Here is a 55,203-nt window from a genome sequence, read left to right as displayed (position 1 = left end):
TCTTCGGGACTGATCGTCAGCTGCTGCCAGGTCACGCCTCGATCGAGGAGCATCGGCACACCGGCGTTCATCGTGCCGCGATATTTCTCTTGCAGCAGACGCTCGGCTTCGTTGCGCTGCTCGGGCGTCAGCACCTCGGCCATCGAGAGGACGCCGCTTGCACGGATCCCATTCCGGAAGGTCGCCGAGGCCGCGAGCTCGATCGACTGTGCCATGCCGAAGGTGCGGCGGCCGAAAGCCAGCGTCGACAGGCCACCGAGAGGCCCGCCGCCGAAGCCCCGAACGTGGAGCATCCGATCTTGAGGGACTACGCGCCGCTTGCCGCCGTCGGTCCACTCATATTCCAACGAACCGTTCGACGTGCGCCGGACCGTCATCAGCTCCGGGGCGACAGGGACGTCTAGAGCCACGATGCGTCCGCCGGCGCCTGTCTCGATCTCGCTATAGGCGTTGCCGTGCAGCTCTACCGATGCGGCCGCGAACTCGAAGAAATCGACCGGAGTCTGATCCGCGTTCGGGGACTCCGAGAGGAGCCGGTAAAGCGGATGATCCCATTCTTCCTCCTCGACGCCGCCGGGCACCGACCGATAGATCATGATCGGCAAGGTGCCGATCGTGCCGGCGATCAGGTTCACGCACGCCCACACAGCAGAAAGGCCGAGAGCCGAAGCAGCCGTGGTCGCACCAGCGTCGTTATGCTCCGCCACCGTCACCCGGTTCGTGACGAAATTGTCTCGATCACTCGCGCTGACCCGCCCGTCGAGCGTCCAGGTGGAGCCCTTGCGCTCCATCGACGCTTCGGCCGCGGCGATGCCGCTGGCGTAATATCGGCGCGCCGACATCACGGCGCCGCCTTTGGGTGGCGTCGTCATGCCGCCCTGAGCCCCGCGATCCAGCTGTCGATGTCAGGCTTCACCACTGCCTCCGGGTTCGCCTCGAGCAGCTTGGTCGCATTGAAGCCGGCCACCAACGGGTCGATCTTCGCCTTGCCGGCAGTCTCTTTCGTGATCAGCACGGCATTGCCTCTCTGTTCCGCCTTTGCGTTCGACACGCACCAGGCCATCATCGCCGAGCCGGAGTGCGCCAGCATCCGGTGCTTCAGCTTGCGTTCCATCGACCAGACCGCGGACGACAGCCGGAAACCCTGACCGATCGCCATGACCTGCGGATGCTCCAGTCCGATTCCCGACAAGGCGTCGACGAGGGCGCCCACTCCCTGCGGATCCAGCCCCACAGCATTCTTCTCCGGTAGCAGCCCCGAAGCTTTCACCGTCTCTATGATCGCGACCACCTGGCGGATGTCCTCGTCGGCTCCGACTTCCTCGCGCTCCTCGCCGTCGCCGTCGTCCAGCTCCCAGACGCCGTCATCGCCCTGCCGAAAGTCGAGGATGGTCAGGTCGCCGGCCTCCTCGAAGTCGAGCAGTTGTGGTGCGATCTCCTTCCGGAGATCGAGAACGTCGCGCCAGACCCAGGCGTGAAACCAGTAAAGCCAGCGCTTCGTCTCGCGCTCGCGCCCGGCGACGCATAGGCCGAGCAGATCGTCCAGGCCGCCGCCGTCGATGCCGACCACCGCAACCTCGCAGCGCGCGAGCATGGTTTCCAACGATCCGCATATCTCCGGCGCGCCGGCTTTCTCCCAATGGTCCGCGCCACGCCACCGATCGCCGTGGAGGCCCATGCCGATCTGGATATTGAAATGCTGGGAGGCGATCAGCAGCAGCTGGTCGATCCCCTCTTTTTCGGCATCCTCCAGCGCCTGCGACAGCCCTTGCTCGTCGAGAGAGCGGCCCATGTTCGGGTTGACCAAGTGCCAGAGCTTGCGGTCGCTCTTCCACTTCTCGCCCTCGAGCACGCTTTCGGGATATTCGTACAACACCGGCAGCACCGGCCTCTTGAGCTCGCCGTTGCGGACTGCCCGGGCCCGGTCGAGCTCGCGCTTGAACTGGCCGCTCGGAGGCGCCTTCGATTGCGTCGTCGTCTGGAACAGGAAGCCGTCCTTACGCTTCCTGAGCGCGCCGCGCAGCTCGACGAAGATCGCCGCGGCGTCTGACTTCTTCGCGAAGACGTGGGTCTCGTCGATCATCGTGCCGACGTCCTTGCCGCCGGTGACGACGTCGGTATCGGCCGCCTTGATCTTCAGCGCGGCGCCGGTGGTGCGGTGCGTGATCGTGCGGACATGCCGTTGGATGTGGAAGAGTTTGTCCAGCTCCGGGTCGAGGCGGATCGTGCCCTCGGCCTGGTTGAACGCGATCTCTGCCACCTTGATCGTCGGCGCAATGATGCTGAAGCCGGCTTCCGGTCGCCGGTTCATGATCACAGCGGTGAGCATCAGCGGTCCGCCGTAGCTCGATTTCGAATTACCCTTCGGGATCAGCAGGAAGAATTCCTGCAGCATCCGCATGTGCGTTTCCGGGTCGTAGCAGCCGAACACCGCCCCCACGATCGGGAAGTACCACGGGCCGCACGCCACCTGCATCGTCGGCGTGCCGTGCACGTCCGGGATGCGGAGGCGCTTGAAGATCCGCAGCGCCCGGGCCGCCTCGCTCTCGAAGAGCGGCAGATCAGGGACAAGCGACTGGCCCGCCAGGAGCCGTTCCTCCCAATCGGGAAGCGCGGTATTCCACTCGGGTCGGAGCGCCATGTTTCCTCGTTACTGGATCGTCGGCAGCAGGTCGTTTCCCCAATCCGACCCGGCGCCGGCAGTGCGCGCTTCAGCTGCGGCCTGTTCCTTCTTCCCCATCGCCCGCGTGGCCGGTGCCGCCTCCTGCGGCTGTTCGGAGTCGTCGCTGCCGATGCCGAACAGCGCGGCGTCGATCCGGTCAAGCATCCGCCCCACCTCTTTGGCCGCGGCGACATTACCCTTTCGCATCTCGTCGAACAGCGACTGGAAGTGAGACGCTTTCATCCGATCGAGCATCGAGTCCGCCTTGGCGAGCTCGCGAAAATAATACTTCCGCAAAGTCGGCAGCGTGATGCCCAGCGCGCCAGCGATCCGCCCCGGGCTCCACTTGAGCCCGAGTAACAGCATGACTTTATTACGATTTCTGTCCGTCACCAGATGTGGCGGCCGACCGCGACGCCCAAATCCCTCCGGGACCGGGTCGCCGAACAGGTCAAAATCCAGCTCCGCCACAAAAAAATCTCCGAATGAGGGGGACGGCGGTCAGGAGCCGGAGGGGCTTCCAGACTTTTGATGCCCCCCCGTCCCTTGGCCGCCGAGAGCCCTCGCCGCCCTCGCCTTCGCCGTCTTCCGCTGGTGGTGATCGAAGCAGAGCAGCTCGATGTTGGCGGGATCGAGATCCGCGCCGCCGTCCTTCCGCTCCTGCTTGTGATCGGCGATCACCCGCTTGGTCGAGCCGCACCGCTCGCAGTGGTTGCCCCGCTCTCGCTTGATCCGGGCGACCAGCTCGCGCCACGCCTTGCTCTGGTAAAAGGGCTCGACCACCTTGATCGGCGCCTTCACCTTCGGAGCCAGCGGCTGAAGCCTGCCACCGAACGCGGTCAGCCTACCCATCGCCATACCCCTGAAAGCCGAAGGGCGAAGCGCCGCTAAGCACTCCGCCTCATCTTGGTTGGAAACTACCCCGTTTGAGGTGGATGGCGAACACACTTTATTTTCTTGCCGCATTACCATCCCGTTTGACACGCCAACCCGCAGAAATCTGCGGCTCTGCGAGGCAGGGCGGTCAAAAACGACACCCTCTCAGGCCTCCGGCGATGGGTATTTATTTTGACCGAGGGCTTTGGCTATCGCGGTTATGGCCCGACTGTAGCGCATCCGAAGGCCGTCGGGACCAGGGCGGCCCCTGCCGAACCGATCCCAGATCTTCATCCACGGCACCTTCTTCATACCGCGCGCATAACAGACCAGCACGGCCGCCACGAGCCGACGATCCTCCTCCGGAGCCAGGAGAAGCCACTCACTGGCCTCCACCATCGCCTCGATCTGGGCACGGGTCGGCCGTGGACGGCGGGGCTCTTGCACCGCCTCCCGCTCGTCGTGCTCTCCATCGGTGTTGACCCGCCAGCCCTGCCGAACGACCTCAGGCCAGCATGCCTTCACGTGAAGCCAACCCCGCTCCCGATCTGGCGAGCGCCGCCACAAGTCCATCGCCTCAACCAAGCGATCCTCAACCTGTTGAAACGTGAAGCTTCCGGACTTGGAAGCATCTTCGCGCAACCTTCCGGTCATGAAGTTCTCATAAGCCATTATGATTGAACCCTTTCTTTTTCATTCCGGAAGGGTCGGAAGGATTGGAAGGATATTCGTATATATTCCCTCGCACCTGCGCCCGCGCACGCATGCACACACATTCGGCAACATCGCGCAAAACCTTCCGTCCCTTCCAAAGCCGCAGAAATCCGCGCCTTTTCCCTTCCGGCAAACCTTCCGGCACCCTTCCGACCGGAAGGATAGCTATGGTTCGTCGAACCCCGGCACGTAGTCGTCGTCTGGATGTGGCCGCCACGATGCGCCGCGCTCGATCGGCGTCTCGCCCTCGTTCGGCGGCGCGGTCGACAGGTCGCTTGAGATGGCCTTCACGCGCCCATGTTCGTCAACGAAGTCCGATGCCAGCCTGATCAGCCGAAGGCCGAGCCACTGCATCCCGTCACTCGCCTTCTTCACAAAGCCCTTGTCGGCCATCGCGTTGGCGAGCCCCTTGTTGCTCCATTCCTTCTCCTGGGCCGCCTTGGCCCACGCCACGAACACCTCGTGCAGCTTCGACGATTGAATGCGGCCGTTCGGATCGTGGACCGTGCAGAGCCTAAGGAAGCGCGCCAGCGGATCGCTGGAGTCCCGATAGGCCTCTGTCGCTTCCTTCACCGACGCCGGCTCGACGAACCGGTGCTCGAGGTAGTCTATCAGGCCGGCGAGGATCCGGTTGAACACGCCCGGCAGCTCCTGCGACTTGATCTTGTTGAGCAGCTGCGGATCCTTGAGCGGCCAGTTCGCCCGACTCTCCGGGAACTGGCTTGCGAACGGATCCTCGTCCGGCTTCTCGATATGCCGGCGCCACCAGACCAGCTTCATGCGCCCCCAGATCCCATCATCGGTATCGGGGATGCTCGGCTTTGAATTGCCGCTCATCAGCAGCTTGAAGCGGGGCAGCAGATCGAAGAAGCCGCGGTGGAGCGCGCGCACCGACATCGGTTCGCCGCCGGTCACCGCCTTGATCAGCGCGGAGTCGAGCTTCGCGTCACGCCCGGGTTCCGAGGCGCGCAGCATCCGGATTCCGCCCAGCTTGGCGAGATCCGGCGTGGCCTGGTCGCCGCGCTTCTTGATGCCCTGGTCGAGGAAGCTCTCGATCGCGATCGTGCCGCTATAATCGCCCAGCGTTGAGCACCAGGCGTCGATCGTCGTCGATTTGCCGTTTCGGCCGCCACCATAGTTGAACCACAGCAGATGCTCGCCGGTGTCGCCCGTCGCCGAATATCCGGCGATCTGGTGCAGGTAGCGCTGCATCTCGGCCTCGGGCTGGGCCCAGGAGAACATGCCGTCATAAAGCGGGCACACCGCCTCGGCGTCATAGACGATCGGCGACAACTTAGTGATCAGATCCTCGCGCCGATGCTTATCCCGCCGCACTGAGGCTTTCTTCGTCCCGTCGGCCATCGTCTCGATCGGAAAACGCAGCGTGCCGTTCATGACGTTGATCGCCATCTGCTCGCAGTCGAAATCCTCGATCGGCACGGTCAGCCAGCGACGGGCAAGATTGGCGATCGCCACCGGCTTGCCCGCCACCTCGCTCTTGCGGCCAAATTCCCGGAGCAGGCCGGAGAACAGCTTCCAGCTCTTGCCGACCAGCACCCAATAATCGAGCGCGGCCGCGTCGGGATCGGCGTCGTCGAGCGCCTGGTGCTTGCTCTTTCCCTCGCCCTTCCAGACGAGCTCGATCCGCTCGCCGGTATCGGCAACGGCGCGGCCCTCCTGCTGCAGCAGCCGGACCGTCTCGAAGGCCGAGGCGATCAGCTCCGCCGGCGGCGTATCCTTGTCCTGGTCGAGCACCTTCCACCGACGCCCGTCCCATCCAAGCCAGCCTTTGGCCGTGGTGAACCGGAAATCGGCGCCGAAGCGGTCGCGGAATCGCTCGGCCAGGCCGAAGTCGGTCAGCGGGTAGCCGGCGCACTTGTGATCGAGCCGCAGTGGCTGAGGATCGAAGCCCCGTGCTATGCCGTCGTCGATCGCCCGGTCTATGTCTTCATGCTGGACGTCGGCGATGTCCTCGCACACCGGCCAGATCGCTTCCTTCACGGCATTGGCGTCGAGCAGCTCGGCCGCCACCCGGCGCCCGGCGGTGAACGCAAGCGCCGTCAGCGCCTTGGCATTCGGCTCGACATGCTCGATCCGACGCAGCAGCCACCGCTCGGAGGCGCGCGTGAACCGCACCCGCTCTACGTCGGTGAGCGCCGGCTCCCCCGCACCCCCCGCGCCATCAGATTGGCCTACCTCCCTTCCAGGCCGGAAGGATGCCGGATTATCGTTCGCAACCGGCTGCGGGGGTGCGGGGGGCGTGGCGCGGCGCGGGCGCGCGGATCGGCGTCGGGCATTCTCGGCCATCTCGGAGAGATCACGGCCGCTACCCATGCCGTCGGTAAGCCCGTTTTCGAGCGTCTGGCGCGCGCCGGCAGGATTATCGTTGTGCGGCATGGCGTCGATCACCGCCTGCAGCGCAGCCTTCACCACCGCTTCGGAGAGCGCCGGATAGGGTCTCGACGTCACCAGGCCGCCGAGTTTCAGCGCCGCATGATAGATGCCCATGTTGCGGCCGCCCCATTTCCCGCCGCCGATGGGCGTCGCGGCGAGCTCGCGACACTCTTCGTCGAGGGCTGCGAGGCCGTATTTGCGGATCGCATCGGCCGCCGGATCCCCGGAAGGGTGCGATCCTTCCGATCGCGCCCGTGCCGGCGGAGCCGGAAGGGAAGCGGCCGCGGGCTGGTCGCCCGCGAGGTTTTCGCCTGACGGCGGGGCCCCCATCAAAGTAGTACTTTGATGGGAACCCAGCGGGCCGGGCTTGGAGCGCAGCACCTCGATCAGCGCCGCCGGCGCAAGAGCAAGCGGGGCATCTGCATCGCCGCGCAGCCAGCGATACCGCAAACCACGCTGCCCTTTGATCGCGTCAGCGCCCATCACGCTCGGCGGAGCGATGACGTAGCCGCCGAGCCCGCGGACATCCACGTGGCGCGGAAGATTGCCCCGGTTTGTGATCGGCGGCCCGTCGTCACCCTGGAGCAGGTAGAGGTGAACCCCGCCGGAAGGCGTCATCGCCGCGCGGGTCTTCGGCAGCGCACAGCCGATCTGGGCCTCCGTCGCTTCCTTCAGCCCCTCAAGCTCGAAGATCTCGCCCGTCTCGTCGTGCACGCGCGGGTCGAAGTCGACGACGAACAGGCGGAGCCCGCCCAGATCCAGCGTAGGGTGACCGGTCGCGATCGCCACAAGCGCATGCGGCCATTTCCTCCACCAGGCGCGGATCTGGGCAGGATCGGTCGAAGCTTTCTTCAGACCGCCTGAGCCCTTGATCGGCTTGCCTTCGGCATCCTTATCCGTCGGCAGCAGCGGGCGCTTGTCCTTCGGGCTGCACGGGAACACCGGCCAGCCCCGCTCGGCGAACGCCAGCGCGGCGGCCAGCATCGGCGACACTTCCTTGTCCGAGGACGCGCCTGCGCCTCGGCTTCTGCCCCCAGCGGATGCCATTTTAGAGTGCCTTCGTTTCTTCGGCCAAGAGCCGTCGGATGGTGGCAGCGCGCTGCCGATTCTCTTCTCGAAGCTCCGCCTCGATCTCGGCCGCTGCAGCGACGACGACACAATCGATGCCGGCGAGCTGGTCGGCAGCGGCCGAGACGATCCCGTCGATCACTCGCAATCCGTGGATCACGGTGCTGTGATTGCGCCCGCCGAAGCGGCGCCCGATCTCGCAGGTGGAATTCGGCGTCAGGCGGCGCGCCAGGAACATGGCGAACTGGCGGGGGCGGGCGAGTTGGCGGCGCCGGGCAGGCCCGATCAGGTCCGATCGGCTCACATCGAAGCGCGGGCAGACCTTCTCCTGGATCTCGGCCACGGTCGGCCAATTGCGTAGCGACGTCATCGGCCGTCCCCCGATCGGCGCGCCAAGGCCGAGGCCGCCGCCCGCATCCGGTCAGCAGCTTCGATCGCGAGAGCCGACACGCGGTGCGGCGCATGAGCGCGACCCGCGTCGATGATCCGGGCCCGGAAGTCGCGCGGCACGCGCGTCCAGCAGACGGCGCAGAAGCGCATCCACCGCGCGATTTCGGCCCCACAGCCGGGACCGAGACAGCGCTGCGCCGGCGCCCGGTGCGATCGTGCGGCGTGCCTCATGTGTTCGGTCCCTCGATATGGAACCCGTTCTTGATCCCCTTGGCGAAGGCCTTCAGCCGCGCGCAGAGCAGATCCGCTTCTTCGCGCCCGATCTTGCCGGCGTCTGCCATGCCTTCGACGATGTCGCACTGCCGGGCCGTGTAAGCGAGCACCGCGTGCCGCTCATCGAGCTGCGCGATCGCGCGGATCTCCGCGAAGCTCCGGCGCATCACTCGACACTCCGCAGGTGCGAACGGCCGTTGATTGCGGCCTCAATGCGAGCGACCAGCGCCTCGTGCCGCTCGTCAGCCTTGCTGCCGACGCTCGCGTCCTCCGGCACGATCCGCGCGAATTCGGCCGCGCCGATCCGCGTCGTGACTTCGTAGACCCGGTCATTCGGGCAGCGATCGTCGACGACAAGAAACCGGATCGGCTCTTCGCCCGCGATGCACATCTGCATCTCGCCGTCGGCGGTGAAGCGTAGGAGTGCGATTGGGCCGGTCATGCGCGCCCTCCCATCGCGACGAGCAGCCCTGCCTCGGTTTTCCATCCGAACCGCGCCGCATCGTCTGGCCTGGTCAGCCGCGCGCGTGTCCCCGGCGGAATGCCCCGCAGCTGCGGCGGTCCAACCTCGCCCTTGCGCCACAGCAGCCATGCGTAAGCCGTCGCCGTCGACGCCTTCGGCTCCCAGCGGCCGAGCAACATGGCCGGACGCTCCGAGAAAACAGCGCACAGCGAAAGCGGATCAGCGCCGTAGAGCATCCGGTACCGGCCCGATCGCTCGCCTCCTTCAAGGAAGGCGAGCCGCACGAGCATCGCCACGCCGCGGCGCGCCCGGCGCAGGCCGAGGCGCAGGAACTTCCCGGCCGATGGGAACGGGGGATTGGTGACGATCCAGTCGCACTCAGGCGGCTCTATTCCTTCGTCGAGGAAGTCGAGCACGGCGCCGTGGCCGAACGGATGCACGTCGCTGGCAAAAACACCGAAATACTCGTCGAGGGCAGCCGCCATGTGACCCTGCCCGCAAGCCGGCTCCCACACGGTCCGCGCCTCTGGATCGATGAGCTTGATCAGCTCGCCACCGGCGCGTGCCGCCCAGGGTGGCGTCGGAAAGAATTCGAGCGCGCGATAGAGCGCGGTCTGAGCGTCGTCGTTATCGACTTCGCCGTGTACGCGCGACGCCATCACGGCGCCGGCTCCCTCGGGCCGACAGACGTTCACCCCGCCACCCTCATCGGCATGATGACGTAGAGCAGGCGATCGTTCTTCGGATCGCGCACCAGCGTCGGCGCCGCAGGGTCGGCCAGCTCCACCTCGATATCACCACCGGGAAAGCAGGCGAGGATGTCGAGCAGATACTTCGCGTTGAAGCCGATCGTCAGCGCCTCCGCGCCATAGTCGCAGGGCACCTCCTCCACGGCGGTTCCGTTCTCCGCCGATCGCACGGTGAGCGTCACCAGGTCGCGGCCGAAGGCGACCGCCACGGCCCGCGTCTTCTCGGTCGAAACCACCTGCGTCCGTGCCACCGCCTCGGCGAGCGAGTCGGCCGCGATCGCCAGCCTCTTGTCGTTGCCAGTCGGGATCACCCGCGAATAATCCGGGAAGGTGCCGTCGATCAGCTTCGACACGATCACCGTCTGCCCGATCTCGAACCGCACCTTGGTGTCGGAGAAAGCGAGGCTCACCGGCCCCTCGAACTTATCGGTCATCCGCCGCACCAGCTCGATGCACTTGCGCGGCACGATCGCGTTCGGAAGATCCTCGGCGCCATCGGGCAGCGGCAGGCTGAACCGCGCGAGTCGGTGTCCGTCGGTGGTCGCGCAGCGCAGCAGCGGCTCGCCCTCTACCTCGACCCGATGGAAGAACACGCCGTTCAGATAGTAGCGCGTTTCCTCGGTCGAGATCGCCAGGCGCACCCGGTCGATCATTGTACTGAGGTTGAACGCCGGCGCTTCGAACTGGGCCAGCCAGTCGCCCGTTGCGATCATCGGGAAATCGTCTGCCGACAGAGTCTCAAGGGTGAACCGCGCCCGCCCGGCCACCACCTCGAGATGGTTCTTGCTCAGGGTGAGCGTCACCACGGCCTCCGCCGGTAGTTTGCCGACGATGCCCGACAGCACCTTGGCGCTGACGGTGGTGCGTAGCTTCTTCGCTGAGACGACGTCCGCCTGGCGCGACACCAGGATGTCGAGATCGGTGCCGTGCAGGAACAGCCTGCCGCCCTCCACCTGGATCAGGATGTTGGATAGCACCGGGATCGTGTTCCGGCTTTCCACAACGCCGGCCACTTCCTGCACCGCCGCCTTCAGCACCTTGGCTTCAATCTCGATCACTGACTGCCACCCTGTTCGATTTTCCACCCATGCCGCTCGGCCAGCTCCACCAGCCCGGTGTCGGTGAAGGTTGAGGCCCAGCCCGGCACGATCCACAACGGCACCTCGGCCACGCGATCCTTGCGCTGCGGCCGCAGGCCCTTGCTTGTCAGGAACACGATCGCGGCGTTCCGTCGGGCGATGTGGGCTTCAGCCCAGCAAAGAGTGCGCGCCGGGGCCTCAAGGGGGGCAGCCCCGGCGCGCTCGCGGGCAGGGAGAACCCGCGATCTGGAAACGGAATGGATCATGGCCGACCTTCCAAAAGCTTGCTGATCAGGGCGGCGGCGCCGGCAGCGGTCATCACCACCAGGCCCACCAGGAAGATGACGCCGCCCGCGAACATCACGCCCGCGGCGCAGAAGGTCTCGCGCGCCCTCATGGCCGCGCATCCTCAGGCGCCCGCGTTCGGCGCCCCGTCTTCACGATCGTCACCACGCGGGTGATCGTCGGGTGCATCGTCACCGGCGCGGTTTCGATCACGCCGCGCTGGCGGAGCTTCGCGAGCCGCCACTTTGCCTGCGCGCGGGTGGCGAGGCCGGCGATGCGCGCGAGATCGGCGTCGGTCGGGCAGATCCGCTCGCGATCGGCAGCGCGGATCAGCGCGCCGAGGATTGCCTTGGTCGCCGCATCGTCGCGCTCGCAGATCCGCCGCCCGCGCCGAAGCGGCGCCTGCGGGATCTTCTCGACCAGGTAATCGAAGCCGTCGCAGGCACGGCTGCGGGGCTGCAGCGGGTGGGCGAGCCCGGCTTCATACTGCTCGCGAACGAAGTCGGCCGTCTCGCCGCGGATCAGGAACGGGCCGCGCGCATAGAGCAGCCGCTCGCCGGGCCGCAGCGCGGCAAAGCTCGCCCGCGCCGCCGCAACCGGGAGCACCCACGCCTCGCAGACAGGCAGTGCCCCCGGGGCCGGCCCCGCCGGAGCGGCAAGGGAAAGGGCGCCGGCAGACTGCATCAGGCGTCGCCCTCCGCCCGCTTTGCCAGCGCGTCGAGGAGCGAGAGGCGCTCCTGCGCCTCCGCAATCTCGGCGCGGATCTTACGCGCTTCGGCGGGCGTAACGGATTGATCGGCGAGTGCCTCGCAGATGCCCTGGATCACGTCGCTCACCTCTTTCGAGACCGCACCCATGTGAACATGCCAGTCGGTCGCGCCCGCGGACGCCTGGGGAAGGCGAACGAACACGCCGCCGGCCTGTTGGGCGAGGAAGCGTGTGACGTGCGGATGCCCGGCCATGCCGTGCGTCACCGCCTCAAGCGCGATCACCGCATCGATCGTGATGAACACGTCAGTGTTGGGCAGACCGTATTTCGAAAGCTGAGACTGCGATTTTCCGGTGAAGCCCTCGGCTTCCTCCTGCCCGCCGGCGGCCTTGATCAGCGCCTTGGTGGCAGCCTTGGCGCCCTGCAGCGCCGGCGGGTTCTGAACGGTATGGTCGGTGCTCACGCTGCCGCGGCCTCCTGCTCCGTCTCGCAGGGAATATTCGCGATGCCGTTAGTTGCTGACGCGGCGGGGTCGGCGAGGATATCGGCTCCAGCAATGGACGCCCAATCAACCTCGATGCCCGCATGCTGAGCGGCGAGTGCCAGATGATGCAGACGGGCATCCGAGATCCGCGTCTTCCAGCTGCTCACCGTCGAGACGGGGGCCCGAACCAGGCGCGAGATGGCCGTAAGGCCACCAAGCGCGTCGATGATTTCATCCGTCAGCCTCTTCATGGCCGCTCTTGTGCGATAATCGTACACTCAGCGCAAGCAGAAAGTTACGATATTCGTGATTGCGGTAATCGTAAGACGCGGCTTGATGGTCGTATGGACGTTGAGGAGATCAGAGCACGCCTGCGCGAGCGCGGACTAAACCAGTCCCGCTTGGCCGAGCACCTTGGGCTCCGGCCCAATCAGATCTCGCTTACGCTCGCCGGAAAGCGCCGCTTCACAGTCGCCGAGATGGACAAGGTTCGCGAGCTGCTCGGCGATGCCCCAGCGCCGGAGATGCCCGCGGCGCGCCCGATTCCGATCATTGGCCAGGTTGCCGCCGGCAACTGGAGAGAGGCCGTGCAGCGCCCCGTCGGATCGATGCCCTCGCCGGATCCAAGCATGCCGGCGCGCGCCTTTGCGCTGCGGGTGAAGGGTGACTCGATGGATCAGCTTGTCGAGGACGGCGGCACCATCATCGTCGATCCGGAAGATAAAGCTCTGTTTCCGGGGCGCTTCTACGTCGTTCTCAACGCGGAAGGCGAAACCACCTTCAAGCAGTTCAAGATTGATCCCGCACGGCTTGCGCCATGCTCCACGAATCCGGAGCACAAGGACATCGTCATCGGCGACGGGACGTTTCAGATGGTCGGCCGCATCATCTGGCGCGCTTCAAGGATGTAAGGGTCAGGCAACCCAGCGCAGGCGATCGGCGCGCGTTACCTGGATATCGGCGGGAACAGTCAGATAGAAATTTCCGTGGTCGTCATACTCGCCCAAGTCGACCTCGATCGCGTCGCGCCGCGCTTGATCGCGGCAAGAACGCCACGGCCCCTGCGGCATACCGAACACCACCACCCTGTAGAGATATCTCGCCTGCACCTCGGGCTCTCTCCGATTCGAAACGCTCACATTTCTGGAACATACTAGGAACAGCTAACAAGACCCTGAATCGTGTTTTACGATCTTCGTACATTTTACGCTTGACCGGTGCTGTACGATAATCGCATAAGCTGCCACCTCAACATGAGGAGGCAACATGCTTCGCACACCTGCACCATTCCCTCAGGTCGGCAGCTACGCGCTGACCATCCACCAGGACGAGATCACACTTGCGCGCATACAGGGCCGCAATGGTGAAGACGCTACGATCTCGCTGCCGCTCTTCAGCGGCGCCAGCGGCAACCGCACCGTCCCTCTCGGAGAGCTGATCGATGCCACGCCGCTGAGCGACGACGAAGCGTCCGAGTGGTCGGCGTTGAACCAGTTCGATTTCGGCACGTCGCCGCCGCGCGCCGGCACCGCCAAGCGGGTCCACTGGGATCGCTACCGCGCGCTCACCGAACGCGACATCCAGTCTCCCGTCCTCGAACGCCTGCTCGACCTCGCAGCCGGGCAGACCGAGCGGAGGGCGGCGTGACGGCCGCGGTCGGCGCCGCCGCCCCGGCCCGCGCGATCGACGAGGCGGCCCTCGCCGCCGTGATCGAGGACGCACTCGGCTTCTCCACCATCTTCGGCCTGGTCGGCGACACGGCTTCAGCCGAGCGCAACGAAATCCCGATCCGCACCCATGGCGGCAAGAGCTTCCGCCTGCTCGTGCTGGAGGATGCCGCATGATCGCGCTCCTCCGCGTCCTCGGCCGTGCGCCGAGGCCGCAGCCGACCGTCACCTGGCTCACACCGGCCAAGTATCTCGCCACCCGCGAAGCCGGACGCAACTGCGTCCGCATCGAACAGCCGGAGGGCTGATCCCATGATTCCTGCTCGGATTGAGGGCTGCACCCGCGTCCTCGGCGCTCCTCCGGGATGGACGCCGGAGACGAGCGGGCCCTGCGTTGGCCTCCCCATCCGCGACGAGATGAACGGCGACATGCCCTGCATGGTGTCGGCTTGGGAGCCCACGCCCGCCGAGGTCGCTGCGATCGCCGCCGGCGCAAAAGTGCTCCTGCGCATCGTCGGACAAGGGCATCCGCCCGTGGCCGTTTACGTGGGAGATCCGGCATGAGCGGCGACACGCCCGAGCTTCGTTCGCTGGCGGCTGCCGGCGCCCATCAGGCGGTTGTCGGCGCCAGTGAGCTGCTGCGCTTCAACAAGGAAGGGCAGATCCTCGACAACAGCGCGTATGATCCAATGGTCGAGCCGATCGAGAAACTCGCCGACGCGCTAAAGATCGCGCTCGAAGTGGAGCGGGCGATCGGCGACACCAGTAAGCCCGGCAACCAGCTCACGGGCTTGGACGAGGAGCAGGGACAGCTCTACGCCGCCCTGTGTCGGTATCTCGACGGGTGGGTCGGATGATGCGCATGCCCATCCTCGGCGCCCCGCTGCGCCCCTATCTCGCCCGGGTCGCCCGCCGCGAGCACGATCTGCGCCAGGAGCATTATCCGGCCATGGTCAAGGCCGGGACGATGACGGCCGAAGAGGCGCACGAGGATTGCGCCGCCTGGCGCGTCGTTGCCGAGCTCTTCACCAGCGGCACATCGGAGACGAAGCGGACCTGGGCGGAACTCGAACTCGCCACCGGCAAGGCGCTCCAGCGCCGCGAGCAGGCCTGCGAGACCGCGCCCGGCGACAAGGCTCTGGCCGATCGCCGCGACGCCGTCTGGGCCATGCACGAACGCATCAGCTGGCACCGCCAGACCATCATGCGGATCAACGAACTTTCGGCGCGCCGCACCGACCGGGAGGCAGCATGACGAACCCATATCGCGTGGAGGGGCCGGCTCTGATCAGCTTCAGCGGCGGCCGCACGTCGGGCTATATGTTGTGGCACATCCTCGACGCCTACGACGGCAAGTTGCCCGATGACGTCCACGTTTGCTTCAGCAACACCGGCAAGGAGCGGGAGGAGACGCTCCGCTTCGTCCATGAGTGCGGAAGCCGGTGGGGCGTTCGGATCCATTGGCTTCAGTTTGTTACCGATCTTCGCCGGGGAGGTCCGGCAAGCCGCTTTGAGGAGGTCGGCTACAATAGCGCCTCGCGTGACGGTGAGCCGCTGTCACGCCTGATAGCTCGTAAACAAGCCCTGTTCTCCACCATCACGGGGAGATGGTGCACCGAGCGTTGCAAGGTCGGCGTGCTGCACGATTTCATGGAGTCGATTGGGCTTGGGCGAGGCGCGTACACCGAAGTTATTGGCTTCCGAGCCGACGAATATGATCGTGTGTTTGAGCTTCCGCGCCGGCCCAGAAATGCGGACCGGCGCTTGGCCTTTCCCTTGGCACTGTCTGGTGTTCGGAAGTCTGACGTGCTGAGGTTCTGGGGCACTCCGTATGAGGGGAGAACCCCTGAAAACCCCGGGCTTTATCCCCAAGGCTTTGATCTAGAACTGCCCATTGGCACAGGAAATTGTGACCACTGCCCCTTCGTCAGCGAGAAGAGCCGAATAGCTCGCGCGAGGATGAACCCAGAGGGGCTGGACTGGTGGGATCGACACGAGAAGGCCAGGAACTTCTCGTTCGGTTACATGAGCGTCGATGAGCTTCGGAAGCATATTTCCACAAGCCCGATCTTGCCGATGGATGCCACCGAGGCTGATGCCGCCGACAGTGAATGTGGATCTTGGTGCTCGGGAGAGGCTGCATGACTCTGATCTTCGAAGATGAGGAGCGGGCAATCGCTCAGCTTAAGGCGTGCAAGGCATCCGCCGAGAACATGCGAGATTCCTTCAAGTATGAAGGACTCAGCATTGACGCAGAAAGCTGGAGCGCTGTGGTCAGCCTCCTGGAGCAAGCGCTCCACCGGTTCGGTGACGCGACATGACGGGTCTTTATCATGTCGCGGATGCTTCATCCTACCCAATCAGCATATTCATTGCTGGAGACCTTGCCGAGGCAACGCGAATTTGCCGCGCTTACTGCGATGAAGTTGGTTTCTGTGTGACCGTCACTCCCACGGATTACATTTACACTGGCGGTGAGGAAGCGGGCGTGATCGTCGGGCTTATTCACTACCCACGTTTTCCCCCCAGCGATCCGGAGGCCGAGCTCTCTTACCACGCGCTGGCACTAGCTGATCGGCTGCGCGAGGGGTTGGGCCAGGAGTCCTACTCCATCCAGGGTCCTAGGTGGACGCAATGGAGGAGCTGGCGCGCCAGCGATAGGGATGGTGCTGAAGCCCAAGAGGAGGGCTCTACCAGTGGGAGGTGAGTACTCTCGCGAGGCGAGCCGTGACGCCTGAGCGCATTGCCCTGATGCCGGATTGGCCCGCCCGAATGGGCGAGGACATGGCCGCCCTCTACCTCGGCGTCTCTCAGACGGCGTTCCGCGAGAAGGTCAAGGCGCGCCGCTACCCGCAGCCGGTCCGCGAAGGCGGCCGCCTGCTCTGGGCCCGGCGCCAGCTCGAGGCGTTCGTTGACGCGCAGTTCAACCTGGCGCAGCCATCGTCCGACAACGATTCGGGCGACAAAACATGGGACGACTTGTGATCCCCAACGTGAAGCAGATGGCCGACGGCCGCGTCTACTTCCGCCGCAAGGTCGAGGGCCGCGACACCTATCACCGGCTGCCACCGATCGACTCGCCGGAGTTCGCCGCCGAATATCAGCGCCTGTCCCGGCCAGTGCCGGAGCGGCCGAAGCCCGCCGACGGCACGCTGGCAAAGCTCGTCGCCAACTATCGGGCAAGCTCCGAATATCGCGGCATCCAGAGCAGCGACACCAAGGAGAATTACGGCCGCTATCTCGACATGATCGTCGAGGTGGACGGCCATCGCACCGTGCGCGGCGTGAAGCCAGTGCACGTCAAGAAGATGCGCGATCGCCACCAGGACAAGCCAGGCAAGGCGAACAACTGGCTGACCGTGTTCCGGCTGCTGATGGCCTTCGCCGCGCAGAACGGCGACCGCGACGACAATCCGGCCTCGGGTATCAAGGCGCTGAAGATCGGCGAGCACCAGCCATGGCCGGCGCCCCTGCTGCGAGTCGCGCTGAAGGTCGCCTCGCCCATGACACGGCTCGCGATCGCCACCGGCCTTTGTTCCGGCCAGCGCGTCAGCGACGTGATTCGCATGCAATATGGCTGGATCCGCGACGGCATCATGGAGCTGACCCAGGCGAAGACCGGCGTCGACGTCGCGATACCGATGCACCCCTTCTGGCTTGAGGAGCTGGCCCGCCTGCCCCGCAGCGCCGTCACCCTCCTCTACGACCGAAGCGGCAAGCCGTTCGGCACCACAGGCGCCATCCAGGCGCGCCTGCGCGACCTTATGGAGCATGAGGAAGTCCGCGAGGTCCTCGAAGACCTGGTCGCGGCCGACGTGATCCCGGAAGGAACGACGTTCACCTTCCACGGCCTGCGGAAGAATGCCTGCTGCTACCTGCTCGAGCTCGGCCTGTCCGACGCCAGCGTCGGCGGAATCCTTGGCATGTCGCCGGCGATGGTGCGCCACTACGGCAAGAAGGCACGCGCCCTGATGATCGCTCGCGAAGCTGCGGCGAAAGTGCTCGGGGGTACGGTGATCCCGCTTGCGGGGGTACAGCCGGTGCAGGGTCTGAAAAAAGCCTAAGCTTTTCAGTATGGTGACCCCAACGGGACTCGAACCCGTGTTTTCGCCGTGAAAGGGCGACGTCCTAGACCGCTAGACGATGGGGCCAAATTGAAGAACGGAAGAGGCTCCGTTCGCGCATCGGCGGGGCGGGCATTAGGCGGGGAATGCGCGGCGGTCAACCACCAGCGAACAGCCTCAGTGACTTTCCCGATGCGGATCAATCCGCCCAGGCGGCGTCTTCGAGGTGCATTTCGGCGGCGATGCGGTCGCCCCATTCGTCGCGCTTGATCCTGCCCGCGATCCACAGCTTGCGGTGCGCCGGTGCCGCCAGCATCTGCTGGCCGAGTTCGCTGTCGGCCATCCGGAATGCGATCGCCTTGATCCGGCGGCCATCGTCACCGGCGACGACGAGGCGGAGATGGTTGTTGCCGACGACATCCGCTTTGACGATCCGCACCGGACCGGCGGCGACCCGCGGTGCCGGCCAGCCGGCGCCATAAGGCCCACCCTGTTCCAGTGCGTCGCATAGATCGGGACAAACGCCGCCGGGCGCGAGCACGGCGTCGAGCTTCAGCGCCCGGCCATCCACGGCGCGGGCGACGTCGCCGGCGAGACGATCCTCGAGGAAATCGGCGAGGGCATCGATCCGGTCGGCGGCGATCGTCACCCCGCACGCCATCGCATGGCCACCGCCGGCGACGAGCAGGCCGCTGTCCTTGGCGGCGAGCACGGCGGCGCCGAGATCGACGCCGGAGATGGAGCGGCCCGAGCCCTTGCCGGTGCCGTCCTCGCCGATCGCGATGACGATTGCCGGCCGGCCGATCTTCTCCTTGAGGCGTCCGGCGACGATGCCGATCACGCCGGGATGCCACCCTTCCCCCGCGACCACCGCGACGGCACGATTGGCCTTCGCCTGGCAGATCTGCTCGGCGGCCTCGCACACCATCAGCTCGATCGCGCGCCGTTCCTCGTTGAGGCGATCGAGCTCGGCGGCGATCCCCCGCGCCTCCTCGGGATCCTCGGTGGTAAGCAGACGCACGCCGAGATCGGACTTGCCGACGCGGCCACCGGCATTGATCCGCGGGCCCAGCGCGTAGCCGAGGTCGGTGCAGGTCGGTGGCTTGGCGAGGCGGGAGGCGTCGATCAGCGCGGCAAGGCCGACATTCCGGCGCTGTGCCATCACCTTCAGCCCCTGGGTGACGAAGGCGCGGTTGAGACCCTTCAATTGGGCCACGTCGGCGACGGTGCCGAGCGCGACCAGATCGAGCAGATCGATCAGCTTCGGCTCGGGACGCGCCGCGAAGGCGCCGCGGGCGCGGAGCACCCGAATCAGCGCGGCACCGAGCAGGAAGCAGACGCCCACGGCGGCGAGATGGCCGTGCGCGGCGGCATCATCGGCCTCGTCGAGGCGGTTGGGGTTGACCAGAGCATGGGCGACTGGAAGCCGGCTCGCACATTTGTGGTGATCGACCACGATCACTTCCACCCCGGCGGCGCGCGCCATGTCGAGCGCCGCGAACGCCTGCGCGCCGCAATCGACGGTGACGATCAGCTCGGCGCCCTCGCGGCCGAGCCGCACCAGAGCCTCGCCCGAGGGGCCATAGCCTTCCATCAGACGATCGGGGATGTAGGCGCCTGGATCGCCGCCGAGATCGCGCAGCAGGCGCACCAGCAAGGCCGCCGAGGTTGCCCCGTCGACGTCGTAGTCGCCGAAGATGGTGATCTTCTGCCGGGCTTGGAGCGCGTCGGCGAGCCGCTCGGCGGCGGCGTCCATGTCGCGGAAGATCGACGGATCGGGCATGAAGCCGCGGATGGTCGGCGTGCGGTGGCGGTCGAGCTCGTCGCGGACGACGCCGCGCGCCATCAGCAACTGGTCGACAAGGCTGTCGGCCTGAAAGCCGGCGTCGAACCCGTCCGCCGCCGCCCCGCGCCACTGCCAGGGTTGGCCGAGGATGGAGCGGGAGACGCCGCAGACGAGTTTGGAGGCCATCAGCATAGGGGCCAACCTAGCGGATCGCACGACCGGCGTGAATCCCATCCGGCAGAATGTTGTGGAAAATCAGTCGGAGCTGAAGGCGAGACCTACACTCGCCTGCAACAATCGACACCATTTTTGCTGCGTTGCGGCATCGCACTGCCACAGGAGACCTTCAGAGGGGCGCCATCCAGTCGGCCGATCGGCCGCACCGATCAGGGAGATACACAATGGCAGTACCGTTTTCAGCGCGTCTTCGCACCGTCATCGTCGCCGTGATGGCCTTTGGCTGCACGATCAGCCTGTTCAATACCACCCTGCTCACGCTCGGCGGCGGGCTCGTCTGAGCCGCGGGCGGCGAACCCCGGCGCGGGCTTGATGGCCCCACCCGCGCCGGCGCGTTCGTACCGCCTCTTCAGATGTCGCGCCTGGCGCGCTCGACCTGCTCGTGGACCCGCTCCGGAGCGGTGCCGCCATAAGAAGTGCGGCTGCGCACCGACGCATCGACGGTGAGCACGTCGTAAATGCTCGCATCGATCCGGGAATCGATTTCCTGGAGCGCCGTCAGCTCCAGTTCGGCGAGGCCCATGCCCTGCTCCTCGGCAAGCTTCACTGCCCGCCCGGTGATATGGTGCGCTTCGCGAAACGGTATTCCGGCGACGCGGACCAGCCAATCGGCGAGATCGGTCGCGGTCGCGAAGCCCGCTTCGGCGGCGGCTCGCATGCGATCGGAGCGGAAATGCGTCTGCTCGACCATGCCGGCGAGCGCCTGGACGGACAGCATCAGCAGATCGTGCGCCTCGAACACCGGCGGCTTGTCGTCCTGCATGTCCTTCGAATATGCGAGCGGAAGCCCCTTCATCGTGATCGTCAGAGCGGTCATCGCACCGGCGATGCGGCCGGCATGGCCGCGGACCAGCTCGGCCGCGTCGGGATTGCGCTTCTGCGGCATGATCGACGAGCCGGTGGAGAAAGCATCGGGCAGGCTGACGAAGCCGAACGGCTGGCTCGCCCAGATGATCAACTCCTCCGCCAGCCGCGACAAATGCAGCGAACATTGGGTCGCGGCCATCAGGTAATCAAGTGCGAAGTCGCGGTCGGAAACGGCATCGAGGCTGTTCGCGGTGGGCCGATCGAAGCCGAGCGCCCGGGCGGTCGCGTCGCGATCGAGCGGGAAAGAGGTGCCGGCGAGCGCAGCCGAACCGAGCGGCAGCTCGTTGAGGCGGGCTCGCGCGTCCCGAAAGCGCGAGCGGTCGCGGCGGATCATCTCGTAATAAGCCAGCAGATGGTGGCCGAGGGTGACCGGCTGCGCCGCCTGAAGGTGGGTGAAACCGGGCATGACGCTCTCGGCATGCTCCTCGGCGCGGGCGACCAGCACGCGTTGGAAGGCGGCGAGCGAAGAGTCGACCTCGTCGATCGCGGCGCGCACCCAAAGGCGGAAATCGGTCGCGACCTGATCGTTGCGCGAGCGCGCCGTGTGGAGACGCCCGGCAACCGGCCCGATCAGCTCGGCCAGCCGCGCCTCGACATGCATGTGAATGTCTTCGAGCGCGACGTCCTCGGGAACGCCGTGCGCTTCATATTCACCGGCGATCGTGTCGAGACCGGCGGCGATCGTCTCCGCATCCTCGGCCGCGACGATGCCCTTCGCGCCGAGCATCGCGACATGGGCCTTGGAGGCGGCGATGTCCTCGCGCCAGAAGCGCTTGTCGAAGCCGATCGATGCGTTGATCTCGCGCATCAGCGCGGACGGGCCGCCGCCGAAGCGGCCGCCCCACATCACGTTGCTGCCTTTTCCCTGCTCAGAAACCGTTCGTCTCCCTTCGGCCAGACCGATTAGGCGGGCGTCCCCGGCGCTGCAAGCGCTGCGCGGCGCGGCGCGGTTGAACGGATCGGCGGCAGTCTCTAATCGGCAGCGATGCGGCGGCTCTTTTCCCGATCCCGAAACAGGAATGATGCCGACGGGGGTGCGAAGCGGCGTCGCCGGTGGGTGCTTGGTGCAGCCGCGATCCTGCTGGCCGCCCTCGCCTATCTGCTGTTCGCGCCGGTTCCCGAAGCGGCCGTCCGGTGGGCCGCGGTCCAGTCCGCACCCTGGCTGCTGGAGAGCAGGGCCGGCGACAATGTTGCCCGGCGGGCGGCGCGCAAGCTCCTTCAGCTGACGTTGCAGCAGAGCCTCGCCAGCCATCTTTACGACGCCCAGCAACTGCCGGCGGGGCTGAGCGACCCGGAACGGATCGCGCGCCGCCTCGCCGCGCTCAAGCTCATCCTGGTCAGCCAGACCGAGCTCCCCCACCGGCCGATCGACGCCCCCGCGGCGCTCACCGGCATCGGCTATTGCGATCAGGTGAACGGCCTCGCCGCAATGGTGCTGGCGCACGAATTCGGCCAATCCGAGATCGTCGCGTTCCACGAACCCAGGGAGCATAAGGGCCATTCGTTCGGCCGCGTGTGGTCGGAGCGGGAGAAGGACTGGCTCTATTACGATATCTGGCCCGACGAGGTCGTCGTGTTCACCAGCCACGAGGGCGCGCCGGCACGCTTCCTCGCCCGGCTCCGCCCGCTGGATCGCACGCCGCCGGAAGCCGAGGACTATGTATGGCTGCACCATGCCTACGATCAGGCGCATGGCGGCTTCGTCCACAACCGCCTGCAGCCGACGCTCGGCGGCTATCTCGGCCGGCGCGTGGTCAATTACGTCCTCCATGGCAGCACCGCGCCCGGTGACGCGCTCCCTGCCCTCGCGGCGGTGAAGGTGAAGGGCGAAAGAAGCGGGCCGCCCCGGCCGACGGCGCAGCCGACTCCGCTTTCCGCCGAGACCAGCCGACGCTTCGTCGAAGCGCGGCTCGCTCAGCTGTACGGCGACGGCGCGGCCGCCGCGCGCCTCTATGCCGACGTGGCGCGCACTCCCGAGGCGAGGCCGTCCACCCTGGGCCAGACCGCGGGTCTGCTGCTCGGCAGGCTCAGCGCGCGCTGACGCCCCAGGTCAGGCCGCAGCGGCGGCCTTCATCGGCTGGATGACCTGAGCGGCAAAGCGGTCCATCTCCTCCGCCTGCGGGCTCATCTGCAGCAACAGGAGATCGAGACCCGCCTCCTCATAGGCAGCGATCCGTTCCTGGATCTGTTCGGGCGTGCCGACTAGGTTCGGGCGCAGGCCGCGGTTGGACACCGAATATTCCTGCAGCTTGAGCTCGCGCTCGAGCTCGGTTCCCGAAAGCCATTGCTCGAAATTGTCGAAGCCCTTGGGCGGCTGCGGCGGCAGCGCGGTGATCCGTTCCAGCTCCCGCTTCGCCTCCGCCTCGCTGTCGCGGACGATAGCGTAAGCGGCCATGCCGAATTGCATGTCGGTGCCGCCGGCACGGGCGCGGCGCTCTTCCATGTCGCGGACCTTGGGACGGATCGCCTCCACCGGATCGCCGTGCATCACATAAGCATCGCACTGGGTGGCGATCATCGTCTTGGCGCTCTCGCTCTCGCCGCCGGCATAGATGGTCGGGCGCGGCTGCTTGACCGGCTTTGGCTCACAGATAGCGTCCTTCAGACGGTAGCGCTCGCCCTCGTAGCTGAAGCGTTTCTGCGTCCACAGGCCGTCGAGCACCTCCAGCCATTCGCGGGTGCGGGCATAGCGATCGTCATGCTGATCGAATTGCAGGCCATATTGGGTCGCCTCGTCCGCCCACCAGGAGGAAACGACGTTGAGCGCCAGCCGACCGCCGGAAATGTTGTCGATGTTCGCGGCCTGTTTGGCGAACAGGGCCGGCTGGTGGAAATTGGGCCGCACCGCGACCATCAGCTCGATCTCGCTGGTGACGGCGGCAAGCGCCGCCGCGGTCGACCAGGCGTCGAGCGCCGGTTCCTCGATACCCTTGATGTCGTTCAGGTTGAGCTCGGCGATCAGGGAAAGGTCCCAGCCGGTCTCTTCGCTGCGCTGGGTGAGACGGCGGACATAGTCCCAGCTCGCCGCCATGCCCTCGTCCTCGATGTTGCGCAGCCAGCCGCCGAAGACGGGCATCCAGTAACCGAACCTCATGCGACGTCCCTCTTGTCGGCGCGGTCCGCGATCGCAGCCGCGAGCATGTCGATCAGGCGCTCGTGCGGATCCCAGCCGAGCACCTCCAGCGGCTTCGCCACGAAATTGGAGAGGCCGTTTATGTCGTAGAAACGAGCCACCCCGTCCCGGTCGTCGATCACGACCTCGACCCCGCCGACGTCCATGCCGACGGCGGTGGCAATCCTCTCAGCCGCCACGATCAGTTCGGCCGGCGGCGTGATCGCACGCATGCCGATCGCGGCACGGCCGGGCTGCGCCAGGCACGCATCGGCCGGGCAGAGATCGAAGGCGTCGCCCTTGCTCTCGACCTCGAGTGCGTAGAGGAACTTGCCGGCGAGCGTCTCGATGCGGATGATCGTGCCGCCGCGCGGTGGTACGTAATCCTGAAGCAGGAGCACTTTGTCGATGCTGTCGGGAAGCGTGCCGGATCCGATCGAGATTTCGAGTTCGGCGCGGTCGGAATAGCGGACGATGCCGGCGCCGGCGCCGCCGATATTCGCCTTGACCAGCAACGGGAATGCCATGCCCTGCGACGCTGCGAGCAGATCGCGGCCGCGATGGACCGCGCGCGTTCCCGGAATTGCCAGGCCGAGGCCGGTGATCAGCGAAAGCTGCCGCGCCTTCGAGCTGTCGATCGCCAGTACTTCGGGACCGTTGAGCACGGTGGCACCCTGCCGCCGCCAATGATCGAGCAAGGCCTCGGCATAGAAGATGCCGTGCTCCGGCTCACGCAGGAAGCCCGACATCGCCACCCGGCTGAGGATCACGGGCGCCGGCGGGGGGCTCCCGGCCGGATCGAAATGATGATCGCCGAGCGGGACTTTGACGAAGGCGATGCCGCGCCGCTCGAGTGCGGCAAAGAGCGGCTCGAACCATTGCGGGTGTTCGTAGAGGATTGCGAGATCGGCAGTCATCGGATGTCCGGCAGGAGGAGCAGCGCATGTGTTGCGCGGGCGCGCGGATTTCAAAGGGTCGAACTTGCCCTTTTCACCCTCTCGCCCGCGCAGGAGGGTGGAAGATCAATGCGTCGCCCGCGCCGGCGCGCCCGCACCCGCCGCGACCTTCACTCGGTCGGCCGAGAGCGCGAACAAGCAGAGGAGGAGGTAGCAGGCGGCCGGGACGACCAGGGCGAGCGCATAGCCGGTGGAGCCGGAAACCAGTCCGACCAAGGGCGGGATTGCGGCGCCGCCGACGATCGCCATGCACAGGAAGCCCGAAGTCGCTTCCTCGCTGGCCGTCGATCGCTCCAGGGTAAGCGTGAAGATCACCGGGAACATGATCGAGTTGAACAGACCGATCGAGAGCGCGACATAGCCCGCCTCGACCCCGCCGACGAAAGCGACATAAAGGCACATGGCCGCCGCGATCGCGGTGAAGATCGCCAGCAAGAGGCCGGCGCGCATGCGGGCAAGCAGGGCGGACCCGACCAGGCGGCCGACCATGGCGCCGCCCCAATAGAGCGCCACCGCCTTGCCGGCTTCCTGCAGCGAGACGCCCGGAACGCCGTCGCTGCCCATCAGCGCGCCGACCAGAGGCACGCCGAACGGGCTGTCCGAATTGCCCCAGATCGCGTCCGAGTTGAGGAACAGCGCCATCTGGGTGCCGATCGCGACTTCCGCGCCGACATAGAGAAAGATCGCGGCGCCGCCGAGCACGGCCCAGCGTGAGGACAAGGCGTCGGCGAGGATCGCACCGATGCCGCGGCGGGCGACCTCGTCAGAGGGCACGGGTGCAGCCGCAGTGACGACCTTCCGCGCGAAGAAGAAGAACAGGGCAAGCGCGGCGATCAGGCCCGAGATCCAGAAATAGGCCGCATCGATGCCGGCGAGCGCGTTGGCGCGCGCTGCCTCGGTGACTGCGGAGCCTTCCTTCACCTCGATGCCGGCGAGGAAGAGGTGCGCGCCGAGGATCGGGCCGAGGAAGGTGCCGAAGGAATTGAAGGCCTGGCTGAGGGTCAGGCGGAGGTGGCTGTATCTCGGATCGCCGAGCGCCGCCGCGAGCGGATTGGCGGCGACCTGCAGGATGGTGATGCCGCTGGCGAGGATGAACAGGCCGACCAGCACCAGCGTGTAGACGGCGAGGTTGGCGGCGAACAGCATGGTGAGGCAACCCGCGACCATCAGGATCAGAGCGAGGATGATCGTCTTGGCCGAATGCAGCCGCGAGAGCAGAGCGGCTGCGGGCAGCGAGACGATGCCGTAAGCGATGAAGAAGGCCGAGGCACTCAACTGCGCCTGAAGATCGGTCAGGTCGAAAATGCCCTTCACCGAGGCGACCAACGGGTCGATCATCGACGTGATGAAACCCCAGGCGAAGAACAGCGTCGTCACCGTGATGAACGCTGCCAGCATCCCGCCTTTTTGCCTGTCTTCCATGCGCATTCCCTCTACTGGCCGCGGACGCGGCCCCGCTCTATGAGGCGCCGTTGGTAGATGACAGGGCTGTCATCCCGCAAGCGTCAGAAGGACAGATGATGAAGCTCAGTGCCCATGCCGTCGAGAAACCCTGGGGAAAGAGCGATCTGCCGCCGCAATTCGCCGCGCAGGCCGACGGGCGTCAGATCGGCGAGATCTGGTTCGAGGAGGCGAGCGGCCGTCGGCTGCCGCTGCTGGTCAAGTACATCTTCACCAGCGAGCGGCTGTCGGTCCAGGTTCATCCCAACGATGCGCAGGCCCAGGCCAAGGGCGAGGCGAACGGCAAGACCGAATGCTGGTACGTGGTCGCGGCCGAGCCGGACTCGACTATCGCTCTCGGCCTGCGCGAAGCGGCCGACGCCGAGACTTTGCGCGCCGCGGCGCTCGACGGCTCGATCGAGCATCTGATGGACTGGAAGCCGGTCAAGGCCGGCGACTTCTTCTACGTTCCGGCCGGCACGGTCCACGCGATCGGCTCCGGGATCGCGCTGATCGAAGTGCAGCAGCAGAGCGACATCACCTATCGCCTCTACGATTACGGCCGCCCGCGCGAACTGCACCTCGAAGACGGCCTCGCGGTCGCTCAGGGCGTTCCCTACCCGCCCGAGCAGATGACCAACGTTGCCCCGGGCGCATCGCGAACTTTGGTGCCGGGGCCGCACTTCCGGCTCGAATATGTCGAGGCATCGGGCGACGTCAGCGCCCTGGCCGACGCCGAACGCTGGGTGTTGCCGCTCGAAGGCGAAGTTATGGTGGGCGGTGAAGCGGGACGCCCAGGGGACTGCCTGCTGGTGCCTGCGGGCGAAGCGGTGTCCGCCGTCGACGGTACCAAGCTGCTGGTGGCAGCCGCGGGACGTTGAGCTCCGCACCTTGCCTAATTCCTCTCCCCTGACGGGAGAGGAATTACGATCTGTCCTCGGCCGCAATCCCCATCGCCATTGCAATCGGACCGAGCGGGCCGGCATCGTCGCCGAGCCCCGGGGCGGTGACGTAGGGTGCGCCGTCCGGGATGCTCATATAGCCGGCGATGCTGTCGCGGAGCAGCGGCTCGATCCGCGGCAGCAGATGCTTCTGTCCCGAGACGACGCCTCCGCCGATCACGATCCGCTTGGGCGCAGCGGCGCAGACGATGGTGTGGCACAATTGGGCGAGCGTGTGCGCCACCGTGTCCCAGACAGCATGATCGGACGGCAGGCCGGATGCGTCGTCGAGGCCGAGGCGCTTCTTGATCGATCCGCCGGCCACCAGACCTTCGACGCACGGGCCGTGATAGGGACAGGCCCCTTCCCAATCGTCGCCGGGCAGACGGGTCACTCGGACGTGTCCGAGCTCGCAATGCTGGAAGCCGCGGGTCGGCTTGCCGTTGACGATCAGGCCGACGCCGACGCCGGTGCCGACCGTGATATAGGCGAAGTCCTGCACACCCTGCCCAGCGCCCCAGCTGAGCTCCGCAAGCGCAGCACCGTTGACATCGGTATCGAAGGCCGTCGGCACGCGATAGGGCCTGGCGAGCCGCGGCGCGATGTCGATCATCTGCCAGCCGGGCTTCGGAGTCGAGGTGATGTAGCCCCAGGTCGGTGAGCCCGGATCGAGATCGACCGGGCCGAAGCTCGCGATGCCGAGCGCCGCGAAGGGCGCCTGTGCCCACCAGCCGGCAAGGATCGCCTCGATCGCCGCAAGAGTTTCCTCGGGCGCCGTGGTCGGCACCGTCTGCCGATCGAGCACCTGGTCCGCGGAAGTTGCGAGCGTGCACACGATCTTGGTGCCGCCCAGTTCGATACCGGCGAAACGCCTCAAAGTCCCTGCCCCCTCATTGTCTATTCTCGCCATCCCCCGCGGGTCAGGCGATCTCCTCCGGTTTGACGGTGGAGGATTGCTTCCAGATATCGATGCCCCCCTCTTCCGCGTAACGATCGATCTCGGCGACGTCGTCGCTCGAGAAATCGAGCCTGTTCAGCGCCGCCAACGAATCCTCCAGCTGCGCGACGTTGCGCGCGCCGATCAGGGCCGAGGTGATGCGCGGATCCCGCAGCACCCAGGCGATCGCCATCTGGGCAAGGCTCTGGCCGCGGCGCGCGGCAATGTCGTTGAGCGCACGGATCCGCTGCAAATTGTCGTCGGTGAGCCACTTGGATGAAAGCGAACCGCCCTTCGCCGCACGGGCATCCTCCGGAACGCCGCCGAGATATTTGTTGGTCAGCATGCCCTGGGCCAGCGGCGAGAAAGCGATGCAGCCGACACCCAGCTCCTCGAGCGTGCCGAGCAGGCCGTTCTCGACCCAGCGGTTGAGCATGGAATAAGAAGGCTGATGGATCAGCAGCGGCACGCCTTCGGCCTTGAGGATCGCCTGCGCCTCCCGGGTCAGTTCGGGCGAGTAAGAGGAGATGCCGACATAAAGGGCCTTGCCCTGCCGATAGGCGGTGATCAGCGCGCCCATCGTCTCTTCGAGAGGGGTCGTCGGATCGACCCGGTGCGAATAGAAGATGTCGACATAATCGAGCGCCATCCGCTTCAGACTTTGATCGAGGCTGGCCAGAAGATATTTGCGGCTGCCGCCATTGCCGTAGGGACCCGCCCACATGTCGTAGCCGGCCTTGGTCGAGATGATCATCTCATCACGGTAGGGGCGGAAATCGGCTTCCATCACTCGGCCGAAATTTTGCTCGGCCGAGCCGTAGGGCGGGCCGTAATTGTTGGCCAGATCGAAATGGGTGACCCCGAGATCGAACGCCCGGCGAAGCACCGCCCGCCCGGTCTCGAAGACGTCGGCACCGCCGAAATTCTGCCAGAGCCCGAGCGAAATCGCCGGGAGATCCAGCCCGCTTCGCCCGCAGCGGCGGTAAGTCATCGCACCGGCATAGCGATCGTCATCGGCAACGTAGGGCATCTGGTCGTCCTTCGCAGGTTGAGCGGGCCTTCACCCGGCAATGGTAAAAATGTTTTCTTTAAACAAGAGCAGACCGCATCGAACGGTCGAATTTGCGATCAGCGGCGACTTTCGCCGCGCCTTCCCGAGGGCGCAACAGGCGGGTTCAACGCCCGCAACTGGGTCCGCACGAGGCGACCGGAGGCAGAGATCTGATCCGCGTGCCAGTGCCCGCGCGGACCGGCACCCGGACGCAAAGCCGCCGAACTCTCTTTCTTGGTCGACACCGACCAGTTGAGATAGCTCAAACGATTCGTCTCGAGAAAAGCCCACCAGCGCCCGGTCTCGTCGACATCGACCGGACCGTCGCCGTCGGCATTCGTCGATCCCCATTCGGTGACGAACAGGGCCGCACCCTTCGCCAGCGCCGCGGACGCCTTGTCGCGGAGATCCTGGCGGTGGCTTCCGGCGTAGAAATGCAGCGTGTAGGCGAGATTGGAGAAAGGCAGCGGATCCGCCGCGGCCTTGTCCACGTCCTGCGACCAGGTCTGGGTTCCGGCGACGATCAGATTGTCGGGATCGATCGCCCTGATCTTGGGGATGACGGCAAGATGATAAGGCTTGATCACCTTCGACCAATCATGCTCGCGCAGCGGCTCGTTCCAGGTTTCGTAGATGACGTTCGGCAGATGGCCGTATTTGCGGGCGATATGTGCGAAGAAGCGTGACGCGGCCTCGGGCTCCGGCTGATGCGCATGCCAATCGACAATCACGTAGAGGCCGAGCGCCACCGCGGCATCGATCGCCGCCTCCGCCTTCCGGGTCTCGCGCGCCGGATGCTCCATGTAGCCGCCGTGGTGAACGGCGATCGCGGCGCGGACGACGTTCACGTTCCAATCGTCGCGCAGCCAACGGATGGCGCCCGGATTGTAGAATTCGCCGCCCCACTGGCTCCAGAACAGGGACATGCCGCGGAGCACGACCGGATCGCCATGGACATCGACGATCCGGTTGCCCTCCACGCGCAGCGCGCCATGGCGCTCGACTGCAGTTTCGGCACCGGCCGGTACGGCGAGAACGCCCAGGCAGAGCCCGAGCAGCAACCTCTTCAACATCACCGCTCCTAACGTCTGTCGGCGGAGAAGCGGAAGACAGTTGTGGCCCGGTACGTTTCGCCAGGCCGCAAGATCGTCGACGGGAAGTCAGGACGGTTGGGTGCGTCCGGGAAATGCTGGGCCTCGAGCGCGATCGCGTCATGCTTGCGGTAGATCGCGCCTTGCGCGCCTGCGTCCGTGCCGGGGAAATAATCGGCCGTGTAGGCGAGCAGCGACGGCTCGGTGGTGAGAACGTCGAGGCGACGCCCCGAGGCCGGGTCGCGGAGGCTTGCGGCGAGCGCAAGTCGTCCCCGATTGCCGAGCACCCAGCTGTGATTGATCCCGCGACGCCCTTCGAGCTGCGGGTGCGGCCGATCCATCATCGTGCCGATCACGGCACCGCGGCGGAAATCGAACGGGGTGCCGGCAACATCGACATAGGCGCCTGTCGGAATTCCCGCCGGACTGGTCTCGAGGATCCGGTTGGCGGGAATGGTGAGCACATGATCGCGCACCGTCCCCGAGCCCGCACCGGCAAGATTGAAATAGCTGTGATTGGTGAGGTTGAGCGCGGTCGGCGCGTCCGTCCTCGCCTGATAATCCAGCCGCAACTCATTTTTCCTGGTCAGCGTGTAGGTGACCGTGACGTCCAGCCGTCCGGGGAAATTCTGCTCGCCGGCCGGGCTCACATAATGGAGAACGGCGCCGGCATCGCCGCCGCTGCCGGTCGGGCGCACGTCCCAGATCTTGGTGTCGAACCCGCCGGGGCCGCCGTGGAGCGTATTCGGGCCGTCATTGGCAGCGAGCGTGACCGGCTTGCCGTCGACCGAAAAGCGGGCATTGGCGATGCGGCCGGCATAGCGGCCCATGACCGCACCGAAGCCGTAATTGCCATTCTTCGTCTCGTATTCGGCGAGAGTGCCGAAGCCGAGCGCGACATTTGCCTTGCGGCCGCGGGCATCGGGCACGATCACGTCGGTGACGATCGCACCATAATTGATCAGCCGCACCTCCATGCCGCGCTCGTTACGAAGGATGATCTGGAAGACGTCCCGCCCCTCGCGCGTCGTGCCATAAGGCTTGATGGTGACGCCCGCCGCTGCAGCGGCAGGTGCTGCCGCGCCGAGAGCGACAAGGGCAAGCAAGGCTGCCTTCATCGCGCCTGCTCCCGCCCGAAGCGCCGGTCGGCGGCCAGTGCCAGGAACATGTAGTTCGTCTCTCCACCGCCCATCACATATTCGGTCTGCTGCCAGAAATAGGGCCAGATCTTGAGCTCCGGCAGATCGGGGCGAATAAGCGCGGTACCCGAGATGACGCCGCCGGGAATGTACGACCACTCGGCGCGGTTGGTGCCGTAGGCGACAGTTGCCGACTCGGCGCCGACGCCGGACGCGAACGACATGTTGTTCTCGCCCGGATGCACGCCGAGCACGAAGTTGAGCGCATTCAGCCAGCTGTCGCGATCGGTTGCCTGCGGCCAGCCCTTGGCGAAGAAATACTGACGCACCCCCCGCTCCTGAATGGTCCAGCCCGCGCCCCAGATGTCGGGCTTGTACGGCACACCATAGGGGGAATCGGTTCGCGCGCTCTGCTTGACGGTCGTTTGATAGGCAGCGACGGCATCGCCGAGCCGAAGCTTGAAGCCGGCATCGTTGATCAGCGGAAGCGCGGGTGCGAGCCGCCAGGCGGCCTCCTCGACATGGGCGACGATGTCCTTCTCCATCGCCAGCAATTGAACGACATAGGCCTGATCGCCCGTCGACTGGATCAGCTCGGACAGAGCGAACGCCTTGTTCGCCACGCTCTTCGCCCGCGGCAGCGCCGCCTTCGTCACCGCCCGCGAGGCGGCGAGCGCCTCGGCGGCGAGCTTGGGATTGCTCGCCTTGATCACCCTTGCCGCCGCAGCCAGGCCGGCGGCAACGTAGAGTTCGCGATCGGGATTGTCCTCCGTGAATACCCAGCGATCGTCGGCCTTGATCGAAGTGCCATTGTTGTCGCGGCCGAGCCCATCGACCGGTCTCTTGAACACGCCGTCGGTGTGGTTCGCTGCATCGCCGAGCATCGCATATTGGCGTAGGCTCGGCGCAATGATCCCACGGTACAGCCGACCCAAGGCTCGATAGCCGCCGAGCACGCTCAGCAGGCCGTGCTCGATCTGCTGGACGGCGTCGTTGCGCCCGTCGGGTGCGTGGATCTCGACAAGTCTCTTCTGCTGATCGATCGTAGTCGTGTCGTAATCGAGGCCGAATTCCTCGACCATCTTGGCCAGCAGCCAGACGGTTCCGATCTGGCTCTCGACGCGGAGATCGAAGTCCCCCGCATCATGCCAGCCGCCGGCATTGAGGCCTGGAACGATGTCGCCCGGCTTGTACTTGGCCAAAGTCGACGGACCCTGCAGATAGCCATCGAAATGGTTGAGCGCCGTCGGTGCCATCAGCGCGTCGTCCTGGTGATCGAGACCATGCCAGACGCGATATTTCTCGTTCACCCGCATGTGGCACATCTGGATCGGCAGAAAATATTCGAGCGTCGGCTGCCACACGTGGCGAGCATAGACGTCGCTGCCGATCTTGAACGGCTCCGACAGCTGATCGCCATAGCCGACGACGTACATGCCCGGTTCGCGCACGTTCGAAAAATCGAAGACGCGGTAATCGTAGCGCAGGAATTCGCCCCATCGTTCCGGATTCGCCGCCGCCACCTCCTTGCGCCCCTCATCGGTAAGGCGAAACAACCGGGCGCGCTTCACGTCGCGGTCGGAGGGATCGAGTTCGATCACCGCCCGCTTCGATTGATCGGGGGCGTAGCCGACCTGGCTGACCTGGATCACCGGGCGGTAGGTCCAGTCCGGCTCCACATTGGGCGTTACCACCCACTCGAGCGCATTGACGGTGGCGCCGGCCGGGATGGTGCCGCGAACGATGAACCAGCTGTTGTTGTGGTTGAGGCGACCGTCGATCAGTTCGAGCGTCCCGCTGCGACTCTCGATGGTGAGGCGCTGCAGATCCTGATCGGGCGCGACCACCAGCTTGCGCCCGGTGGCGAGCGGCGCGGCGAGCGGCTGCCCGTTCAGCGACGGCACCGGCCCGTTCGTCTGCACGTTCGTCGGCACCGGCACGATTGCGCCGGCGCTGCGCACCACGGGTCCGTTCGGCTGGCGGGGGAAAATGCCGCTCTCACCATCCATCAGATAGCTCTTGCCGAACAAATCTGTGGGGAAGAGCTCGAGATTGAAGCCGACCTTGCCCACCCATGCGGCGGGCACCGGCCGATCGAGGTCGACGCTGATCCGGACGCTGTTGCCCTCAAGCGGCGTCACCCGAACCTTGTAGCCGAGTTGAAGGTCAGGGTAGAAAACCGGGTTGAAGCCCTTCCCGTTCTTCGACGGATCCGGATAGGTAAGGGCCTGCGAAATGGTCTGCGTTTTCGGATCGACGATCCGCTCGCCGACCAGCGGTATCGGCGACCACTGACCCGGCGACGCCTCCAGCCGAAGGTCTCCGTTCGCGGCGACCCGGCTACCATGCTGAACGATGGTGACTCCGGTCTGGTGGCCTTCCGGGTAATAATCCGAGAACACCATCACGTTGAGCCCGTGCCGCGCGAAATAGCCCTTTTCATTGAGCTTCAGATCCTGCGCGCCGGCACCGCTCCCGACCATCGCCGCCGAGCACAGCAAGGCAAGCGCCACCTTCAGCTTCATCCCTTAGTCTCCCCTGAACCCTGTTGTGGTTATTGGCGCAATCCCGTGTGGACAGCGCTGTCATCGTTCCTGCAAGAAAGCCCCTCGCCTCGCAAGCTTAGCGCAAGACTTGTGTGTAGGGACCGAGCCGGCAGCGCGGCACCGACTTCAGCCCGCCGACCGGCAGGTCCGCCGGATCATAGATGCGGACGAAATCGCCCTGGCACATCCGGTTCTCAATCGGATCGATCGCCAGAGTTCCGAAGTTCGACGCGCGCTCCACCCCCGGGCATGCCTGCGGCAGATCGTTGCGGAAGACCCGGCCATCGTCGAGCTCGAAGATCAGCGCCCGGTTGCTCTCCGCGCGACGCCCGGCAATGCGGCTTGCTTCGATGCAGCGTAGCTGGCCCGGCGCCAGTGCCGACGTCTCGGCGGCAGACGCCGTCTCGGTCGTTTCGCCGGTGCAGCCAAGGAGTGCAAGCGGCGCAAGCAGGACCAGCGAACGGCGCATCGTCATCTCCAAATTTTGCCGATTTCTCCGTAGCCTAGCATGAGCGGCAAGCCGCCCACAAGCCGCTCAGCCGTGGCGGCTGGAAGCGGTTGCGAAGGCGGCCGCGATCGCTTCGCGCAGCGGCTTCGCGCGGAACTGCGCGTCGTAGGGCGTGCCGCGCTTGATCGACTTGTCCGCGCGCGGGTCGAAACCTGTCAGCCAACTATAGCGGTCGACCATTCCCCAGGCGAGCACGTCGCCGAGTTGCTCGTAGCCCAGCATGATGTCGAGATAGGCGCGCGCATAATCGGCGACCATGCGATCACGAATGGCAATGTCGTCGGGCGCCTCCCGGTCGTTGACGTCGAATTCGGTGATCACGAGATCGTAGCCCATCGCGACCACCGCATCGAGGAAGCGTCGCCACGGGCCTTCGGACTCGCGGACGATCTCGGCCACGGGTGCATCCTTGAGCAGGCGAATGTGCGACTGGATACCGAGCGCATCGACCGGCGTGCCGCGCTTCCTGAAGCCTTCGAGCAGCTTGAGGACCCCGGCGATGTGGGTTTCGTCCTCGGTGCCGCGCTCCCAGCTCATGTAATCGTTGTAGACGAGCTGTGCATGCGGCGCTTCGCTACGGGCGGTGTGGAACATCAGGTCGAGCATGGGCTCGCCGCCGCCCATCGCCCGGGTCATCACGGTGTCGCGCAGCGCGCCGGTTTCGGGCTCGACGGCTTCGTTGACCACATCGTAGGAGCCGATCCTGGGCCCGTACCGGCGGCAGACGGTGCGGACATGCTCGGTGAGCATTGTCTCGGCCGCCTTGATCGGCTGCGCGCCGAAATCATGGGCAACCAGCCATTGGGGAAACCATTTCTCCGGCGCCCAGAACAGGGTGTGACCGCGAAGGGCGAAACCCTTGGCCGTCGCATAGTCGCCCATCGCATCGAACTGGCGAAAATCGAACGTGCTCGCCGACGGCCTCGTCCAGGCCCATTTGAGCTCATTCTCCGGAACCAGCACCTCACATTCCCGCTCGAGAATCTCGGCGTAGAGAGGATTGGCGAAACTGCCGCGGTCCTCCCCGGGGCGGCCGAATGCCAGCTCTGATCCGAAGCGGCGGCCGCTGCGCGCCGCCAGGTCCTTGAGCGTCTCACCCTGCCCGGAGCCCGCGCCCGCGCCCCCAAGCGTGCCGGGCGCGCATGCAGTGGCAGCAAGCGCCAAAAAGGAGGCGACGCCTTCCCGACGGCTGAATTTCATCACGGACGAATTCCTTACCAATTGAACATCGACCCGTCTTCGAGCCGATTCACGGGCAGATAAGCCCGATTATAAGGATGACGGGCGGCTCGCTCCTCGTCGATGTCGACGCCGAGGCCGGGCGCCTCGCCGGGATGCAGGCTGCCGTTGGCGAACGTGTAAGCGTGCGGGAAGACGGCGTCGGTCTCCTCGGTGTGCCGCATATATTCCTGGATGCCGAAATTCGGCACCGAGAGATCGAAGTGAAGCGCCGCGGCCATGGTGACCGGCGACAGATCGGTGGCGCCATGGCACCCGGTGCGGACGTTGTACATGTCGGCGAAGGACGCGATCCGGCGCAGATGGGTAATGCCGCCGGCATGGACGACCGTAGCCCTGATATAGTCGATCAATTGCTCCTGGATGAGCTGCTTCGCGTCCCAGACCGTGTTGAAGATCTCGCCGACCGCGAGCGGCGTGGTCGTATGCTGCCGGATAAGCCGGAAGCTGTCCTGGTTGTCGGCGACCACCGCATCTTCCATCCAGAAGGGACGGTACGGTTCCAGGTCCTTGCCGAGGCGGCCCGCTTCGATCGGGGTGAGCCGGTGATGGACGTCGTGGAGCAGGTGCACATCCCAGCCGAGCGCGTCCCGCGCGGCGGCGAACAGCTCCGGCACCACCCGCATGTAGCGCTCGGTCGACCAGATATTCTCGGTCGGAAGATCGGCATCGGCTGGTTCGTAGAACAATTTGTCCTTGGACACGCCGTAGGTGGACGGCAGGCCTGGAACACCGGATTGCAGCCGAATGGCCTTATAGCCCTGGGTCTTGTAGTCGCGCGCCGCGGCGATCGTATCCTCGATGCTCTCGCCGTTGGCGTGTCCATAGACCATGACGCCCTCGCGGCTGGCGCCGCCCAGCAATTGGTAGAGCGGTAGACCGGCAACCTTCCCCTTGATGTCCCACAACGCCATGTCGACCGCTGCAATCGCGGACATGGTCACCGGACCGCGCCGCCAGTAGGCGCCGCGATAGAGATATTGCCAGACATCTTCGATGCGGTGCGCATCTCGGCCGATCAGGCAGGGTATGACGTGATCGGAGAGATACGAAGCGACAGCGAGTTCGCGCCCGTTCAAGGTCGCATCACCAACACCGGTGACACCGTCCTCGGTCTCGATCTTCAAGGTCACGAAGTTGCGACCCGGACAGGTGACGATGACTCGGGCGGAGCGTATTTTCGACACGGATCAATCCTTTATTGCGGGAAAGGTAAGCGTGCGATCACCGGTGCAGAGGTGCGGCGACAAGCAGCAGACGCTCGTGCGAGCAGGCGCGGTGTCAAACCGGGTCCGTTTCAATTCGCCTCTCCGATGTGGTGTTCGCGCATTGCCCCTCTTCACGGAGGCCCCTTTTCTGTTACCGGTAACATGAATGAGTCGCGGCAATCTTGTCAACGCGCGGAGGCCGAGATCGCTGATAAAAGCGGCCGAGCAAAGGAGAGTTTCCGGATGGGCCCTGTTTTTCGCCTGATCCTTGCCACGTTGCTGGCATTCGGCCTTGCCGGTGCTGCCGGCGCCCAGGCGGCGGAAGACGGGTACGATCTGTGGCTGCGCTACCGGGCGCTTCCTGCCGCGGCGCAGCCGGCCTATGCCGGCTGGGGCACCGAATTGGTGACCGACGGCGACACGCCGACTCTCCGGATCGCTGCGGCCGAGCTCGAGCGAGGCCTGACGGGCTTGCTCGGCCGACCGCCTGTGCAGTCGGGCTCGGTCAGCCGCGATGGTGCGATTTTGCTCGGCATTGCCACGTCTCCGAAACTTGCGGGCCTCGATCTGCCGACGGCAAAGCTCGGCCGGGAGGGCTATGCGATACGCTCCGCCCGGATCCGCGGACGCGATGTCACCGTGATCGCCGCAAACACCGAGATCGGCCTGCTCTACGGCGCGTTCCGTCTCTTGAAGCAGGTTCAGACCGCCGCCCCGATCACGCGGCTGGACATTCTCGACGCACCCAAGGTCAAGCTGCGCATGCTCAATCATTGGGACAATCTCGATCGCACCGTCGAACGCGGTTACGCAGGCTTTTCGCTCTGGGACTGGCACAAGCTCCCCGATTATCGCGATCCGCGCTACACCGATTATGCCCGCGCCAACGCTTCGATCGGGATCAACGGTACCGTCCTCACCAACGTCAACGCCAATGCCGATATCCTGACTCCGGCCTATCTCGAGAAGGTGAAGGCGCTGGCTGACGTCTTCAGGCCCTACGGGATCCGCGTCTACCTCACCGCCCGCTTCAGCGCCCCGCTGGAGATTGGCGGCCTCAAGACCGCCGACCCGCTCGATCCCAAGGTTCGCGCCTGGTGGAGGGCGAAGGCGGACGAAATCTATCGCACCGTGCCGGATTTCGGCGGCTTCCTGGTCAAGGCCAATTCGGAAGGCCAGCCCGGGCCCCAGGATTACAAGCGCAACCATGCAGACGGCGCAAACATGCTCGCCGACGCGGTGAAGCCTCATGGCGGCATCGTGATGTGGCGTGCCTTCGTCTACGCCGCCGAGAATGTCGAGGATCGGGCCAAGCAGGCCTATTCCGAGTTCAAGCCTCTCGACGGCAAGTTCCGCGACAATGTCGTCGTCCAGGTGAAGAACGGCGCGATCGACTTCCAGCCTCGCGAGCCATTCCATCCCCTGTTCGGAGCGATGCCGAAAACGCCGCTGATGATGGAATTCCAGATCACCAAAGAATATCTCGGCTTCGCCACCCACCTCGCCTACCTCGGCTCCGCGTGGGAGGAAGTGCTGGCGGCGGATACCCATGCCAGGGGCAAGGAATCGTCCGTCGCCAAGGTGATCGACGGATCGATCCAGCCTTATTCGATCACGGGCATGGCCGGGGTCGCCAATATCGGCGACGACCGCAACTGGACGGGCTCTCACTTCGATCAGGCGAACTGGTATGCCTTCGGCCGTCTGGCCTGGGACCCGGAATCATCATCGCGCGACATCGCCGAGGAATGGGCGCGGATGACCTTCTCGACCGATCCCGCCTTCGTGCGTCCGGCAGTCGGGATGATGATGGCCTCGCACCAGGCCGTGGTCGACTACATGACCCCGCTCGGCCTCCACCATCTGATGGCGACGGGTCACCATTACGGGCCCGGGCCCTGGGTCGGCGATCTCGCGCGGCCCGACTGGAACCCCACTTATTATCATCGTGCCGATGCGAGCGGCATCGGCTTCGATCGCACCGGCAGCGGCAGCAATGCGATCGGCCAATATGCGCCGAACGTGGCACGCAGCTTCGCCGACCCGAAAAGCATCTCAGAAGACTATCTGCTCTGGTTCCATCATCTGCCCTGGGACTGGCGGATGAAATCCGGCCGTCCGCTTTGGGACGAGCTCGTGCTGCGCTACGGCCGCGGTGTCGACGCGGTCGGCCAGATGCGCGCCACCTGGAACAGATTGGAGCCGTTCGTCGATCCGCGCCGCTTCGCCGACGTCACCGCCTTCCTCGGCATCCAGCACAAGGAAGCGCAATGGTGGCGCGATGCCAGCGTCGCCTATTTCCAGAGCATATCGAAGCGGCCGCTGCCTGCGGGTGCCGCGCCGCCGCCGCACGATCTCGACTGGTACAAGGCGCTGCAGTTCAAATATGCGCCGGGACATCATTGACCCGCCGCCGACCCCCTGCGTTCCGTCAGCCGGCCAGCTGTCCCGAGGCGCCGGCGTGCTCGGCCGTAGCCGGAGGCACGACGTCGAGGATGGCGCGGGACGGTCGCCCGATCAGATAGCCCTGCACCTGGTGACAGCCCCAGCGCCGAAGGTCTCGGAGCTGCAGCTCCGTTTCAACCCCTTCCGCGACGATGGTGACGCCGAGGCTCTTGCCGAGCCCGATCGTCGCCTTGACGATCGAGGCGGAGGATTTGTCGTCGCGCATCGCAGCGACGAAGCTCCGATCGATCTTGAGCTTGTCGAACGGAAATTCCTTGAGATTGCTGAGCGACGAATGACCGGTGCCGAAATCGTCCATGACGATGCGGGCACCGCTCGCCTGCAGCAAGGCAAGGCCGCGCAGCACCTCGTCACGGTGGCTGCCTAGCAGGGTCGCACTTTCCGTAACCTCGAATTCCAGGCGATCCACGGCCAGTTCATGCTTTCGGGCGCAAGCAATGAGATCCGCGGCCGTGCCGGCCTTGCGAAACTGCACCGGCGAGAGGTTGAGCGACAGCGAAATGGCCGGATCCCACGCCGCCGCGGCGGCGAACGCCTCGTCGGCAACCCATAAGCCGATCGATTCGATCAGCCCCGTCTTCTCGGCAATCGGAATGAACTGGTCCGGCGGCACTTCGCCGAAATCGGGGTGGCGCCAGCGCAGCAAGGCTTCATAGCCGACCGGCTGGAGCGTGCCGATGTCGGCGATCGGCTGGAAGACCACGCGCAGCTGCCCGGCAGCGACGGCATGCTCGAGATCGCGAGCAAGGTGCATTCGCAGCCGCTCGCGTTCCTTGAGCCCCGCATCGAAGAAGCGCCCGGTATTCCTTCCCTCGGACTTTGCCTGATAGAGTGCGAGGTCGGCGAGATTGTGCAATTCCTCGCCATCCTGGGCATCGCCCGAGATTGCGACGCCGACGCTGATCCGGATCTCGATGTCCTCCTGCGCTGTCGCCGCGCTCGCCGCGAACAGGCGCTTCATCAGGGCGGCCGCCGCCGCGGGCTGATCGGGTGCCGCCTGGATGATGGCGAACTCGTCGCCGCCGAGCCGTGCGACCAGATCGTCGCCGCGCACGCAGCCCGAGAGCATGCTGGCGACCCGCTTCAGCGCCTGGTCGCCGCCGGCATGACCGTGGCGATCGTTGATGCCTTTGAAGCCATCGAGATCGATTGCGAAGATCGCGATCTGGTCGCCGGTGCGCCGGCTTCGAGCGAGTTCGTGCGCAAGGCGATTGTCGAACAGCAGGCGGTTGGCGAGGCCGGTCAGCACGTCGTGATGGGCAAGGAAATCGGCCCGGCGCTCCGCAACCGCTCTCTTTTCCACTGCGGCGCGATATTCGGCGAGCCCGCGGGCGAGTTCGCCGAGTTCGTCCTGACGATGGAGCCCGGGAATGGCGCCGCCGGCATCGCCGCTGTTGAACTCGCGCAGACGCGCTGCGATCGACACGATCGGCCAAAGCAGCCGGTCGCGCAGCCAGACTGTCATGGCGAAGATGATGGCTGCGGCGAAGAAGCCGCCCGTGAGCACCCAGATGATCCTGCGATAGGCCTCGGTGCGATTACGCTCGGCAGATCCGCCGATCTCAGCGACCAGTGCTTCACGGCTGCGGCTTCGTTCCGTTTCCAGCTGCCTAAGGGACGCCAGGAACATGGGCATGGCGCTCTTCACCGCGCTGCCGTCCTGTCGTGCCGCGGCGACGAGAGACCGGCTTGCCGCAACGAAGCGGGCCGAGGCGGTGCGCGTGCGCACCGATGCGGCGGTGACGCCGGAAAACGGAAATTGGGGTGATGCGCTCGGATCCGCGGCCGAGGCGGCTTCGAACTCGTCGAGCGCGCGCGACAGCGCCTTCCAGCGGCTGGGGCTGACGGGAACGCCCTTTTCCGCCATTCGCGTTGCCTCGCCGAGGTCAAGCCTGATCGCGCGCTGCGACTGATCGTTTCGATCCTGCACCTGCAGCGCGCGGGCCAGAATGACGATGCCCTCGTTGCTGTCGCGAATGCCGTTGCCGACGGCGAGCCCCGATCCCAGCAGAAGCAGGGAGAGAAGCAGCACGGCCGCGCAGGCAACCGAGACTCGTGTTGCTATCGACACTCGCACCAGCTCCTCCTGAGACACGCGGCTATCGAAACAGGGTTACGATATGGTTAGCCCGCGATGGTCGGAGTTTGGGCCGGCGCGTCTTCAGCGGCCCCGCGCCTCGAGCAGTATCCGCCGCCGGATCGTCTCGTCCAGAAGGCAGTTCGGGATATCGACGAGGTCGATGGTGCCGCCCACGGCCACGTCGTTGCACGCGGCGTCCCGCTGCTTGATCCAGGAGCGCTCCTCGGCACGCAAAGCCGCCCGTCCAGACCTGTCGAGGCTCTTCATGATCGCAGCGTAAGCCGCGTTCAATCGTGAATCCTGCAGCGCAAGCTCCTCGCGCATGCAGGCCCCCATGGCCACCGAGACACCCCTGGCCGCGTCTCCAGACCGCAGGCAAGCATCCAAAGCAGGCGAATATTCGGCCTCGATCTGCTGCTGCGTCGGCTCGGCCTGCCCGCGCGCCGGGCATGCCAGCAGAAGCAGGGCCAGAGCGGGCAGCCGCATCTTGAAAGTGCGCAAAGCGGCAGACATTGCGAGGGCCATAGCCCCGGCACCGGCAGGCACCAAGCGGAACCCGATCAGCTGGCGCCGGTTGGCCAGAGGTCCGTGGAGATGGAGCGAGTCAAAGATGGATCCGAGCGAGGCGAAGAGGATCGTGATCACCGGATCCTCAAGCGGCATCGGCGCCGCAACCGCGGAGGCGTTCGCGGCGGGCGGGGCCAGACTGGTGCTTTCCGCGCGCAATGCCGAAGCGCTGGAGGCCGTGGCCGACCGCTGTCGCACCGCCGGCGGCGACGTGATGGTGGTGCCCACCGATGTCACCAAGCCGGCCGCGGTCACGCACCTTGCAGCCCGCGCGCAGGCATTCCTGGGTGAGATCGATCTATGGTTCAGCAATGTCGGTATCGGCGCGGTGGGGCGGTTCCAGGATGTGCCGATCGAAGCGCACCGCCGCGTGATCGAGGCCAATCTAATTGGGCATCTCAATGACGCCCATGCCGTGCTGCCGATCTTCGTCGCCCAGCGGCGCGGCATTTTCGTCAACATGATTTCCGTTGGTGCCTTCGTGCCGGCGCCGTTGGCGGTCGCCTACAGTGCCAGCAAGTTCGGGCTGCGCGGCATGTCGGAGGCGCTTCGCGGCGAGCTCACCGAATATCCTCATATCCACATTTGCGACGTCTATCCGACCCTGGTCGACACCCCCGCCTTTCGTCACTCCGGCAATTACCTGGGAAGCGCGGTCGGCGTTTCGGGCGCCATGGACCCCCGCCATGTCGCTCGCGCCGTGGTCGAGCTCGCCGATCATCCGCGTAACAGCGTCGGTGTCGGTGCGCCCGTCGGGCTGATGAAGCTCGCCCAGATGCTCGGTCCCAATCTCGGCGCAGCCGCGACCCGCCGGGCGATCCTGAACGGCCTCGACCGCTCCCAGCCTGTGCAGGCCGGCGCGGGCAATCTTTTCGTCCCTCCCGCCGAAAGCGGCCAGGTGGACGGCGGTTTCCGCGACCCCCGCCGCCGTGATATGGCAAGCACCGCAATCGGGATCGCCGGGATCGCTGCGGTTGCGATCGGCAGCCTCTGGCTCGCCCGACGAAGGTCCGGCACGGCGGGTCCCTTGCCGCCCCCATCTGCGTAGAATTATTCACCGGGCCTGCCCTTACACGTGCACTGGCTCTGTCAGGAACGCGCCGTGGAACAAGACCAAGTGCAGACCAATTCACGGCAGGCACACGGAGGATTGACGCTGACGGAGAAAGATTGAAGACTGAGCGCGTCTCGGAATTGTCTTCGATTGGTAACGTCATGACGAACAGTGTTGGATTGATGCGGGCAGCCGTGGGGTGGCGCCCGTGAGGAATGTCGTTCTGCTCGCACCGGCGAAGGGTTGGGCATCCGGCCTGGACGAGGTTCCGGACGAGGTCTTTGCCGGACGCATGATGGGTGACGGCATGGCCATCGATCCGCTGGCCGGAGAGATCGTCGCCCCGTGCGACGGCACGATCACGCTGATTGCCCAGACGGGACATGCCGTGACGCTGCGCGCCGCCAACGGCGCCGAGGTATTGATCCACGTCGGACTGGAAACGGTACGGCTCGGCGGCAAGGGCTTCACCGCCCACGTCGGCAAGGACGCACAGGTTCGCGCCGGCGACCTGTTGATCTCGTTCGATATCGACGCGATCGCGTTGGACGCCCGCAGCATGGTGACACCGATCGTCGTCACCAACAGCGAGATGTTCCGCTTCACCGTGGAGGCACAAGGTCTCGTCGCGGCCGGCGCGCCCATCGGCACGATCGAAGCGATCGAGGAGGGCGCCCGTGACGGCGCCGAGAAGGCGGGCTCGAGCGCCGTGCGCGACGTGCTGGTCAGCCTGCCTAACGGCATCCACGCCCGCCCCGCGGCGCGGATCGCGGCCGGCGCCAAGGCCTTCAACGCCGACGTGACGCTTCGCGCGAAAGACGGCGAGGCGCGCGCGCGCAGTCCTGTCTCCGTCATGGCCCTGGACATCCGCGCGGGAGATCGGATCGAAATCCATGCAACCGGCCCGGATGCCGAAGCCGCCGCGAGCGCGCTTGCGACCCTGATCGAGACCGAATTGCCCGCGCTCGAAGATCATTCGCCGCCGGTGCGCGCGGCTTCGGAACCGGCATCTGCCCCTGCCACCTCTGCCGGCGCCGAGCCTGGCCGGATCTCCGGCGTCTGCGCGGTGCCAGGTCTGGTGATCGGAACCGCCGTGCAGCTTCGCAAGACGGTTCAGGAGGTTGCGCGCGAGGGGAAGGGGGCGGCGGAGGAACGCCGTACGCTCGATACCGCCCTGTCCGAGGTGCGCGCGAATCTTGCCGCCGCGAGCGCCGGCCGCGAGGCGACCGCAGCAGCAATCGCCACCGCCCATCTCGAGCTGATCGAGGACGACGATATCCTCGAAGCCGCGCATGCGGGGCTCGCCCGGGGAGAAAGCGCCGGCTTTGCCTGGCGTAGCGCACTCGCGGGCGTCGCCGCCGATCTGCAGGCGACCGGCAATCCTCTTCTCCAGGAGCGAGTTCAGGATCTGCTCGATCTCGAAAGGCAGGTGCTCGCTGTCATCGGCGGCGAGCAGCGTGCTTCGCTGCCCGATTTTCCGGCTGATGCGATCGTGCTGGCTGAAGGCATCCTTCCGTCCGACGTCGTCGCGCTGACCGGCCGCATTGCCGGTCTGTGCACGGCCGATGGTGGACCGACCTCGCATGTGGCGGTGCTCGCCGCGGCGGCGGGTCTGCCGACCATGGTAGCGGCCGGTCATGGTCTCGCCCGGATCCCCGACGGCACCCGGATCATCCTCGACGCCGCGGCCGGACGGATCGATGCCGATCCGACGCCGGATGATCTCGCCGCTGCCGAAACGCGCATCGCCGCCGCAGCCGAGACACGGCGCCGCGACGAAGACGCCGCCAAGCAGGACTGCCGCACCGCGGACGGTGTCCGCATCGAACTGTTCGCGAACCTCGCTTCGGTCGAAGAAGCCGCTGCTGCGGTCGCCGTCGGTGCCGAGGGCTGCGGCCTGCTGCGTACCGAATTCCTGTTTCTCGAGCGCGAGGCTGCGCCAAGCGAGAACGAGCAGCGCACCGTCTATCAGGCGATCGCCGATGCGCTCGGCGATCGGCCGCTGATCGTTCGCACGCTCGATGTCGGCGGCGACAAGCCGATCCCGTTCCTGCCGATCCCGCACGAGGACAATCCGGCCCTGGGCCTGCGCGGCGTGCGTACCAGCCTGTGGCGCCCGGACCTGCTCGACGATCAGCTGCGCGCGATCTTGCGGGTTCGTCCCGCCGGCCGCTGCCGGATCATGGTGCCGATGGTGAGCGGTCTCGACGAGCTCCGCGAAGTGCGGGAGCGGGCTCACGCCGTCGCCGCGGAGATCGGCGAGACGGCGCCGTTCGAGCTCGGCGTCATGATAGAGACCCCGGCGGCGGCGATGCTGGTGGATCAGCTTGCCGCGGAAGCGGATTTCTTCTCGGTCGGCACCAACGATCTTACCCAGTATACGCTGGCGATGGACCGCACCAACGCTCTGGTCGCGGCCCAGGTCGATGCCTTTCACCCGGCGGTGCTGCGCCTGATCGGGGTCGCGGCAGAGGCGGCGCGACGCCGCGGCCGCGTGATCGGCGCCTGCGGCGGCCTCGCCTCCGATCCGCTTGGCGCCTGCCTGCTCGTCGGGCTCGGCCTCACCGAATTGTCGGTCACCGCAGCCTACGTGCCGACGATCAAGGCCCGCCTGCGCGGCATTACCGTGGCGGAATGTACCGCCCTCGCCGAGCGCGCCCTCGCCCAGACCTCCACCGCCGACGTCAGGCGCATCGCCGACGAACCGGTCGCCACCATTCGCCTTGCAGGAGCTTCGGCATGATCGCTTTCCGGCTCGACCGCCTTCAGCCGCTCGGCCGCGCATTGATGCTGCCGATCGCAGTGCTTCCGGCCGCGGGCATGCTGCTCCGCCTCGGCCAGCCCGATCTGCTCAACATCGCCTTCGTCGCCGGCGCCGGCGAGGCAATCTTCGCCCATCTCGGCCTGCTCTTCGCGATCGGAGTCGCAGTTGGCCTCGCCCGCGAAAATCACGGCGCCGCCGGCCTTGCCGGTGCCGTCGCCTTCCTCGTCACCACCGAAGGCGCCAAGGCCCTGCTTCAGGTGCCGCCCGAGACGGTTGCCGCCTTTGCCGATCAGGCCGCCAAGGATATGGCTGCAGCCGCCTACAAGAACGCGCAGCTCGCGAAGCTCAGCATCCCGGCCGGCATTCTCTCCGGCATCGCCGGAGGCATGCTCTACAATCGATTCGCGACGATCAGCCTGCCCGAATATTTGGCCTTCTTCGCGGGGCGCCGCTTCGTCCCGATCGTCGCCGGCTTTGCAGGCCTGTTCGGGGCCTTGCTGTTCGGGCTCGGCTTCCCCTGGCTGGCCGGCGGCATCGACGGGCTCAGCCGCTGGGTGGTCGAAGCGGGCAGCGTCGGCCTGTTCGTCTACGGCACGCTCAACCGGCTGCTGATCGTCACCGGGTTGCACCACATTCTGAACAATCTCGCCTGGTTCATCATCGGCGATTACAACGGCGTGACCGGCGATCTGAAGCGCTTCTATGCCGGCGATCCGACCGCCGGCGCGTTCATGGCCGGCTATTTCCCGGTGATGATGTTCGGCCTCCCAGCCGCCTGTCTGGCGATGTACCACTCGGCGCGGCCGGAGCGCCGTAAGGCGGTCGGCGGCATGCTGTTCTCGCTCGCGCTCACCGCCTTCCTGACCGGCATCACCGAGCCGATCGAGTTCAGCTTCATGTTCCTTGCACCGGCACTCTACGCCGTGCACGCGGTGCTGACCGGCCTTTCGGCCGTGCTGATGAACGCCCTGGGCGTGAAGCTCGGCTTCGGCTTCTCGGCCGGCCTGTTCGATTATGTGCTCGGCTACGGCCTGTCGACGCGGCCGCTGATGCTGATTCCGGTCGGCCTTGCCTATTCCGCGATCTACTATGCGATCTTCCGCTTCTGCATCGTTCGCTTCGACCTCAAGACTCCCGGCCGCGAGACGGAGGAGATGGTGGAGACCGCAAACGAGGGCGGCGACACCAGCCGCGCCGGCAATTTCGTCGGTGCACTTGGCGGCGCGGCCAATTTCGTTCGGATCGATGCCTGCATGACACGGCTTCGGCTCGAACTGGCCGATCCCGCGAAGATCGACGAACCTCGCCTGCGGGCGCTCGGCGCCAAGGGCATCGTTCGCCCGGGCGGCAACGCGCTCCAGGTCGTGCTCGGGCCGATCGCCGACCAGGTCGCCGGCGAGATCCGCGATGCCGTGCGCAGCGGCGACGGCGTATCCGCACCCGCGCCGATTGCCTCGCCCCAACCCCGTTCCGAGCCGGCCCAGTCGCTCCCGGCTGCCGCCTCGCGCGACGAATCCGCCAGCATAGTTGCCGCGCTGGGCGGCGACTCGAACATTCAGCGCCTCGTCGTTCGCGCGAACCGGCTGCTGATCGATCTCGCCGAGCCCGGCCGGCTCGACGAAGCCGCCCTCGCTAAGCTCGGCGTCCGCGCTGTAACCCGGTCTCCCGCCGGTGCCCTTCACGTCCTGCTGGCGCCGAGCGCGGCCGGCTGGGCGAAGGCGTTGGCACGCGAACACGCCTGATGCGCGAAAACCCTCCCCCGTTGCCGGGGGAGGGAAAGCAGGCGGCCTTCCGGAGCTATCTTGGCTTACCTGCCCAACGTCACCGTGCGGCTCGCCCGCCGCCCGCTTGCCGTGCGGGTGCGCAGATCGACGGAGCCGGTGACCGCGACCGGGCCGGTATAAGGCTGCCAGGCGCCATCACCTTCGCGATATTCGATTGCGGTGCCCGGAAATTCGCTGTTCGCCTGCAGCATGCCGCCCTCGATGCGGCCGCCCGGAGGTGCCAACCGGTAATCGATGCCGGCGGCTTCGAGGAACGTCTGGTGGACTCCCATGCGCGCTGCAAAGCTGCGCCAATCCTGCAGCAAGGCAGCCTCGTTCACCTTGCCGTCACCGAAGGCATAAGCGGTGCCCGGCCGATATGCCGGCTCCCAATCGCCCTTGTGCCAGCCGCGCTCGGCGAGCGCGAGCACGCGCGGGAACAGCATATATTCAACCTGATCGTCGCTGCGAACGGTCTCGCTCCAGATCTGCCCCTGCAGGCCATCGATGCCGCGGCCGGCGCGAAGCGGGGTCTTGTCTTCGATGCGCACCCCACGCGAAGTCAGGTCCTTCATCACCGAGGCATTGGCGGCGAGGTTTTCGGGCATGAAGGCGAAGACCTTGAAGGTATCGCTGTCGCGCGAGGGCCAGTCATAGCCGCGCTCCATCGGATCGGGCGCATAGGGCGAATCGAGATAGGTCACGGTGGGCACCGAAATCACGGTCCGCCAGCCTCGGTTGGAATGGTCATGCGCCTCGGCGACGCCGCCGCCGAACAGATTGCCCCAGATGTTGGATTGAACCGCCTTCGGCATCTTCTTGGGATCGGTGTGGCCCATGCCGTCGCTCCACCCCGCGACCTCGATGCCCTTGGAGCCGAGGCTCGCCGCCACCTTTTCGATGAACATCGCGCCCAGCTGCTTCGGCTGAAGCCCTGTGGACGCCATCACCCTCTTGCAGGCGGGCGACTCGCTCCACGCGCCGGCGGTTTCGTCGGCACCGATATGATAGGTTTGAAGGGGCACGCCCGCGGCCTTGTGCAGGGTCGCGAGCTCGCCGACCACCGTGTCGATGAAGCGGTAGGTGGAATCGATACAGACGTTCAGCGTGTTGTCGTCATAATGCTGGATGCTGCGGTACCGGGTGGTGTCGCCGGGCTCGACCAGCCGGTATTGCTCGGCACCCGCCCGATCGCCAGCCGCGCTCAAGCGTCGGTAGCGCGCTTCCATCGATCGGATCGCCGCACGTGAGTGGCCGGGCATGTCGAACGAGGGGATGACGCCGATGCCCCTCGCCTTGGCGGCGCCGAGGATCTCCAGGTAATCGGCCTGACTGAAATAGCCGTTGACCGGTCCATCGCCATAAGGCCCCGCGCCGAGCTGCGGCTGCAGGCAGCGTGTCTCCGACGGATCGTGGCAGCGGAAGCCGCCGACCTGCGCGAGCTCCGGCAGCGCCTTGATCTCGAGCCGCCAGCCTTCGTCGTCACCAAGATGAAGGTGAAGGCGGTTCATCTTGTAATTGGCCATCTGCTCGAGAAGCAGCAGGATCTCGGCCTTGCTGTGGAAGTTGCGGGCGACGTCCACATGCAGGCCGCGAAAGGGCAGCCGCGGCGCATCGGCGATCTCAAGCGGACGCAATTGCCCGCCTTCGTAAGCGGCCTGCTGAGCAAGCGAGCGCAGCGCGTTGGACGCGCCGGCGGCATCTGCGGCCCGCACCCGGATCCCGGCTGCGTTGGCCGTGATGCGGTAGCCTTCGGGGGCGAGCCCGGCCACTGGCGCGACTTCGATCCTGAGCTCGGGTCCGCGATCGAGCCCGCCGACGCCGGACGCCACCAGACGGTTGAGTGCCGCCTGAAGATCGTCCTGGCCGGCACCGGCCAGACGGAGCCGGACTCCACCGCGCAGATCGATCGGTGCGCCGGGCAGCCGCTTGATGCTTGCGGGAGTCGGCAGGATCGCGAAATCGGGCCGCGAGAGGTTTCCGTTGCGGGCATAGAGCGCGAACGCGCGTTCGGGCGTGCGCCACTGCGTCGCATCGTCGTCCGAGGCGGTCGCAAGCTTGGCCTCGTCGGTCATCGGCGCGACGAACGGCAGATATTCGAGCCCGGTCTCCGGATCGATGGCCGGCCGGGTCGCCTCGATCACGCGCGCACTGAGGCCATCCGGCGCGAGGTAGAAATTGGGCATCGGGTAGTAAGCGGAATAGAAATGACCGCTGGTCCACAGTTTCACGCGGTAGGTTCGGCCGCCTTCCAGCCGCAGGTCGCGCTTGGCCTTGAGGACGTGGAGATCGCCATTGATCAGAGACACGTCGAACATGTCGCTGTCGGCCCTTCTGAGCGGGGCCACCAGGCTGAAGTAGATCGGCAGGTCGCCCGCGGCGAGGCGCCGCGGCAAGCGATCGGGAAGTCGGAATTCGATCTCCGACAGGAAGCATCCCTCTTCGCCATCCGGGCACTTCTCGGGCTTGTTGTCGACCACCGTGAATCGCAGATCCATGTCGCGCGCAATCTGGTCCAGCTCGTTCTGGGAGATGGCCGCGTACGCGTGTCCAGGCGCGGTCATCGCGGCGAATGCGAGCAGGGCCGTCTTAAGCTTCACGCGTCTCTCTCCCGAGTTGTCGTTGCGGTGGGATAGATTTGTCATGTCATCCAGCAGCCGTCAACGCAGCGGTCGAGAAGGAGCACAACCCATTGAAAACTGCCATTACCCAGCTCTTGGTGACAGCGGCTCAACAAGGCTTGGCGACGGCGGCAGGTGCGTGCTAGCGTCGAGTGGATACAAAAAGGTATTGTCGGGGGAGACGAAAAGACATGGGCGGAACCTGGCTCGCGCGCGCACTTCTGCTCGCCATCCTGCCTGCGGCGACCGCCGGCGCGGCCGAACCGGCGAGCCGCCCGCTGGCGGTGGGCTATATCCCCGTGTTCAAGGGCCTCGAGCGCTCGATCGCGAAGGTCGACTTCGCCGATTACACCCATCTCGACCTCGCCTTCGTCAATCCCGACAAGGACGGCAGGATCTTCGACGGTTCGCGCTTCACCTGCGCCCAGAACGGCACTGGCGGAATGCTGGGCGCGGACAGTGTCCGCAGCGTCGCTGCCAAGGCCCATGCCGCCGGCAGCAAGCTGCTGATCTCGCTCGGCGGCGGCGGCATCCCCGCCTGTTCCGGCGACTGGAGCGTCCTGCTTCAGCCCGGCAGCCGCGATCGGATCGTCGCCGGCCTGATCGCTGCGGTCGATCGCCTTGGTCTCGATGGTATCGATGTCGACATCGAGGGCGCCTTGCTGACCAAGATCGACAAGGAGGGGAATTTCACCCCGTTCATCGCTGCGCTCAGCCAGGCGCTGAAAGCCAGAGGCAAGTTGCTGGCGTGCGCGACCGCCTCCTACGAGGGCGGGATGATCCCGACGGCATCGGTGCCGTTCTTCGATATCGTCGGAGTGATGTCCTATGACGCCATCGGCAACAGCTGGGGCAAAGCCGGAGACGAGCATTCGACGGTCGAGCAGGCCCGCAAGGACGTCCAGCTCTGGCTCGATCGGGGGGTACCCAAGCGCAAGCTGGCGCTCGGCCTGCCTTTCTACGGCTACGGCTATGGCCGCTACCGGCCCAATTATAATTTTCGCGACATTCATGCCGAATATGGCGGCGCGGCCCTGCTGACCGACGTCATCGGCAGCCGCTGTTCGGAATGCAGCTACATCACCTATAACGGGCCGCCGACGCTTGCCGAAAAGGGGCGGCTCGCCGGCGAAAAGGCGGGAGGGGTGATGGTCTGGGAAGTCTCGCAGGATACGGACGATCGCTTGCTGATCCGGACGGTCAACGAGGCCGTGCGCCGTGCGGCTGAGTGAGGCTAGCGGGGCGCTTCGCCGGGATGACCCCCAGCCGCTCTATCTGCAGCTCCAGCAACTGCTCCGCAGCGCCATCCAGGAATCGCGGATCGCCAAGGACATGGCGATCCCCACTGAGCGGGACCTATCCGAGGAGTTCGACGTGTCGCGGATCACGGTGCGCAAGGCGGTCGACGGCCTGGTCGACGAAGGCCTGCTCACCCGCCGCCGCGGTGCCGGTACGTTCGTGGTCGGCCAGCGGGTCGAGAAGATCTTTTCCAAGCTCTCCTCCTTTTCGGAGGACATGATCTCGCGCGGGCGGCGGCCGCACAGCCTCTGGGTGTCGCGCGGCGTCGGCAGCGTCACGCCCGAGGAAGCGCTGACGCTCGGTCTGTCGCCGGGATCGACGGTCTATCGCTTTCACCGCATTCGCCTCGCCGACGGAGAGCCGATGGCGAGCGAGAAAGCGACGATCCCGGCTTATTGCCTGCCCTCGGTCGATGCCGTCGGCGACTCGCTCTACGAGGCGCTCCAGCGTACCGGGCATCGGCCGGTACGCGCGCTGCAGCGCTTGCGCGCGGTCTCGTTCGGCAAGGAGCAGGCCGAAGCGCTCGACGTGCCGGCCGGCGCGCCGGGGCTGTTCATCGAGCGGGTCGGCTTCCTCGCCGACGGCCGGGCCGCGGAACTGACCCACTGCCATTATCGCGGCGATTCATACGACGTCGTCGCCGAGTTGCACGACATCTGAGGGGGACATCATGAGCGATAGCGAACGACAGCCGGATCCCGTCAACGCCGGCCCCGGGCCGCAAAGCCGCCTGCTCTCGCTCGACGTGCTGCGCGGGCTGACCGTCGCCGGCATGATCATCGTCAATTCGGCGGCCGGAATCGAGAGCAGCGGCGAGGTGTTCCCGACGCTGCTTCATTCGCACTGGGCCGGGCTCACGCTGGCCGATATCGTCTTCCCCGGTTTCCTGATGATGATGGGCGTCTCGATCCCACTCGCGCTCGGCCGCATTCGCGCGGAGCAGGGGCTGACCGCAGACCAAAGGCGCCATATCCTTGGCCGCACGATCCGCCTCTTCGTGCTCGGCTTCGTCCTCTCCAATCTCTGGTATTTCTCCGATTTCGCGGCAACCAGCTGGCGCCTGTTCGGCGTTCTGCAACGGATCGGCCTCGTCTACGGCGCCTGCGCCTTCCTGTTCTTCCTGTGCAGCCCGAAGGTGCGGCTGGCGATCATCGCTGCGATCCTTCTTCTCTATTGGCCGCTGACCCTCCTGCCCTCGCCCGACGGCCTCTCCACGGACATCTGGGCGCGCGGTCATAATTTCGTCGCGGCGGTGGATCGGATCCTGCTCGGCGCCGGCAACCACAATTATGTGAAGGGCCCGGAAGGCTACGACCCGGAAGGGCTGCTCGGGACCCTGCCGGCGATCGCGCATGGACTGATCGGCGTCGCGATCGGCGAGTATCTGCGCAGCCGCCACCCGAACGCGCCGCTTCGCCTGGCGCTCGCCGGGCTGGCGATGGCGGTGGTCGGGATCGCCTGGGGCTTCGCCTTTCCCGTCATCAAGGACATCTGGTCGAGCACCTTCGTGCTGCTCACCTGCGGCCTCACCACCATCCTGCTGGCCTTGCTCCACCTGTGGCTCGATCGCGACGGCGCCCGATCGGCAGCGGCCAGGCTGATCCTGATCCTCACGCTGCCGTTCGGGATCAACGCGATCGCAGCCTACGTCATCCATCAGCTGACCAGTTCGATGGTCGGCTGGGATCTGCTGATGGCGCCGTTCGAGGCGACGCGCGGCGCGCTTGGCGACCGCTGGGCGACCCTGCTTCCGATCGCGCTCTATCTGCTGTTCATCTGGGCCTGCGTCGAAGCGCTGCGCCGCAAGAACTGGATCGTGAAGATCTGAGCCATGGCGTCCTTTGCTGACGACTTCGCGGACGCGCGCGGCTAGACTCCCCTGATGGCCGAAGCAGCGATTTCGACGACAACAGCCGACCTGCCCGCAGTGCGCGCGATCGACGCCCGCGACATGGACGCCGATCGATTTCAGCGGGAGGTCGCTTCGCTGTATGAACCGACCCTGCTGCGCGGGCTGGTGGCGAACTGGCCGGCGGTCGTGGCCGGGCTTCAGCCCCCGCAGACGATCCAGGCCTATCTCGGCCGGTTCGACAGCGGCATGGAGACCAAGGCGTTCTTCGCCCCGGCCGAGATTGCCGGCCGCTTTTCCTATCGGCCGGCGATGGACGGGTTCAACTTCAACGTCGTCGACACCCGTCTGGCGTTCCTGCTCCAGACGCTGATCACCGTCGCCGAAAAGAACATGCGCCAGGCGATCTACATGGGATCGACCTCGGTGCCGCAATTGCTGCCCGGCTTCGATCGCGAGAACAGGATGCCGCCGCTGGAGGGCAAGGATGCCGAACCGCGCATCTGGATCGGCAACGACACCAACGTCTCCGCGCATTTCGACGAAGCCGACAATATTGCCTGCGTGGTGCGGGGGCGGCGGCGCTTCACCTTCTTTCCGCCGGAGCAGGTCTCGAACCTTTATGTCGGCCCGCTCGAGCGCACCGTCGCCGGCCGCCCGACCAGCCTGGTCGATCTCAACGCGCCGGATTTCGACGCCTATCCGCGCTTCCGCGATGCGCTCGCCGCAGCACGCGTTGCCGACATGGAGCCTGGCGACGGCCTGTTCATCCCCAGCCTGTGGTGGCACGCCGTGCAGGCGAGCGGGCCGCTCAACATCCTCGTCAACTACTGGTGGAACGATGCGCCCGCGGATGCCGGCTCACCCCTTCATGCGCTCGCCCACGGGCTGCTGACGATCAGCCACTTGCCGGCGGAGAAGCGGGAAGCCTGGCGGGCGCTGATCGAGCATTACGTCTTCCGCAGCAATGGCGATCCCGCCGCGCACATTCCGCCGGCGGCGCGAGGGCTACTCGGCGAGTCCAGCCCGGCGCAGCGGAGGATGCTCAAGGACTTTCTGCTTCAGGTGCTGCGGCAGCTCTGAGGCCGCCGCAGCCACTGGTGTCAGTCTCTGAGGCTGTCCGGCACGATCCCGCCATTCTCGGCGAGCTTCGCCATCACCGCCTTGTGAAGGGCGATATTCTGTTCGGCGCTGCCGTCGGCACCGGCGTGCACGCCCAATTCGCCGGCAAGCTCCTTGCGTGCCGAGAGGCTGGAATCGAGATCGAGCAGCTTCAGCAGATCGACGATCGAGCTGCGGTAGTTGCCGCCGCCATCCTTCATCGCCGCCATTTCTTCGAGCACCCGGCCGACGTCGACGGCCTGCGCGGGGGCGGCGGTGGCAGGCGCCGCAGCCGGGGTCGCCGGCGCCGGGGCACTCGCCTGCGGCGCTGGCTGCGCTTGCGGCGGGGACGGAGCCTGGGATGCGGGCGCCTGCCCCTCAGCCGCCGGCTTGTGGTGGAAGATCTTGTTCATGATGCTGCCGAAGATACTCATCGTCTCTGTCCTTCCGTGCAGACCTGCTGGCCTGGTTCCTGTCGCTCCTGAACGTCACGGGTGACGCTTGGCTCCGCGCCGGAACGGCTTCGGGGGCTGACACGTTCACCGCGCACATCGAACGGGAGAAGATCATGCGTCTTGCAACACTCGCCCTGGTGGCGGCGAGCGCCATTGCCGTCGCCGCCTGCGGCCAGAAGCAGGAAAGCGCGGACGGCACGAACACGAACGTGCCTGCGGAAACAAACACCGCCGGCCTCGATCCGGCGG

56 protein-coding genes and 1 tRNA gene (2 of these 57 only partly in view) are annotated in these 55,203 nt (G+C 66.1%); 22 read left to right on the top strand and 35 right to left on the bottom strand.

Annotated elements, in window-relative coordinates; translation table 11 throughout:
• The 16 genes from ETR14_RS16340 to ETR14_RS28415 form a co-directional block, all read right to left on the bottom strand.
• On the bottom strand, positions 1-872 hold the 5' portion of the coding sequence (locus tag ETR14_RS16340; protein ID WP_243455548.1) for a phage portal protein. It extends 451 nt beyond the left edge of the window; 872 of the gene's 1,323 nt are visible here — the first part of the coding sequence; its start codon is at positions 870-872; its stop codon lies beyond the left edge, outside the window.
• On the bottom strand, positions 869-2,641 hold the full coding sequence (locus ETR14_RS16335) for a terminase TerL endonuclease subunit (protein ID WP_129386279.1): 1,773 nt from the start codon (positions 2,639-2,641) through the stop codon (positions 869-871). Before ETR14_RS16335 ends, ETR14_RS16340 begins: the two co-directional genes overlap by 4 nt.
• 9 nt (positions 2,642-2,650) lie before the next feature.
• Positions 2,651-3,133, bottom strand: coding sequence for an AraC family transcriptional regulator (locus ETR14_RS16330; RefSeq protein ID WP_129386277.1), 483 nt, complete (start codon positions 3,131-3,133; stop codon positions 2,651-2,653).
• Positions 3,134-3,163: 30 nt separating this feature from the next.
• Positions 3,164-3,514, bottom strand: a complete 351-nt coding sequence (locus ETR14_RS16325) for an HNH endonuclease (RefSeq protein WP_206185850.1) — start codon at positions 3,512-3,514, stop codon at positions 3,164-3,166.
• A gap of 189 nt (positions 3,515-3,703) precedes the next feature.
• Positions 3,704-4,210 carry a hypothetical protein gene (locus tag ETR14_RS16320; protein WP_129386273.1) on the bottom strand — a complete coding sequence of 169 codons (507 nt, stop codon included), beginning with the start codon at positions 4,208-4,210 and terminating at the stop codon, positions 3,704-3,706.
• A 207-nt stretch (positions 4,211-4,417) separates the two neighbouring features.
• Positions 4,418-7,630 carry a phage/plasmid primase, P4 family gene (locus ETR14_RS16315; protein WP_165356480.1) on the bottom strand — a complete coding sequence of 1,071 codons (3,213 nt, stop codon included), beginning with the start codon at positions 7,628-7,630 and terminating at the stop codon, positions 4,418-4,420.
• Between the two features lie 64 nt (positions 7,631-7,694).
• Positions 7,695-8,084, bottom strand: a complete 390-nt coding sequence (locus tag ETR14_RS16310) for a helix-turn-helix domain-containing protein (protein WP_129386269.1) — start codon at positions 8,082-8,084, stop codon at positions 7,695-7,697.
• A 247-nt stretch (positions 8,085-8,331) separates the two neighbouring features.
• Complete coding sequence (locus ETR14_RS16305) at positions 8,332-8,544, bottom strand: hypothetical protein (RefSeq protein WP_129386267.1); 213 nt, start codon at positions 8,542-8,544, stop codon at positions 8,332-8,334.
• Positions 8,544-8,819 carry a hypothetical protein gene (locus ETR14_RS16300; RefSeq protein ID WP_129386265.1) on the bottom strand — a complete coding sequence of 92 codons (276 nt, stop codon included), beginning with the start codon at positions 8,817-8,819 and terminating at the stop codon, positions 8,544-8,546. Before ETR14_RS16300 ends, ETR14_RS16305 begins: the two co-directional genes overlap by 1 nt.
• The gene (locus ETR14_RS16295) at positions 8,816-9,499 is read right to left on the bottom strand and encodes a hypothetical protein (RefSeq protein ID WP_129386263.1); all 684 of its coding nucleotides are present in this window, start codon (positions 9,497-9,499) and stop codon (positions 8,816-8,818) included. The genes ETR14_RS16300 and ETR14_RS16295 overlap by 4 nt, the downstream gene beginning before the upstream one ends.
• Before the next feature lie 32 nt (positions 9,500-9,531).
• On the bottom strand, positions 9,532-10,647 hold the full coding sequence (gene dnaN, locus ETR14_RS16290; RefSeq protein ID WP_129386261.1) for a DNA polymerase III subunit beta: 1,116 nt from the start codon (positions 10,645-10,647) through the stop codon (positions 9,532-9,534).
• Complete coding sequence (locus tag ETR14_RS16285; protein ID WP_129386259.1) at positions 10,644-10,934, bottom strand: hypothetical protein; 291 nt, start codon at positions 10,932-10,934, stop codon at positions 10,644-10,646. The genes dnaN and ETR14_RS16285 overlap by 4 nt, the downstream gene beginning before the upstream one ends.
• Positions 10,931-11,065: a hypothetical protein gene (locus ETR14_RS29560; protein WP_256370179.1), complete on the bottom strand. Its 135-nt coding sequence runs from the start codon at positions 11,063-11,065 to the stop codon at positions 10,931-10,933. Before ETR14_RS29560 ends, ETR14_RS16285 begins: the two co-directional genes overlap by 4 nt.
• Positions 11,062-11,637, bottom strand: coding sequence for a hypothetical protein (locus tag ETR14_RS16280; protein ID WP_129386257.1), 576 nt, complete (start codon positions 11,635-11,637; stop codon positions 11,062-11,064). Before ETR14_RS16280 ends, ETR14_RS29560 begins: the two co-directional genes overlap by 4 nt.
• Positions 11,637-12,125 carry a phage regulatory CII family protein gene (locus ETR14_RS16275; RefSeq protein WP_129386256.1) on the bottom strand — a complete coding sequence of 163 codons (489 nt, stop codon included), beginning with the start codon at positions 12,123-12,125 and terminating at the stop codon, positions 11,637-11,639. Before ETR14_RS16275 ends, ETR14_RS16280 begins: the two co-directional genes overlap by 1 nt.
• Positions 12,122-12,397, bottom strand: a complete 276-nt coding sequence (locus ETR14_RS28415; RefSeq protein ID WP_165356479.1) for a hypothetical protein — start codon at positions 12,395-12,397, stop codon at positions 12,122-12,124. Before ETR14_RS28415 ends, ETR14_RS16275 begins: the two co-directional genes overlap by 4 nt.
• Positions 12,398-12,490: 93 nt before the next feature.
• Here ETR14_RS28415 and ETR14_RS16270 point away from each other — a divergent pair, with 93 nt between their 5' ends.
• Positions 12,491-13,057, top strand: coding sequence for a LexA family transcriptional regulator (locus ETR14_RS16270; protein WP_165356478.1), 567 nt, complete (start codon positions 12,491-12,493; stop codon positions 13,055-13,057).
• Between the two features lie 3 nt (positions 13,058-13,060).
• Here ETR14_RS16270 and ETR14_RS16265 read toward each other — a convergent pair whose 3' ends face one another.
• Positions 13,061-13,255 (bottom strand): hypothetical protein, encoded by a 195-nt coding sequence (locus ETR14_RS16265; RefSeq protein WP_129386252.1) that lies wholly within the window; start codon positions 13,253-13,255, stop codon positions 13,061-13,063.
• A gap of 157 nt (positions 13,256-13,412) precedes the next feature.
• Between ETR14_RS16265 and ETR14_RS16260 the strand changes: the two genes are divergently transcribed.
• The 10 genes from ETR14_RS16260 (at position 13,413) to ETR14_RS16215 (ending at position 17,877) form a co-directional block, all read left to right on the top strand.
• Positions 13,413-13,793 (top strand): hypothetical protein, encoded by a 381-nt coding sequence (locus tag ETR14_RS16260; protein WP_129386250.1) that lies wholly within the window; start codon positions 13,413-13,415, stop codon positions 13,791-13,793.
• Positions 13,790-13,990: a hypothetical protein gene (locus ETR14_RS16255; protein WP_129386248.1), complete on the top strand. Its 201-nt coding sequence runs from the start codon at positions 13,790-13,792 to the stop codon at positions 13,988-13,990. The genes ETR14_RS16260 and ETR14_RS16255 overlap by 4 nt, the downstream gene beginning before the upstream one ends.
• Positions 13,987-14,121, top strand: a complete 135-nt coding sequence (locus tag ETR14_RS29555; RefSeq protein WP_256370178.1) for a hypothetical protein — start codon at positions 13,987-13,989, stop codon at positions 14,119-14,121. The genes ETR14_RS16255 and ETR14_RS29555 overlap by 4 nt, the downstream gene beginning before the upstream one ends.
• Positions 14,122-14,230: 109 nt before the next feature.
• Complete coding sequence (locus ETR14_RS28925) at positions 14,231-14,377, top strand: hypothetical protein (RefSeq protein WP_206185849.1); 147 nt, start codon at positions 14,231-14,233, stop codon at positions 14,375-14,377.
• Positions 14,374-14,670: a hypothetical protein gene (locus ETR14_RS16245; protein WP_129386244.1), complete on the top strand. Its 297-nt coding sequence runs from the start codon at positions 14,374-14,376 to the stop codon at positions 14,668-14,670. Before ETR14_RS28925 ends, ETR14_RS16245 begins: the two co-directional genes overlap by 4 nt.
• Positions 14,667-15,068, top strand: coding sequence for a hypothetical protein (locus ETR14_RS16240; protein ID WP_129386242.1), 402 nt, complete (start codon positions 14,667-14,669; stop codon positions 15,066-15,068). Before ETR14_RS16245 ends, ETR14_RS16240 begins: the two co-directional genes overlap by 4 nt.
• Positions 15,065-15,958 carry a hypothetical protein gene (locus tag ETR14_RS16235; RefSeq protein ID WP_129386240.1) on the top strand — a complete coding sequence of 298 codons (894 nt, stop codon included), beginning with the start codon at positions 15,065-15,067 and terminating at the stop codon, positions 15,956-15,958. The genes ETR14_RS16240 and ETR14_RS16235 overlap by 4 nt, the downstream gene beginning before the upstream one ends.
• Complete coding sequence (locus ETR14_RS16230) at positions 15,955-16,134, top strand: hypothetical protein (protein WP_129386238.1); 180 nt, start codon at positions 15,955-15,957, stop codon at positions 16,132-16,134. The genes ETR14_RS16235 and ETR14_RS16230 overlap by 4 nt, the downstream gene beginning before the upstream one ends.
• 463 nt (positions 16,135-16,597) lie before the next feature.
• On the top strand, positions 16,598-16,798 hold the full coding sequence (locus tag ETR14_RS16220) for an AlpA family transcriptional regulator (protein WP_129386236.1): 201 nt from the start codon (positions 16,598-16,600) through the stop codon (positions 16,796-16,798).
• Positions 16,783-17,877: a tyrosine-type recombinase/integrase gene (locus ETR14_RS16215; protein WP_129386234.1), complete on the top strand. Its 1,095-nt coding sequence runs from the start codon at positions 16,783-16,785 to the stop codon at positions 17,875-17,877. Before ETR14_RS16220 ends, ETR14_RS16215 begins: the two co-directional genes overlap by 16 nt.
• 11 nt (positions 17,878-17,888) lie before the next feature.
• Here ETR14_RS16215 and ETR14_RS16210 read toward each other — a convergent pair.
• From ETR14_RS16210 to argH, 3 genes are all read right to left on the bottom strand, one after another.
• A tRNA-Glu gene (locus ETR14_RS16210) sits at positions 17,889-17,964 on the bottom strand.
• A 112-nt stretch (positions 17,965-18,076) separates the two neighbouring features.
• Positions 18,077-19,849, bottom strand: coding sequence for a single-stranded-DNA-specific exonuclease RecJ (gene recJ, locus ETR14_RS16205; RefSeq protein ID WP_129391980.1), 1,773 nt, complete (start codon positions 19,847-19,849; stop codon positions 18,077-18,079).
• 400 nt (positions 19,850-20,249) lie between these two features.
• Positions 20,250-21,614, bottom strand: coding sequence for an argininosuccinate lyase (argH, locus tag ETR14_RS16200; protein ID WP_129391977.1), 1,365 nt, complete (start codon positions 21,612-21,614; stop codon positions 20,250-20,252).
• A gap of 210 nt (positions 21,615-21,824) precedes the next feature.
• On the opposite strand from argH, the gene ETR14_RS16195 reads away from it, so the two are divergent.
• Entirely contained in the window at positions 21,825-22,808 is a 984-nt protein-coding gene (locus ETR14_RS16195; RefSeq protein WP_129386232.1) for a hypothetical protein, read from the top strand.
• A 9-nt stretch (positions 22,809-22,817) separates the two neighbouring features.
• Here ETR14_RS16195 and ETR14_RS16190 read toward each other — a convergent pair whose 3' ends face one another.
• The 3 genes from ETR14_RS16190 to ETR14_RS16180 form a co-directional block, all read right to left on the bottom strand.
• The gene (locus ETR14_RS16190) at positions 22,818-23,861 is read right to left on the bottom strand and encodes an LLM class flavin-dependent oxidoreductase (protein WP_129386230.1); all 1,044 of its coding nucleotides are present in this window, start codon (positions 23,859-23,861) and stop codon (positions 22,818-22,820) included.
• On the bottom strand, positions 23,858-24,796 hold the full coding sequence (locus ETR14_RS16185) for a RimK family alpha-L-glutamate ligase (RefSeq protein ID WP_129386228.1): 939 nt from the start codon (positions 24,794-24,796) through the stop codon (positions 23,858-23,860). Before ETR14_RS16185 ends, ETR14_RS16190 begins: the two co-directional genes overlap by 4 nt.
• Before the next feature lie 105 nt (positions 24,797-24,901).
• Positions 24,902-26,257, bottom strand: coding sequence for an MFS transporter (locus tag ETR14_RS16180; protein ID WP_206185848.1), 1,356 nt, complete (start codon positions 26,255-26,257; stop codon positions 24,902-24,904).
• Between the two features lie 95 nt (positions 26,258-26,352).
• Here ETR14_RS16180 and ETR14_RS16175 point away from each other — a divergent pair, with 95 nt between their 5' ends.
• Entirely contained in the window at positions 26,353-27,156 is an 804-nt protein-coding gene (locus ETR14_RS16175; RefSeq protein ID WP_129386224.1) for a class I mannose-6-phosphate isomerase, read from the top strand.
• Between the two features lie 43 nt (positions 27,157-27,199).
• Here the strand turns inward: ETR14_RS16175 and ETR14_RS16170 are convergent, their stop codons facing one another.
• From ETR14_RS16170 to manD, 8 genes are all read right to left on the bottom strand, one after another.
• A complete protein-coding gene (locus ETR14_RS16170; protein WP_243455547.1) occupies positions 27,200-28,093 on the bottom strand; it encodes an ROK family protein in 894 nt (297 codons plus the stop codon).
• Between the two features lie 43 nt (positions 28,094-28,136).
• On the bottom strand, positions 28,137-29,183 hold the full coding sequence (mgrA, locus tag ETR14_RS16165) for an L-glyceraldehyde 3-phosphate reductase (RefSeq protein WP_129386220.1): 1,047 nt from the start codon (positions 29,181-29,183) through the stop codon (positions 28,137-28,139).
• Between the two features lie 98 nt (positions 29,184-29,281).
• On the bottom strand, positions 29,282-30,277 hold the full coding sequence (locus ETR14_RS16160; RefSeq protein ID WP_206185847.1) for a glycoside hydrolase family 5 protein: 996 nt from the start codon (positions 30,275-30,277) through the stop codon (positions 29,282-29,284).
• An 8-nt stretch (positions 30,278-30,285) separates the two neighbouring features.
• Complete coding sequence (locus ETR14_RS16155) at positions 30,286-31,413, bottom strand: aldose epimerase family protein (protein ID WP_129386216.1); 1,128 nt, start codon at positions 31,411-31,413, stop codon at positions 30,286-30,288.
• On the bottom strand, positions 31,410-33,959 hold the full coding sequence (locus ETR14_RS16150) for a cellulase N-terminal Ig-like domain-containing protein (RefSeq protein WP_129386214.1): 2,550 nt from the start codon (positions 33,957-33,959) through the stop codon (positions 31,410-31,412). Before ETR14_RS16150 ends, ETR14_RS16155 begins: the two co-directional genes overlap by 4 nt.
• Positions 33,960-34,056: 97 nt before the next feature.
• Positions 34,057-34,455 (bottom strand): hypothetical protein, encoded by a 399-nt coding sequence (locus tag ETR14_RS16145; protein WP_129386212.1) that lies wholly within the window; start codon positions 34,453-34,455, stop codon positions 34,057-34,059.
• Between the two features lie 60 nt (positions 34,456-34,515).
• Complete coding sequence (locus ETR14_RS16140; protein WP_129386210.1) at positions 34,516-35,688, bottom strand: endo-1,4-beta-xylanase; 1,173 nt, start codon at positions 35,686-35,688, stop codon at positions 34,516-34,518.
• A 14-nt stretch (positions 35,689-35,702) separates the two neighbouring features.
• Entirely contained in the window at positions 35,703-36,914 is a 1,212-nt protein-coding gene (gene manD / locus ETR14_RS16135) for a D-mannonate dehydratase ManD (protein WP_129386208.1), read from the bottom strand.
• Positions 36,915-37,178: 264 nt separating this feature from the next.
• Between manD and ETR14_RS16130 the strand changes: the two genes are divergently transcribed.
• Positions 37,179-39,341 (top strand): alpha-glucuronidase family glycosyl hydrolase, encoded by a 2,163-nt coding sequence (locus ETR14_RS16130; protein ID WP_129386206.1) that lies wholly within the window; start codon positions 37,179-37,181, stop codon positions 39,339-39,341.
• A 25-nt stretch (positions 39,342-39,366) separates the two neighbouring features.
• Here the strand turns inward: ETR14_RS16130 and ETR14_RS16125 are convergent, their stop codons facing one another.
• Both ETR14_RS16125 and ETR14_RS16120 read right to left on the bottom strand, forming a co-directional pair.
• Positions 39,367-41,472 carry a bifunctional diguanylate cyclase/phosphodiesterase gene (locus ETR14_RS16125; RefSeq protein ID WP_129386204.1) on the bottom strand — a complete coding sequence of 702 codons (2,106 nt, stop codon included), beginning with the start codon at positions 41,470-41,472 and terminating at the stop codon, positions 39,367-39,369.
• A gap of 90 nt (positions 41,473-41,562) precedes the next feature.
• A complete protein-coding gene (locus tag ETR14_RS16120; protein WP_165356477.1) occupies positions 41,563-42,126 on the bottom strand; it encodes a lysozyme inhibitor LprI family protein in 564 nt (187 codons plus the stop codon).
• Between ETR14_RS16120 and ETR14_RS16115 the strand changes: the two genes are divergently transcribed.
• The 3 genes from ETR14_RS16115 to nagE all read left to right on the top strand — a co-directional run bounded on the left by ETR14_RS16115 (position 42,092) and on the right by nagE (position 47,608).
• The gene (locus ETR14_RS16115) at positions 42,092-43,096 is read left to right on the top strand and encodes an SDR family oxidoreductase (protein WP_129386200.1); all 1,005 of its coding nucleotides are present in this window, start codon (positions 42,092-42,094) and stop codon (positions 43,094-43,096) included. The genes ETR14_RS16120 and ETR14_RS16115 overlap by 35 nt on opposite strands.
• Positions 43,097-43,310: 214 nt before the next feature.
• Entirely contained in the window at positions 43,311-45,845 is a 2,535-nt protein-coding gene (gene ptsP / locus ETR14_RS16110) for a phosphoenolpyruvate--protein phosphotransferase (protein ID WP_129386198.1), read from the top strand.
• Positions 45,842-47,608 (top strand): N-acetylglucosamine-specific PTS transporter subunit IIBC, encoded by a 1,767-nt coding sequence (gene nagE / locus ETR14_RS16105; protein ID WP_371416680.1) that lies wholly within the window; start codon positions 45,842-45,844, stop codon positions 47,606-47,608. Before ptsP ends, nagE begins: the two co-directional genes overlap by 4 nt.
• A gap of 65 nt (positions 47,609-47,673) precedes the next feature.
• Here nagE and ETR14_RS16100 read toward each other — a convergent pair whose 3' ends face one another.
• On the bottom strand, positions 47,674-50,229 hold the full coding sequence (locus ETR14_RS16100) for a family 20 glycosylhydrolase (protein ID WP_243455546.1): 2,556 nt from the start codon (positions 50,227-50,229) through the stop codon (positions 47,674-47,676).
• A gap of 212 nt (positions 50,230-50,441) precedes the next feature.
• On the opposite strand from ETR14_RS16100, the gene ETR14_RS16095 reads away from it, so the two are divergent.
• The 4 genes from ETR14_RS16095 to ETR14_RS16080 are packed head-to-tail and all read left to right on the top strand — an operon-like array spanning position 50,442 to position 54,481.
• The gene (locus ETR14_RS16095) at positions 50,442-51,482 is read left to right on the top strand and encodes a glycosyl hydrolase family 18 protein (protein WP_129386196.1); all 1,041 of its coding nucleotides are present in this window, start codon (positions 50,442-50,444) and stop codon (positions 51,480-51,482) included.
• Entirely contained in the window at positions 51,469-52,209 is a 741-nt protein-coding gene (locus ETR14_RS16090; RefSeq protein ID WP_129386194.1) for a GntR family transcriptional regulator, read from the top strand. Before ETR14_RS16095 ends, ETR14_RS16090 begins: the two co-directional genes overlap by 14 nt.
• A gap of 10 nt (positions 52,210-52,219) precedes the next feature.
• The gene (locus ETR14_RS16085) at positions 52,220-53,377 is read left to right on the top strand and encodes an acyltransferase family protein (RefSeq protein WP_129386192.1); all 1,158 of its coding nucleotides are present in this window, start codon (positions 52,220-52,222) and stop codon (positions 53,375-53,377) included.
• A gap of 54 nt (positions 53,378-53,431) precedes the next feature.
• Complete coding sequence (locus ETR14_RS16080) at positions 53,432-54,481, top strand: cupin-like domain-containing protein (protein WP_129386190.1); 1,050 nt, start codon at positions 53,432-53,434, stop codon at positions 54,479-54,481.
• Positions 54,482-54,501: 20 nt separating this feature from the next.
• Here the strand turns inward: ETR14_RS16080 and ETR14_RS16075 are convergent, their stop codons facing one another.
• Positions 54,502-54,933, bottom strand: coding sequence for a DUF3597 domain-containing protein (locus tag ETR14_RS16075; RefSeq protein WP_129386188.1), 432 nt, complete (start codon positions 54,931-54,933; stop codon positions 54,502-54,504).
• 134 nt (positions 54,934-55,067) lie between these two features.
• Here ETR14_RS16075 and ETR14_RS16070 point away from each other — a divergent pair, with 134 nt between their 5' ends.
• A protein-coding gene (locus tag ETR14_RS16070; protein WP_129386186.1) for a DUF4142 domain-containing protein crosses the window boundary here: on the top strand, positions 55,068-55,203 show its 5' end (the start). The gene runs 449 nt beyond the window's last position; the window shows 136 of its 585 coding nt (coding positions 1-136); the start codon lies at positions 55,068-55,070; the stop codon falls past the right edge of the window.

Origin of the sequence: Sphingosinicella sp. BN140058 (genome assembly GCF_004135585.1) — a bacterium.
GTDB lineage: Bacteria > Pseudomonadota > Alphaproteobacteria > Sphingomonadales > Sphingomonadaceae > Allosphingosinicella.
The sequence above is the reverse complement of the archived record's forward strand: the minus strand, read 5'-3'. Positions and strand labels throughout refer to the sequence as shown.

Excerpts from the sequence above, each read along its gene's own strand:
- ETR14_RS16305 (WP_129386267.1), bottom strand. The coding sequence starts at position 8,544 with ATGCGCCGGAGCTTCGCGGAGATCCGCGCGATCGCGCAGCTCGATGAG.
- recJ (WP_129391980.1), bottom strand. The coding sequence starts at position 19,849 with ATGGCCTCCAAACTCGTCTGCGGCGTCTCCCGCTCCATCCTCGGCCAA.
- ETR14_RS16140 (WP_129386210.1), bottom strand. The coding sequence starts at position 35,688 with ATGAAATTCAGCCGTCGGGAAGGCGTCGCCTCCTTTTTGGCGCTTGCT.
- ETR14_RS16285 (WP_129386259.1), bottom strand. The coding sequence starts at position 10,934 with ATGATCCATTCCGTTTCCAGATCGCGGGTTCTCCCTGCCCGCGAGCGC.
- ETR14_RS16130 (WP_129386206.1), top strand. The coding sequence starts at position 37,179 with ATGGGCCCTGTTTTTCGCCTGATCCTTGCCACGTTGCTGGCATTCGGC.
- ETR14_RS16080 (WP_129386190.1), top strand. The coding sequence starts at position 53,432 with ATGGCCGAAGCAGCGATTTCGACGACAACAGCCGACCTGCCCGCAGTG.
- ETR14_RS16295 (WP_129386263.1), bottom strand. The coding sequence starts at position 9,499 with ATGGCGTCGCGCGTACACGGCGAAGTCGATAACGACGACGCTCAGACC.
- ETR14_RS16155 (WP_129386216.1), bottom strand. The coding sequence starts at position 31,413 with ATGAAGGCAGCCTTGCTTGCCCTTGTCGCTCTCGGCGCGGCAGCACCT.
- ETR14_RS16300 (WP_129386265.1), bottom strand. The coding sequence starts at position 8,819 with ATGACCGGCCCAATCGCACTCCTACGCTTCACCGCCGACGGCGAGATG.
- ETR14_RS16145 (WP_129386212.1), bottom strand. The coding sequence starts at position 34,455 with ATGACGATGCGCCGTTCGCTGGTCCTGCTTGCGCCGCTTGCACTCCTT.
- ETR14_RS16315 (WP_165356480.1), bottom strand. The coding sequence starts at position 7,630 with ATGCTGGCCGCCGCGCTGGCGTTCGCCGAGCGGGGCTGGCCGGTGTTC.
- ETR14_RS16310 (WP_129386269.1), bottom strand. The coding sequence starts at position 8,084 with ATGACGTCGCTACGCAATTGGCCGACCGTGGCCGAGATCCAGGAGAAG.
- ETR14_RS16230 (WP_129386238.1), top strand. The coding sequence starts at position 15,955 with ATGACTCTGATCTTCGAAGATGAGGAGCGGGCAATCGCTCAGCTTAAG.
- ETR14_RS16215 (WP_129386234.1), top strand. The coding sequence starts at position 16,783 with ATGGGACGACTTGTGATCCCCAACGTGAAGCAGATGGCCGACGGCCGC.
- ETR14_RS28925 (WP_206185849.1), top strand. The coding sequence starts at position 14,231 with ATGAACGGCGACATGCCCTGCATGGTGTCGGCTTGGGAGCCCACGCCC.
- ETR14_RS16175 (WP_129386224.1), top strand. The coding sequence starts at position 26,353 with ATGATGAAGCTCAGTGCCCATGCCGTCGAGAAACCCTGGGGAAAGAGC.
- mgrA (WP_129386220.1), bottom strand. The coding sequence starts at position 29,183 with ATGCCCTACGTTGCCGATGACGATCGCTATGCCGGTGCGATGACTTAC.
- ETR14_RS16270 (WP_165356478.1), top strand. The coding sequence starts at position 12,491 with ATGGACGTTGAGGAGATCAGAGCACGCCTGCGCGAGCGCGGACTAAAC.
- ETR14_RS16240 (WP_129386242.1), top strand. The coding sequence starts at position 14,667 with ATGATGCGCATGCCCATCCTCGGCGCCCCGCTGCGCCCCTATCTCGCC.
- ETR14_RS16280 (WP_129386257.1), bottom strand. The coding sequence starts at position 11,637 with ATGCAGTCTGCCGGCGCCCTTTCCCTTGCCGCTCCGGCGGGGCCGGCC.
- ETR14_RS16075 (WP_129386188.1), bottom strand. The coding sequence starts at position 54,933 with ATGAGTATCTTCGGCAGCATCATGAACAAGATCTTCCACCACAAGCCG.
- ETR14_RS16245 (WP_129386244.1), top strand. The coding sequence starts at position 14,374 with ATGAGCGGCGACACGCCCGAGCTTCGTTCGCTGGCGGCTGCCGGCGCC.
- ETR14_RS16150 (WP_129386214.1), bottom strand. The coding sequence starts at position 33,959 with ATGAAGCTGAAGGTGGCGCTTGCCTTGCTGTGCTCGGCGGCGATGGTC.
- ETR14_RS16095 (WP_129386196.1), top strand. The coding sequence starts at position 50,442 with ATGGGCGGAACCTGGCTCGCGCGCGCACTTCTGCTCGCCATCCTGCCT.
- ETR14_RS29560 (WP_256370179.1), bottom strand. The coding sequence starts at position 11,065 with ATGAGGGCGCGCGAGACCTTCTGCGCCGCGGGCGTGATGTTCGCGGGC.
- ETR14_RS16260 (WP_129386250.1), top strand. The coding sequence starts at position 13,413 with ATGCTTCGCACACCTGCACCATTCCCTCAGGTCGGCAGCTACGCGCTG.
- ETR14_RS16235 (WP_129386240.1), top strand. The coding sequence starts at position 15,065 with ATGACGAACCCATATCGCGTGGAGGGGCCGGCTCTGATCAGCTTCAGC.
- ETR14_RS16325 (WP_206185850.1), bottom strand. The coding sequence starts at position 3,514 with ATGGGTAGGCTGACCGCGTTCGGTGGCAGGCTTCAGCCGCTGGCTCCG.
- ETR14_RS16190 (WP_129386230.1), bottom strand. The coding sequence starts at position 23,861 with ATGAGGTTCGGTTACTGGATGCCCGTCTTCGGCGGCTGGCTGCGCAAC.
- ETR14_RS16185 (WP_129386228.1), bottom strand. The coding sequence starts at position 24,796 with ATGACTGCCGATCTCGCAATCCTCTACGAACACCCGCAATGGTTCGAG.
- ETR14_RS16085 (WP_129386192.1), top strand. The coding sequence starts at position 52,220 with ATGAGCGATAGCGAACGACAGCCGGATCCCGTCAACGCCGGCCCCGGG.
- nagE (WP_371416680.1), top strand. The coding sequence starts at position 45,842 with ATGATCGCTTTCCGGCTCGACCGCCTTCAGCCGCTCGGCCGCGCATTG.
- ETR14_RS16320 (WP_129386273.1), bottom strand. The coding sequence starts at position 4,210 with ATGGCTTATGAGAACTTCATGACCGGAAGGTTGCGCGAAGATGCTTCC.
- ETR14_RS16115 (WP_129386200.1), top strand. The coding sequence starts at position 42,092 with ATGGATCCGAGCGAGGCGAAGAGGATCGTGATCACCGGATCCTCAAGC.
- argH (WP_129391977.1), bottom strand. The coding sequence starts at position 21,614 with ATGTGGGGCGGCCGCTTCGGCGGCGGCCCGTCCGCGCTGATGCGCGAG.
- ETR14_RS16180 (WP_206185848.1), bottom strand. The coding sequence starts at position 26,257 with ATGGAAGACAGGCAAAAAGGCGGGATGCTGGCAGCGTTCATCACGGTG.
- ETR14_RS16220 (WP_129386236.1), top strand. The coding sequence starts at position 16,598 with ATGGCCGCCCTCTACCTCGGCGTCTCTCAGACGGCGTTCCGCGAGAAG.
- ETR14_RS16160 (WP_206185847.1), bottom strand. The coding sequence starts at position 30,277 with ATGTTGAAGAGGTTGCTGCTCGGGCTCTGCCTGGGCGTTCTCGCCGTA.
- ETR14_RS28415 (WP_165356479.1), bottom strand. The coding sequence starts at position 12,397 with ATGAAGAGGCTGACGGATGAAATCATCGACGCGCTTGGTGGCCTTACG.
- ETR14_RS16335 (WP_129386279.1), bottom strand. The coding sequence starts at position 2,641 with ATGGCGCTCCGACCCGAGTGGAATACCGCGCTTCCCGATTGGGAGGAA.
- ETR14_RS29555 (WP_256370178.1), top strand. The coding sequence starts at position 13,987 with ATGATCGCGCTCCTCCGCGTCCTCGGCCGTGCGCCGAGGCCGCAGCCG.